Source organism: Agromyces mariniharenae, assembly GCF_008122505.1.
Taxonomy (GTDB): domain Bacteria; phylum Actinomycetota; class Actinomycetes; order Actinomycetales; family Microbacteriaceae; genus Agromyces; species Agromyces mariniharenae.
The window spans coordinates 804,344-858,749 of record NZ_VSSB01000001.1 but is presented as its reverse complement, the minus strand read 5'-3'; the positions used below and the strand labels follow the sequence as shown (position 1 = coordinate 858,749).

At 69.1% G+C, this 54,406-nt stretch carries 57 protein-coding genes and 2 pseudogenes (2 of these 59 cut by a window edge); 27 read left to right on the top strand and 32 right to left on the bottom strand.

Annotated elements, in window-relative coordinates; all coding sequences use genetic code 11:
• A protein-coding gene (locus tag FYC51_RS03920; RefSeq protein WP_148732352.1) for a VOC family protein crosses the window boundary here: on the bottom strand, positions 1-131 show its 5' end (the start). The gene continues 310 nt to the left of window position 1, outside the view; only the first 131 of its 441 coding nucleotides appear in the window; its start codon is at positions 129-131; its stop codon lies off the left edge, out of view.
• Positions 132-258: 127 nt separating this feature from the next.
• Between FYC51_RS03920 and FYC51_RS03915 the strand changes: the two genes are divergently transcribed.
• Positions 259-1,053 (top strand): SDR family NAD(P)-dependent oxidoreductase, encoded by a 795-nt coding sequence (locus FYC51_RS03915; RefSeq protein ID WP_148732351.1) that lies wholly within the window; start codon positions 259-261, stop codon positions 1,051-1,053.
• A 179-nt stretch (positions 1,054-1,232) separates the two neighbouring features.
• Here FYC51_RS03915 and FYC51_RS19875 read toward each other — a convergent pair.
• Both FYC51_RS19875 and FYC51_RS03905 read right to left on the bottom strand, forming a co-directional pair.
• A pseudogene (locus tag FYC51_RS19875) lies at positions 1,233-1,571 on the bottom strand (acyl-CoA thioesterase); the annotation flags it as partial.
• Between the two features lie 46 nt (positions 1,572-1,617).
• Entirely contained in the window at positions 1,618-2,193 is a 576-nt protein-coding gene (locus FYC51_RS03905) for a dienelactone hydrolase family protein (protein ID WP_148732350.1), read from the bottom strand.
• A 147-nt stretch (positions 2,194-2,340) separates the two neighbouring features.
• Between FYC51_RS03905 and FYC51_RS03900 the strand changes: the two genes are divergently transcribed.
• Positions 2,341-2,772 (top strand): nuclear transport factor 2 family protein, encoded by a 432-nt coding sequence (locus FYC51_RS03900; protein WP_187432481.1) that lies wholly within the window; start codon positions 2,341-2,343, stop codon positions 2,770-2,772.
• 55 nt (positions 2,773-2,827) lie between these two features.
• Here FYC51_RS03900 and FYC51_RS03895 read toward each other — a convergent pair whose 3' ends face one another.
• The 3 genes from FYC51_RS03895 to FYC51_RS03885 all read right to left on the bottom strand — a co-directional run bounded on the left by FYC51_RS03895 (position 2,828) and on the right by FYC51_RS03885 (position 5,095).
• Positions 2,828-4,009, bottom strand: coding sequence for a serine hydrolase domain-containing protein (locus FYC51_RS03895; RefSeq protein WP_148732348.1), 1,182 nt, complete (start codon positions 4,007-4,009; stop codon positions 2,828-2,830).
• A gap of 105 nt (positions 4,010-4,114) precedes the next feature.
• Positions 4,115-4,444, bottom strand: a complete 330-nt coding sequence (locus tag FYC51_RS03890; protein WP_148732347.1) for a YciI family protein — start codon at positions 4,442-4,444, stop codon at positions 4,115-4,117.
• A gap of 51 nt (positions 4,445-4,495) precedes the next feature.
• Positions 4,496-5,095: a dihydrofolate reductase family protein gene (locus FYC51_RS03885; RefSeq protein ID WP_148732346.1), complete on the bottom strand. Its 600-nt coding sequence runs from the start codon at positions 5,093-5,095 to the stop codon at positions 4,496-4,498.
• A gap of 262 nt (positions 5,096-5,357) precedes the next feature.
• Here FYC51_RS03885 and FYC51_RS03880 point away from each other — a divergent pair, with 262 nt between their 5' ends.
• On the top strand, positions 5,358-8,555 hold the full coding sequence (locus FYC51_RS03880) for a glycosyl hydrolase family 95 catalytic domain-containing protein (protein ID WP_148732345.1): 3,198 nt from the start codon (positions 5,358-5,360) through the stop codon (positions 8,553-8,555).
• Positions 8,556-8,708: 153 nt separating this feature from the next.
• Positions 8,709-9,059 (top strand): metallopeptidase family protein, encoded by a 351-nt coding sequence (locus tag FYC51_RS03875; protein WP_148732344.1) that lies wholly within the window; start codon positions 8,709-8,711, stop codon positions 9,057-9,059.
• Between the two features lie 88 nt (positions 9,060-9,147).
• On the opposite strand, the gene FYC51_RS03870 is transcribed toward FYC51_RS03875, so the two are convergent.
• The 4 genes from FYC51_RS03870 to FYC51_RS03855 all read right to left on the bottom strand — a co-directional run bounded on the left by FYC51_RS03870 (position 9,148) and on the right by FYC51_RS03855 (position 12,488).
• Positions 9,148-9,693 carry a GAF domain-containing protein gene (locus tag FYC51_RS03870; RefSeq protein WP_148732343.1) on the bottom strand — a complete coding sequence of 182 codons (546 nt, stop codon included), beginning with the start codon at positions 9,691-9,693 and terminating at the stop codon, positions 9,148-9,150.
• Between the two features lie 73 nt (positions 9,694-9,766).
• Entirely contained in the window at positions 9,767-10,975 is a 1,209-nt protein-coding gene (locus FYC51_RS03865; protein ID WP_187432480.1) for a serine hydrolase domain-containing protein, read from the bottom strand.
• A gap of 128 nt (positions 10,976-11,103) precedes the next feature.
• Positions 11,104-12,000 carry an NAD(P)H-binding protein gene (locus FYC51_RS03860; protein ID WP_148732341.1) on the bottom strand — a complete coding sequence of 299 codons (897 nt, stop codon included), beginning with the start codon at positions 11,998-12,000 and terminating at the stop codon, positions 11,104-11,106.
• Complete coding sequence (locus tag FYC51_RS03855; RefSeq protein ID WP_148732340.1) at positions 11,997-12,488, bottom strand: ASCH domain-containing protein; 492 nt, start codon at positions 12,486-12,488, stop codon at positions 11,997-11,999. Before FYC51_RS03855 ends, FYC51_RS03860 begins: the two co-directional genes overlap by 4 nt.
• A gap of 159 nt (positions 12,489-12,647) precedes the next feature.
• Between FYC51_RS03855 and FYC51_RS03850 the strand changes: the two genes are divergently transcribed.
• Complete coding sequence (locus FYC51_RS03850; RefSeq protein ID WP_148732339.1) at positions 12,648-13,010, top strand: PRC-barrel domain-containing protein; 363 nt, start codon at positions 12,648-12,650, stop codon at positions 13,008-13,010.
• A gap of 350 nt (positions 13,011-13,360) precedes the next feature.
• On the opposite strand, the gene FYC51_RS03845 is transcribed toward FYC51_RS03850, so the two are convergent.
• Entirely contained in the window at positions 13,361-14,773 is a 1,413-nt protein-coding gene (locus tag FYC51_RS03845) for an HNH endonuclease signature motif containing protein (protein WP_148732338.1), read from the bottom strand.
• A gap of 279 nt (positions 14,774-15,052) precedes the next feature.
• A complete protein-coding gene (sigJ, locus tag FYC51_RS03840; RefSeq protein WP_148732337.1) occupies positions 15,053-15,928 on the bottom strand; it encodes an RNA polymerase sigma factor SigJ in 876 nt (291 codons plus the stop codon).
• A gap of 123 nt (positions 15,929-16,051) precedes the next feature.
• Here sigJ and FYC51_RS03835 point away from each other — a divergent pair, with 123 nt between their 5' ends.
• Positions 16,052-16,474, top strand: coding sequence for a nitroreductase family deazaflavin-dependent oxidoreductase (locus FYC51_RS03835; RefSeq protein ID WP_187432479.1), 423 nt, complete (start codon positions 16,052-16,054; stop codon positions 16,472-16,474).
• A gap of 47 nt (positions 16,475-16,521) precedes the next feature.
• On the opposite strand, the gene FYC51_RS03830 is transcribed toward FYC51_RS03835, so the two are convergent.
• The 11 genes from FYC51_RS03830 to FYC51_RS03780 form a co-directional block, all read right to left on the bottom strand.
• Complete coding sequence (locus tag FYC51_RS03830; RefSeq protein ID WP_148732335.1) at positions 16,522-18,294, bottom strand: ABC1 kinase family protein; 1,773 nt, start codon at positions 18,292-18,294, stop codon at positions 16,522-16,524.
• Between the two features lie 37 nt (positions 18,295-18,331).
• Positions 18,332-18,904, bottom strand: coding sequence for a PadR family transcriptional regulator (locus FYC51_RS03825; protein WP_148732334.1), 573 nt, complete (start codon positions 18,902-18,904; stop codon positions 18,332-18,334).
• A gap of 353 nt (positions 18,905-19,257) precedes the next feature.
• On the bottom strand, positions 19,258-19,980 hold the full coding sequence (locus tag FYC51_RS19870) for a C1 family peptidase (RefSeq protein WP_187432478.1): 723 nt from the start codon (positions 19,978-19,980) through the stop codon (positions 19,258-19,260).
• Positions 19,973-21,094, bottom strand: a complete 1,122-nt coding sequence (locus FYC51_RS03815; protein WP_187432477.1) for an ImmA/IrrE family metallo-endopeptidase — start codon at positions 21,092-21,094, stop codon at positions 19,973-19,975. The genes FYC51_RS19870 and FYC51_RS03815 overlap by 8 nt, the downstream gene beginning before the upstream one ends.
• 29 nt (positions 21,095-21,123) lie before the next feature.
• The gene (locus FYC51_RS19865; protein ID WP_148732331.1) at positions 21,124-21,489 is read right to left on the bottom strand and encodes a helix-turn-helix domain-containing protein; all 366 of its coding nucleotides are present in this window, start codon (positions 21,487-21,489) and stop codon (positions 21,124-21,126) included.
• Positions 21,490-21,491: 2 nt separating this feature from the next.
• The gene (acpS, locus tag FYC51_RS03805; protein WP_148732330.1) at positions 21,492-21,869 is read right to left on the bottom strand and encodes a holo-ACP synthase; all 378 of its coding nucleotides are present in this window, start codon (positions 21,867-21,869) and stop codon (positions 21,492-21,494) included.
• Positions 21,866-22,750, bottom strand: coding sequence for a hypothetical protein (locus FYC51_RS03800; protein ID WP_148732329.1), 885 nt, complete (start codon positions 22,748-22,750; stop codon positions 21,866-21,868). The genes acpS and FYC51_RS03800 overlap by 4 nt, the downstream gene beginning before the upstream one ends.
• Complete coding sequence (locus FYC51_RS03795; RefSeq protein WP_148732328.1) at positions 22,747-23,148, bottom strand: hypothetical protein; 402 nt, start codon at positions 23,146-23,148, stop codon at positions 22,747-22,749. Before FYC51_RS03795 ends, FYC51_RS03800 begins: the two co-directional genes overlap by 4 nt.
• Before the next feature lie 45 nt (positions 23,149-23,193).
• A complete protein-coding gene (locus FYC51_RS03790) occupies positions 23,194-24,207 on the bottom strand; it encodes a nucleotide kinase domain-containing protein (RefSeq protein WP_187432476.1) in 1,014 nt (337 codons plus the stop codon).
• A 17-nt stretch (positions 24,208-24,224) separates the two neighbouring features.
• A complete protein-coding gene (locus FYC51_RS03785; protein WP_148732327.1) occupies positions 24,225-25,175 on the bottom strand; it encodes a class I SAM-dependent methyltransferase in 951 nt (316 codons plus the stop codon).
• Positions 25,172-26,731, bottom strand: a complete 1,560-nt coding sequence (locus tag FYC51_RS03780) for a thymidylate synthase (protein WP_187432475.1) — start codon at positions 26,729-26,731, stop codon at positions 25,172-25,174. The genes FYC51_RS03785 and FYC51_RS03780 overlap by 4 nt, the downstream gene beginning before the upstream one ends.
• A 278-nt stretch (positions 26,732-27,009) precedes the next feature.
• Between FYC51_RS03780 and FYC51_RS19860 the strand changes: the two are divergent.
• The 7 genes and pseudogenes from FYC51_RS19860 to FYC51_RS03745 form a co-directional block, all read left to right on the top strand.
• Positions 27,010-27,258: pseudogene (locus tag FYC51_RS19860) on the top strand (transposase); the annotation flags it as partial.
• Positions 27,259-27,271: 13 nt separating this feature from the next.
• A complete protein-coding gene (locus FYC51_RS03770) occupies positions 27,272-27,709 on the top strand; it encodes a transposase (protein ID WP_187432474.1) in 438 nt (145 codons plus the stop codon).
• A gap of 287 nt (positions 27,710-27,996) precedes the next feature.
• Complete coding sequence (locus FYC51_RS03765; RefSeq protein ID WP_148732324.1) at positions 27,997-30,612, top strand: ATP-dependent Clp protease ATP-binding subunit; 2,616 nt, start codon at positions 27,997-27,999, stop codon at positions 30,610-30,612.
• A 241-nt stretch (positions 30,613-30,853) separates the two neighbouring features.
• Positions 30,854-32,488, top strand: a complete 1,635-nt coding sequence (locus FYC51_RS03760; protein WP_238476199.1) for a radical SAM protein — start codon at positions 30,854-30,856, stop codon at positions 32,486-32,488.
• Positions 32,485-32,796: a hypothetical protein gene (locus FYC51_RS03755; protein ID WP_148732323.1), complete on the top strand. Its 312-nt coding sequence runs from the start codon at positions 32,485-32,487 to the stop codon at positions 32,794-32,796. Before FYC51_RS03760 ends, FYC51_RS03755 begins: the two co-directional genes overlap by 4 nt.
• Positions 32,797-32,798: 2 nt before the next feature.
• On the top strand, positions 32,799-33,650 hold the full coding sequence (locus tag FYC51_RS03750; protein ID WP_148732322.1) for a prolipoprotein diacylglyceryl transferase: 852 nt from the start codon (positions 32,799-32,801) through the stop codon (positions 33,648-33,650).
• Entirely contained in the window at positions 33,647-34,087 is a 441-nt protein-coding gene (locus FYC51_RS03745; RefSeq protein WP_148732321.1) for a DUF2510 domain-containing protein, read from the top strand. The genes FYC51_RS03750 and FYC51_RS03745 overlap by 4 nt, the downstream gene beginning before the upstream one ends.
• A gap of 120 nt (positions 34,088-34,207) precedes the next feature.
• On the opposite strand, the gene FYC51_RS03740 is transcribed toward FYC51_RS03745, so the two are convergent.
• A complete protein-coding gene (locus FYC51_RS03740; protein ID WP_148732320.1) occupies positions 34,208-34,861 on the bottom strand; it encodes an FMN-dependent NADH-azoreductase in 654 nt (217 codons plus the stop codon).
• A 96-nt stretch (positions 34,862-34,957) separates the two neighbouring features.
• Here FYC51_RS03740 and FYC51_RS03735 point away from each other — a divergent pair, with 96 nt between their 5' ends.
• The 3 genes from FYC51_RS03735 to FYC51_RS03725 all read left to right on the top strand — a co-directional run bounded on the left by FYC51_RS03735 (position 34,958) and on the right by FYC51_RS03725 (position 36,686).
• Positions 34,958-35,428, top strand: a complete 471-nt coding sequence (locus tag FYC51_RS03735) for a MarR family winged helix-turn-helix transcriptional regulator (RefSeq protein WP_148732319.1) — start codon at positions 34,958-34,960, stop codon at positions 35,426-35,428.
• A 32-nt stretch (positions 35,429-35,460) separates the two neighbouring features.
• The gene (gene fosX, locus FYC51_RS03730) at positions 35,461-35,904 is read left to right on the top strand and encodes a FosX/FosE/FosI family fosfomycin resistance hydrolase (RefSeq protein ID WP_148732318.1); all 444 of its coding nucleotides are present in this window, start codon (positions 35,461-35,463) and stop codon (positions 35,902-35,904) included.
• A gap of 110 nt (positions 35,905-36,014) precedes the next feature.
• Entirely contained in the window at positions 36,015-36,686 is a 672-nt protein-coding gene (locus FYC51_RS03725; RefSeq protein ID WP_238476198.1) for a hypothetical protein, read from the top strand.
• Positions 36,687-36,731: 45 nt separating this feature from the next.
• Here FYC51_RS03725 and FYC51_RS03720 read toward each other — a convergent pair whose 3' ends face one another.
• Positions 36,732-37,187, bottom strand: a complete 456-nt coding sequence (locus tag FYC51_RS03720; RefSeq protein WP_148732317.1) for a MarR family winged helix-turn-helix transcriptional regulator — start codon at positions 37,185-37,187, stop codon at positions 36,732-36,734.
• A gap of 73 nt (positions 37,188-37,260) precedes the next feature.
• On the opposite strand from FYC51_RS03720, the gene FYC51_RS03715 reads away from it, so the two are divergent.
• The gene (locus tag FYC51_RS03715; RefSeq protein WP_148732316.1) at positions 37,261-37,686 is read left to right on the top strand and encodes an SgcJ/EcaC family oxidoreductase; all 426 of its coding nucleotides are present in this window, start codon (positions 37,261-37,263) and stop codon (positions 37,684-37,686) included.
• A 74-nt stretch (positions 37,687-37,760) separates the two neighbouring features.
• Here FYC51_RS03715 and FYC51_RS19530 read toward each other — a convergent pair whose 3' ends face one another.
• Complete coding sequence (locus tag FYC51_RS19530) at positions 37,761-38,573, bottom strand: hypothetical protein (protein WP_238476197.1); 813 nt, start codon at positions 38,571-38,573, stop codon at positions 37,761-37,763.
• Positions 38,574-38,842: 269 nt separating this feature from the next.
• On the opposite strand from FYC51_RS19530, the gene FYC51_RS03705 reads away from it, so the two are divergent.
• The gene (locus FYC51_RS03705) at positions 38,843-39,568 is read left to right on the top strand and encodes a hypothetical protein (protein WP_148732315.1); all 726 of its coding nucleotides are present in this window, start codon (positions 38,843-38,845) and stop codon (positions 39,566-39,568) included.
• A gap of 79 nt (positions 39,569-39,647) precedes the next feature.
• Positions 39,648-40,283, top strand: a complete 636-nt coding sequence (locus FYC51_RS03700; RefSeq protein ID WP_222863197.1) for a VOC family protein — start codon at positions 39,648-39,650, stop codon at positions 40,281-40,283.
• Positions 40,284-40,349: 66 nt separating this feature from the next.
• Here the strand turns inward: FYC51_RS03700 and FYC51_RS03695 are convergent, their stop codons facing one another.
• From FYC51_RS03695 to FYC51_RS03675, 5 genes are all read right to left on the bottom strand, one after another.
• Positions 40,350-40,757, bottom strand: a complete 408-nt coding sequence (locus FYC51_RS03695) for a YybH family protein (protein WP_148732314.1) — start codon at positions 40,755-40,757, stop codon at positions 40,350-40,352.
• A 120-nt stretch (positions 40,758-40,877) separates the two neighbouring features.
• Positions 40,878-41,564, bottom strand: coding sequence for a response regulator (locus FYC51_RS03690; RefSeq protein WP_148732313.1), 687 nt, complete (start codon positions 41,562-41,564; stop codon positions 40,878-40,880).
• Positions 41,561-42,709, bottom strand: a complete 1,149-nt coding sequence (locus FYC51_RS03685) for a sensor histidine kinase (protein WP_148732312.1) — start codon at positions 42,707-42,709, stop codon at positions 41,561-41,563. Before FYC51_RS03685 ends, FYC51_RS03690 begins: the two co-directional genes overlap by 4 nt.
• Positions 42,710-42,713: 4 nt before the next feature.
• Entirely contained in the window at positions 42,714-43,430 is a 717-nt protein-coding gene (locus tag FYC51_RS03680) for a DUF2306 domain-containing protein (RefSeq protein WP_148732311.1), read from the bottom strand.
• Between the two features lie 122 nt (positions 43,431-43,552).
• Positions 43,553-43,951 carry a hypothetical protein gene (locus tag FYC51_RS03675; RefSeq protein WP_148732310.1) on the bottom strand — a complete coding sequence of 133 codons (399 nt, stop codon included), beginning with the start codon at positions 43,949-43,951 and terminating at the stop codon, positions 43,553-43,555.
• Positions 43,952-44,139: 188 nt separating this feature from the next.
• Here FYC51_RS03675 and FYC51_RS03670 point away from each other — a divergent pair, with 188 nt between their 5' ends.
• From FYC51_RS03670 to FYC51_RS03635, 7 genes are all read left to right on the top strand, one after another.
• Complete coding sequence (locus tag FYC51_RS03670; RefSeq protein WP_148732309.1) at positions 44,140-45,165, top strand: LacI family DNA-binding transcriptional regulator; 1,026 nt, start codon at positions 44,140-44,142, stop codon at positions 45,163-45,165.
• Between the two features lie 43 nt (positions 45,166-45,208).
• Entirely contained in the window at positions 45,209-49,099 is a 3,891-nt protein-coding gene (locus tag FYC51_RS03665; RefSeq protein ID WP_148732308.1) for a LamG-like jellyroll fold domain-containing protein, read from the top strand.
• A 111-nt stretch (positions 49,100-49,210) separates the two neighbouring features.
• On the top strand, positions 49,211-50,146 hold the full coding sequence (locus tag FYC51_RS03660) for an RNA polymerase subunit sigma-70 (RefSeq protein WP_148732307.1): 936 nt from the start codon (positions 49,211-49,213) through the stop codon (positions 50,144-50,146).
• Between the two features lie 186 nt (positions 50,147-50,332).
• Positions 50,333-50,782 carry a dihydrofolate reductase family protein gene (locus FYC51_RS03655; RefSeq protein ID WP_238476196.1) on the top strand — a complete coding sequence of 150 codons (450 nt, stop codon included), beginning with the start codon at positions 50,333-50,335 and terminating at the stop codon, positions 50,780-50,782.
• Positions 50,783-50,914: 132 nt separating this feature from the next.
• Positions 50,915-51,346, top strand: coding sequence for a hypothetical protein (locus FYC51_RS03645; RefSeq protein WP_148732305.1), 432 nt, complete (start codon positions 50,915-50,917; stop codon positions 51,344-51,346).
• Positions 51,347-51,371: 25 nt separating this feature from the next.
• Complete coding sequence (locus FYC51_RS03640) at positions 51,372-52,154, top strand: MBL fold metallo-hydrolase (RefSeq protein WP_222863196.1); 783 nt, start codon at positions 51,372-51,374, stop codon at positions 52,152-52,154.
• A 40-nt stretch (positions 52,155-52,194) separates the two neighbouring features.
• Positions 52,195-52,668, top strand: coding sequence for a GNAT family N-acetyltransferase (locus FYC51_RS03635; RefSeq protein WP_238476195.1), 474 nt, complete (start codon positions 52,195-52,197; stop codon positions 52,666-52,668).
• Between the two features lie 72 nt (positions 52,669-52,740).
• Here the strand turns inward: FYC51_RS03635 and FYC51_RS03630 are convergent, their stop codons facing one another.
• Complete coding sequence (locus FYC51_RS03630; protein ID WP_148732304.1) at positions 52,741-54,168, bottom strand: MFS transporter; 1,428 nt, start codon at positions 54,166-54,168, stop codon at positions 52,741-52,743.
• A gap of 118 nt (positions 54,169-54,286) precedes the next feature.
• Between FYC51_RS03630 and FYC51_RS03625 the strand changes: the two genes are divergently transcribed.
• On the top strand, positions 54,287-54,406 hold the 5' end (the start) of the coding sequence (locus tag FYC51_RS03625; RefSeq protein WP_148732303.1) for a TetR/AcrR family transcriptional regulator. 450 nt of this gene lie beyond the right edge of the window; 120 of the gene's 570 nt are visible here — the first part of the coding sequence; the start codon lies at positions 54,287-54,289; the stop codon falls past the right edge of the window.

Sequence of the window (54,406 nt, the reverse complement as noted above, 5' to 3'; positions counted from 1 at the left end):
GTCTGGTCGGGGACGGGCCCCTCGACCACCTGGCGTCCCTCCAGCTCCATGCCGAGCTCGGTGAAGAAGTCGACGGCTTCGTCGAGGTCGTCGACGACGATGGCGACGTTGTCCATGCGTTGGATGCTCATGCGCCCGAGCCTACGGAGGACCGCAGACGTCGAAAAGTGCAATCACAGGGTTGCAAGTCATTCCAAGAAGTGCAACTATGGGGTTGCATAACAAGGAACCAACGACGACGTGAATGGAGGCGGCGCGATGCTGCTGGACGACAAGGTGGCCGTGATCCACGGCGGTGGCGGCTCGATCGGGGGCACCGCGGCGCGCGTGTTCGCCCGCGAGGGGGCACGGCTGTTCCTCGCGGGGAAGAGCCTGCCGAGACTCGAGGCTGCGGCATCCGTCGCCCGGGCCGAGGGGGCGGAGGTCTCGATCGCCGTGGTCGACGCGATGGACCAGGCCGCGGTCGACCGGCACGTCGACGAGGTGGCGGATGCCGCGGGCCGCATCGACATCGCCCTGAACGCCGTGGGATTCGACCACGTGCAGGGCCTGCCGATCGCCGAGACGTCGCTCGAGGACTACCTGCACCCCGTGGTCGGGTACCTGCAGACGAACTTCGTGACGGCGAAGGCGGTGTCGCGGCACATGATCGCGCGAGGGAGCGGCGTGATCCTCACCATCTCGACGCCCGGTGCGCGACTCACTGGGCGCGGGCTCATCGGCAACGCGGCCCAGTCGGCCGCGCTCGAGGGATTCTCGCGGGCACTCGCCGGCGAGCTCGGGCCCGACGGCGTGCGGGTGGTCTGCGTGCGTCCGCACGCGATGTCGGATGCGCTCGCCACCTCGTACACGCAGGAGATGTTCGGGCGCATCGCCGACGCCGGCGGGATCCCTTGGGACGAGTGGCTCACGGGCCTGGTCGGCATGACCTTGCTCGGCCGGCTGCCGGTGCTCGACGAGGTCGCCGAGTACCTCGCGTTCGCGGCATCCGATCGTGCCGCCTCGATGACCGGCGCGATCGCGAACCTCTCGGCAGGCGCGCTCGTCGACTGAGCCTCACCAGTGCTGCAGCGCCCGCTGCCTACCGGGTCGTCGAGGAGCGCCCGCCGCAGGCGGACGCGCGTCGAGACGCCCGGCCAGCCCGGTCGGTCCTCCGCGTCCTCGAAGAACAGCGCCGCGTGCTCCTCCGGCCAGTCCGTCGCCCGACGGGTTCGTGCGTCGACATGGGCCACGATCATGAGGCACGTCGCGACGGTCGTGCCCGCGGCATCCGTCATCGTGCACTCGATCATGGCGTCGGGCCCACGGAACTCGCGCACGAAGGAGGTGATCGTAATGTCCTGATCGGCGCCGACCGACTTGATGAAGTCGATCTCCATGCGGCGGATCCACGTCATGAAGCCCAGGGTGCCGAGCGTGGGGAGGTCCCAGCCGGCGTACTTCGCGAGGCCCTCCATGCGGTGGTCGGTGAAGTACCTGGCGTAGTTGCCGGTGCTCACGTGCTGGAACGGATCGAGTTCGGAGAAGGCGATGCGGTGCGTCGTCTCGTAGACGACCGGCTTGTTCGTCATCGGTGCCCCCGTTCCGCTCGGCCCGGCGCGAGCGCCGGCCGAGTCGTCAGTCGGTTCGCGCGAGGAATGCGAGCACGCGCTGCGTGAGCAGCTTCGCCGCGTCGGCGTCGTAACCCGGCAGGCTGGAGTCGGCGAAGTAGTGCTGGTCGCTCGGGTAGAGGAAGAGCTCGGCGTCGTCGACGGATGCCACGAGCGCGCGTGCGGCGTCGACGTCCCCTTCCTCCATGAAGATCGGGTCGGCGTCGGCCCCGTGGATCTGCGCCGGGAGACCGGTCGGCCACTCGCCGAACTCCTCGGGCGGCACGCAGGAGTAGAAGAACAGCGCGCCTCGCGCGCCGGGGCGGTTCTGCGCCAACATCTGCGCGGGCATGACCCCGAGCGAGAAGCCCCCGTAGACGAGCTCGTTCGGCAGCGCCTCCGCCGCGCGCTCGCCGCGCGCCATGATCTCGTCCCAGCCGACCTCCCTCGCGTAGCCGACGCCCTCCTCGATCGTGCCGAAGGTGCGCCCCTCGAAGAGATCGGGCGTGTGCACGGTGTGGCCGGCTTCGCGCAGTTCATCGGCGAACGCGCGCAGGCCATCGGTGGGTCCGAGTGCGTGGTGGAAGAGCAGTACGTCGGCCATCGTGTGTGGGTCCCCGTTCTCTGAGTCAGCTCCGACTGCGGTCGGTCGAAACCTACTCGGTCGCACCGACACTGTCGACCGGTCGAGATGCCGCGAGCAGCACCACGCGGCATCCGCCGCCGAATGTCCCTCTGTCAGACTGGAATCGTGACTTCGGAGGAGCGTCGCGATGCGAGCGTCGTGATCGACCGGCTGGCACGTGCGATCAACGATCACGACCTCGATCGCATGGTCGCGCTCTTCCACCCTGACTACGACAGTCGGCAGCCGGCCCACCCGGGCCGCGCCTTCGTCGGACGCGAGCAGGTCCGCTCGAACTGGGCCGCGATGTTCGCCGGCGTGCCCGATTTCGCGGCCGAGATCGTCCGCTCGGTGCAGGACGGCGAGCTGAGCTGGTCCGAATGGGCCTGGCACGGGACTCGCACGGATGGACAGCCGTTCGAGGTCCGTGGCGTGACGCTCTTCCAGATCCACGACGGCCTCATCGTCGCCGGAACGCTCTACGTCGAAGACGTCGAGCTCGACCCGATGAGCATCGACGACGCGGTCGCGGGTCTCTCCGGCATCCGCCCGGAGTGAACTCGCGCATTCAGCGGTGGGGAGTGCGTGGCCCCGTGAGGGCAGTGCCTCGAAGTCAGCTGAGAGCCGGAGCGATCAGGGAGACGATGGCGTCGTTGATCGCGGTGTCGACCGGTGCCCAATCCCGGGTCGCGGAGACGAGGTTCGCCTGGGTCACGACGACGAGATCACGAGCCGGCACGACGAGGACCCGCTGCCCGAAGCTTCCGTTGGCCGAGAAGGCCGCGGCGCCGTCGACGAGGCTGGTCCACCACAGGTAGCCGTACCCGACCTCACCGGTCGGAGCGAATCCTTCGACGCCCGCCTCGAGCGGCACGTGCTCCGTCGTGGCCGCCTTCACCCAGTCGGCGGGCACCACCTGCCGTCCGTTCCAGGCTCCATGATCGAGGTAGAGCAGGCCGATCTTGGCCAGGTCCTGGGCGCGCAGCCAGAGGCCGAGGCCCCCGAGGTTGATTCCCTGGGGATCGACGTACCACCCGAAATCCGAGAGGTCGTTCAGGTCCGCCCAATCGGCGAACGTGGGCTGTTCGGCAGGGCGGGTCGCGATGCCGAGCGGGTCGAACAGCGCGGTGCGGGCGTATTCGAGCAGCGGAACACCGGTGGCCTCGACGAGGATCGCCGCGACGAGGTGTGCGCTGTTGTTGGCATACGAGAATCCTGTGGTTGGGTCGAGGGTCTGTTGGCCGAGGATGGAGCCGACGGCGTCGTCAGCGCTCGGGAGGTCGTCTGCGAGGCCGGCGCTCATGGTCAGCAGCTGTTCCAAGGTGATCCCGGCGACGGCCGGTGCCATGTCTTCGGCGTGGTCGGGCAGCAGCTCGGCGAGTATGGCGCCCACGCCGGGGATCTTCCCCTCGCCGATCGCGATCCCGACCAGCGTGCTGACGATGCTCTTGGTGACGGACCAGACGTGGAGGTGGTCGGTCGCAGTGGAGTCGAAGTAGCGCTCGTAGACGGTCCGGCCGTCGGCGAGGACCATGACGGAGGTCAGTCCGGCGTAGGCGTCGGAGGCGAACTCGACGTCCAGCGCCTCGGCCAGCTGCCGATCCACCGCGAGGTCGGCATCGGATGTCGCGACCGGCAGGACCGGGTCCAGGGTGGGCGCCGAGGCTGACGACGCAGGGCCGCCGGGAGGCGTCGGCGTCCCGGTGCAGCCGGCTGCGAGGATGGCGAAGGCGAGCAGCCCGACGAACGCCCACGTGTTCGTGCGACGGCGCTTGGCGGGGTCCGGTTGCCTCATGGTTCGTGACCAATAATACTACTCTCAGTAGCACCATGGTCGGGGTCGAGCTCGATTCGGAATAGTGCGCGTCCGACCTCTCCGAGCCAGACGCGCCCGTCGACCTCACACCTCCAGGAACGGCCGCACCTCGACCCGCCGGTTGCATGCCCTCGACCCGTCGGCCATGAGCGCGAGCGCGACGTCGAGGTCGGGCGCCTCGATGATCCAGAAGCCGGCCATGTGCTCCTTCGATTCGATGAAGGGCCCGTCGGTGAAGACCGGCTTCTCGCCTCGTCCGTCGATGACGGTCGACGTCTCGGGCGCCGCGAGTCCGCCGGCGAACACCCAGTGGCCACCCGCGCGGAGGCGGTCGTTGAACTCGTCGATCGCGACCATCTCCTCGGGCGTGCCCGAGTTGGTCTTGTCGTCGATCACGGAAACCAGGTACTGCATCTCACACCTCCTGAAATCAAGGACATTCGCTGCGTGTACTGCGTGCCGCCGCTATGCGTACTGCGGGCGTCCGCTCGGCCGGTAGGTCTGCACCGTGATGCCCGGCTCGAACGTGCGCGATTCGAGCAGCTCGAGGGCGAAGTCGCGGCCCGTCTCGGGGAAGAGTCGCGTGCCGCCGCCGACGATCACCGGGAAGACGATCAGCGTCATCTCGTCGACGAGCTCGTGCTCGAGCAGCCAGCGGATGAGCTGGCCGCTCCCGTGCACCTGCAGCTCGCCGCCCGGCTGGGCCTTGAGCTCGCGGATCGCCGCCTCGAGGTCGCCCGAGAGCACGGTCGTGTCGGCCCAGTGCGGGTCGGTGATCGTGTTGGACGCGACGTACTTCGGGCGCGAGTTCAGCGAGCGCACGAACGGGTTGTCGACGTCGTCCTGCACGCCCCAGTAGCCGGCGAACAGCTCATAGGTGCGCCGCCCGAACAGGAACGCGTCGGCACGCAGGTAGTAGTCGCCGATGTAGTCGACCGACTCCTGATCGCCCAGAGGCAGCGCCCACCCGCCGCGGTCGAATCCGGGATCGAACTCTGGGTTGTTGCCGCCGTTCGCCTGCATCACGCCGTCGACGGTGATCTGGGTGTTGGTGATCAGCCTCATGATCGTGGTCCTCTCCTGGGCGCCCACTCCGGGCAGCCTCTCACCGATGCCACGAACACGGATGCCGCGATCCGACACCGCATGCGAAGAACTTCGCGCACTCGCCCCAGTGCTCGCGCAGTGCGCTGCCGCTTGACCGCACTCGACGAGGGCTATACATCGGATCTTTAATCCGACATGATGGGCTGCGTTCGCGATTTTCCTGAGAAATCGCGAATCTACTTCGCGAAACACCAGATCAATGATGCTCCGGAGGGTCCCTATGCTCGAACGCGAATTCCCGCGCCGTCGCGCGCTCCAACTCGGCGGCCTCGTCGCACTCGCCCCGTTCATCCCACAGTTCCTCGCAGCCCAGCCTGCCACCGCAGCGGTCGCCGGACGATTCGCAACCGCCGCGACAGCGGGCGGCATCCCTCAGCCCGCACTGTCGCCGAAGGCGCTCTGGTACGGTGCCCCGGCGACGGACTGGGAGTCGCAGGCGCTGCCCATCGGCAACGGCCGGCTCGGCGCGATGCTGTTCGGCAACCCCGACGAGGAGGTCGTGCAGTTCAACGAGCAGAGCCTGTGGGGCGGCGTCAACGACTACGACAACGCCCTCGCGGGCCAGCCCGACGGGGCCTTCGACACCGGCATGATGGGCTTCGGCTCCTATCGCAACTTCGGCACGCTGAAGGTCGCCTTCGGTGCTCGACCCGAGGTGACGTCGCCGGGTGGGCCGTACCAGATCTCAGGTTCCGAACGACTCGAGAACACCTACGACGGCAGCCCGAACACCAAGTGGTGCATCATCGCGCCACCGTCGCACGTGATCTGGCAGGCGCAGCTGCCGTCGCCGGCGGTCGTCAGCTCGTACAGCTTCACGAGCGCGAACGACGTACCCGCGCGCGACCCGCAGGACTGGACCGTGCTCGGTTCGAACGACGGGAGCACCTGGTCGCCTCTCGACACGCGCTCAGTCACACCGTTCGAGCAACGATTCCAGACCAAGACGTTCCAGTTCCCGAACTCGACCGCCTATCGCTTCTATCGCATCGACATCGTCCCGAAGCCGGGCGTCAGTCATTTCCAGGTGGCCGAGATCGCGCTCGGAGGCGTCGACCTCGCGCAGGGCGGGACCGTCTACGTCTCCTCGCCGAGCGGGCACGAGGGCTCGCTCGTGGGCAGCATCGACGGCGAGGCATCCACCGTCTGGCAGGTCGACGAAGCCGGTGACGGTGCGATCTGGCAGCTCGAGCTCGGCTCGAGGCGAGCACTCACGGGCTACGCGATCATGAGTGCGGCCGACGACCCGGCCCACGATCCGAGCAGCTGGACCCTCGCCGCCTCGAACGACGGCATCGGCTGGCAGACGCTCGACACGAAGAACGGGGTGACCTTCGCCGGGCGCGGCGAGACGAAGACGTTCACGTTCGCGAACAGCGCCGCGTACTCCCTCTACCGGATCACGTTCACCGCGCCGGCTGCGCTCCGGATCGCGGGCGCCGCCCTCACCGGCAGCGGCTTCGACACGCGGAGCCAGCGCACCGTCGTCGCCTACCGCAGGGCGCTCGACCCGACGGTCGGCCTGCACACGACCCACTTCGCGACGGTCGCGGGCAGCGTGCTGCGCGAGGCGTTCGCGAGCCGCGAGGCCGACATCGTCGTGCTCCGGTACACGAGCGACGGCGAAGGGGGGCTCAGCGGGACGCTGACCCTCAGCTCGGCCCAGGAGGACGCGCCGTCGACCGCCGACGCCGGCACCCGCCGGGTCGGATTCGCCGGAACCATGGGCAACGGACTCCGGCACGCGGCGACCGCCCGCATCATCGAGACCGATGGCGAGGTCACGGCGGCCGGCGGCGGATTGCGTGTGGCCGGGGCATCCGTGATCACGATCGCCCTCGACGCCCGCACCGACTACCGACTGAGCGCCGCCGACGGCTGGCGCGGCGACGCCCCCCAGCCGGGCATCGACGCGGCGCTCGACGCGGTGGCGGGCCGAGCCTACGACGAGCTGCGCGACGAGCACGTCGAGCAGGTCTCGGCGCTCATGTCACGAGCCGCCGTCGAATGGGGCGAGACGGATGCCGCGGTGCTCGCGTTGCCGACGAAGGCACGCCTCGCACGCTACGGTGCGGGCGAGCCCGACCCGACGCTCGAGCAGGCGATGTACGATTTCGGCCGCTACCTGCTGCAGAGTTCCTCTCGGCCCGGCGGCCTGCCGGCGAACCTGCAGGGGCTGTGGAACCAGAGCAACCAGCCGGCCTGGGCGAGCGACTACCACACGAACATCAACGTGCAGATGAACTACTGGGGCGCCGAGACCACCGACCTGCCCGAGTCGCACGAGGCCCTCATCGCCTTCGTGCAGCAGGTGGCGGTGCCGAGCCGGGTCGCCACGCGCAACGCGTTCGGCGCCGACACCCGCGGCTGGACCGCTCGCACCTCGCAGAGCATCTTCGGTGGCAATGCGTGGGAGTGGAACACGGTCTCGAGCGCGTGGTACGCGCAGCACTTCTACGAGCACTGGGCGTTCACGCAGGACAAGACGTACCTGCGCGACATCGCCTATCCGATGATCAAGGAGATCTGCGAGTTCTGGGAGGACCGCCTGAAGGAGCTGCCGGACGGCACGCTCGTCTCGCCGAATGGCTGGTCACCCGAGCACGGCCCCCGCGAAGACGGCGTGATGCACGACCAGCAGATCATCTGGGACCTCTTCCAGAACTACCTCGACTGCGCCGACGCGCTCGGGATCGACGCCGAGTACCGCGCGACGGTCGCCGACCTGCAGTCCCGGCTCGCGCCGAACAAGATCGGCAGCTGGGGACAGCTGCAGGAGTGGCAGGCCGACCGGGACAGCCCCACCGACATCCATCGGCACACCTCGCACCTGTTCGCGGTGTACCCGGGCCGGCAGATCACTCCGGAGACGCCCGAGTTCGCGGCCGCGGCGCTCGTCTCGCTGAAGGCGCGCTGCGGCGAGAAGGACGGGGTTCCGTTCACGGCGGGGACCGTGTCGGGCGACAGTCGCCGCTCATGGACCTGGCCCTGGCGCACTGCCCTGTTCGCCCGCCTCGGCGATGCCGAGCGCGCCCGCATCATGCTGCGGGGCCTCCTCACCTACAACACCCTCTCGAACCTGTGGTGCAACCACCCGCCGTTCCAGCTCGACGGCAACTTCGGCATCACCGGCGCCATCGCCGAGATGCTCCTGCAGAGCCACGACGGCGTCATCCGGCTGCTGCCCGCGCTTCCCGACGACTGGGCGCCGTCGGGCTCGTTCACCGGTCTTCGGGCTCGTGGCGGCTATTCGGTGAGCTGCGAATGGCGCGACGGCACGGTGGTCTCATACGACGTCGTGGCCGACCGCGCCTCGAACATGAGCAACGTGACGGTGCTCGTCAACGGCGAGCGACGCAAGGTGAAGCCGGCGAACCCCACGAGCGGCAACCCGATGCGCGACCTCGGCGCCGCCTGACCGGGCGCGCACGAGCTGAGCGAGCGGATGCCTCGCCGAGCACGTCCTCGGCGAGGCATCCGTCTGGCGGGCCATGGGCCGTCATTCGGCGAGGTCGTTTCGCTCACCGCGAAGGCGCGACCCCGTCCGTTTCCGAGCAGCGACAATCGACACATGGTCGAGATCTCCGACGACGACTTCGAGCGCATGGTCGGCGAGGTGTACGACGGGCTGCCCGACGACATGGTCCGGGGACTCGAGAACGTCGCGATCCTCATCGAGAACCAGCCGGCGGGGCAGTGGCCGCGGCTGTACGGGCTGTACAGCGGGCGTCCCCTGAAGACGCGCGGGGTCTACGGCTACGGCGAGCTGCCCGACCGGATCACGCTCTTCAAGAACAACATGCAGGCGCGCAGTGAGGATCTCGACGCCTTGCGGGCCCGGGTGCGCATCACGCTCGTGCACGAGATCGGCCACTACTTCGGGCTCGACGACGCTCGGCTGCGGGAGCTCGGCTGGGCATAGTGCACCGCGCGGCTGCGGGAGCTCGGCTGGGCGTAGTGCACCGCGAGGCATCCGTCACGCGCTCGGGAGCGTGCGAGCACCCGATCAGCTACGCCCGTCGCTGGGCTGCCAGTCGAAGCGCGTCGAGTGTCTCACCGATCAGGGCTGCGAGTTCGCGGATGTTCGCCTCGTCGGCTTCGTCGAAGTCGCGCCCACTGCTCTTGTCGCTCAGTTGCAGCATGCCGTGTCGTCGACCGCCGTCGCCGCAGACACTCGTGGCCAGCCATCCACGCATCGGCGGGTGGGCGTCGGCGAACGGCCCGAAGGCCTGGTAGAGCGGATGCGACAGCACCTCGGCATCCGTCAGGCGGATGACCTCGCCGGGTGCGATCCTCATCCCGTGCAGGCCGTCGCCCCTCGGGTCGACTCGGAAGTCACGGAACGCGGCGTACTTCTCGCTCATGCTGAAGTACTTGCGTGCCTGCGACTTGTCGCCGATCCAGAGCTTGGCGGCCGCCAGCTCGGCGCTGGTCAGCGCGCGGGCGATCCTGCAGGTGCGGCGCAGCAGCGCGTCGAGCTGAGCGGCGAATTCGGGCTCGGGCGAGGAGGCCGACAGGATCGGCGTGATCTCGATCCCGACCTCACCGGGCTCCATTGCACCAACCTAGCGCGCGAGGCGCGACACGATCGGGCTCGGACGCTTGCCGGTGACGAGCGATGCTGGCCGTCTACTCGTCACATGCGTCGTTCGAGGTGGCGGCCACCGACTCCGGCAGCACCGGGAGCAGCGCCCTGAGGACCTTGGCGAACTCCTCGCCGGTGCCACCGTCGCCGTTGCCGATCAGGGCGAGCACGGCCTCTGAACCCTCGAAGTACTGCACGTGCGCGCCGTATCCCGGCTCGGCGCCGCTGTGGCTGAGGTCGAGGAGGCAGCCGGAGTCGGGGTCGACGTGGACCAGCACGGCGAGGCCGTACTCGTACCCCGGGGCCACGGCCCCGGGCGCACGGTCGGCGATGCGTGCGGCCTGCAGTTCCGGGGTGAGCCCATACCCGTCGCCGAGTGCGACGCCCCAGGTGTGGAGATCGTCGATCGTCGAGAGCATGGCTCCGGCGGCCCAGGACTCGTGGTTGGCCCAGTCGGTGGTGTCGGTGGGCTGCGGGAGCTGCGGGCAGAACTCGGAGTAGCCGTGGTTCAGCGGCTCTGCAAGCACCCCGTCGGGAGCGAACCGGCTGCGCGTCATCCCGAGCGGCCCGACCAGGTGCTCGTCTATCAGCGTGCCGAGGTCGGTGCCAGTCGTCTTCTCGAGGATGCGCCCGAGGAGGAAGGTGTTGAATCCCGAGTAGTTGTCTCCCTCGCCGGGGGCGAAGTCCGCACGCGGCGTCGCTGCGCCGATCGCGATCATCTCATCGGGCGTGATCGTCGAATACGGATCCGCGCAGATCCGATCGATCTGCGCCTGGCCCGGACTGCCGATGCCGCTCGACATGTTCATGATCATTCGAACGGTGATCTCGTCCGCGAGCGGGAAATCGGGATACCACTCGTCGATCGTGTCGTCGAGCTTGAGTCCGACCTCTCCATCCCCGATCACCTGCAGCGCAACCGTGCCGACCAGGGTCTTGGTGATGCTCCCGATCTTGGACTGATTGGTCCGGTCCATCGGCTCGTTCGAGGCGAGGTCCGACACGCCTCGGGTGGCCACCCATTCGTCTTCGCCGGGGATCCAGAGCCCGACGGTCACACCGGGCATTCCGGATGCCGCGAAGCCCTCGTCGAGCGCGTCCTCGAGTTGCGCCCGCACGTCGGCGTCGAGGGAGGCATCAGCAGCAGCGGTCGACGGCGACGAACCGTCGCCCGCCGGCGCCGCGACGCATCCACCCAACACGAGCACCGCGATCGTCGCGACCGTGACGACCGCCCATCTCGAGTTCCGCATCGCAGCCCCCCTCGGTGTCATTCGCGACACTACGCCGCGGGTGCTCAGCCCCGACGAAGGGAGCTGCCCCACTTCTGGGGTCGATCGGCGTCAGGGCCCCCGGGCTGAGCCAGCGATTCGCGCCGAGGTCAGCGGCTGACCCGCAGGTCGCGCCATCCGAACCCGCCGGGTTCGGGCAGCGCACCGCGAATCTGATCCGCCGTGAACATCCGCCGCGGTCGCAGGTCTTCGGGCACGGATGTCGCGGGCGGCGCGGCATCCGTCACGCCTTCGGCCAGCATGCGCACCTGCGCCTTCGAGACGAGCGGCACCTTCATCGTCCACTCGGCGACCTGCGCGAGCGCGTACTGCGCCCACACCGGCCACGGCACCACGATCACTCGGCGGTCGACGACGGATGCCACGCGCCGCACGGCCTTCGACAGGTTCAGCTGTTCGGCGCCGACGACCGCGACGGTCTCGCGCGACATCCGTGCGTCGACTGCTGCTTCGAGGATGTCGGTGAGGTCCTCGATCGGGATGGGCCGGATCGGGCGCTCGCGGAAGCCGACGGTCGCGAAGACCGGCAGCGTCTGCACCGTGTGGCTGAGGTGGTCGATGAGGTGGTCGCCCCGGCCGTAGATCATGCCCGCCTTCAGGATCGTGTAGTCCAAGCCGGAGTCGCGGATGAGCTCCTCGGCGGCCCACTTCGACTCGTGGTACGGCGATCCGCAGTCGGGTCGTGCCCGCAGGAAGCTCAGCATGATGACCTTGCCGACGCCGGCTCGCTTCGCCGCCTCGATCACGTTGGCCGTGCCCTCGATGTGCACGCGCCGGTAGGTCTGGTCGCCGATCTCGCGGTTGATGCCCGCGCAGTGCGCAACCACATCGCACCCTGCGAACGCGGCGGCGAGCGCATCGACGTCGGCGGTGTCGACGCCGGTGCGGCGCGAGACGACGACGGATGCCTCGGGCCCGAGCCGTTCGGCCAAGTGGCGTCCGACGAATCCGGTGCCGCCGGTGATCGCGGTGCGGAGATGGGTCATCTGGCGAACTCCGGCCACACCACTTCGAAGCGCTCGAAGACGATCTCGTCCCGTTCCGTCCACTCGAAGCCCGACGCGGCACCGACGCGGCGCCAGTACCGGCTGTGACCCTCGCGCCACGTTGCGAGTGATCGGTCGTCCTCGCCTTCGTCGAACGCGAACGCCTCGTCGGCGGTCGTGAAGTCGCCGACGCGCAGCTCGACGCTGCGCAGGATGACTCGCGGTCGCCCGTGCGAGTCGCACGCGATCCAGTGACTGCCGATCCTCGGAAGCGGCTGCTCGTCGAGCTCGAACTCCTTCACCAGGCCTGCGGTCGCACGCTTCGTGCCGGCGAGCACGAGCTCGAGCAGTTCGTCGGTGAGCTCGGGGTGGTCGCCGAAGTTCTCGGCCGGGGGCAGCTCCGAGTCGGTCGCCTGCGCCGGGTGAGCGGCTCGGTACTGCCCCCAGAACTCGCGCGCGGCCGCTTCGTCGATCGGGGCGTTCTGCATCACGCCAGTCTGGCAGTTGCCGATCCGCGGTGGAGCCCTGCGCAGAGCGCCGCCACCGCGCTGTCAACCCTCTGGGATCGGCTCTGCGGCCGACCTACCGTCGGACGTAATCACCCATCACGATCAGGGCCCGCACGGGTACCTGCGAAGGGAGGAACGATGAGCGCCACATGGGACGCGTGGACCTACCGCACGTCAGCCGCGCGCACCGCGCAGAGCGCAGACATCGTCGGGTACGAGGTGCACGCCACCGATGGCCACATCGGCAAGGTGGATGAGGCGACCTACGACGTCGGCGCGAGCCAAATCGTCGTCGACACCGGCCCATGGATCTTCGGTCGCAAGGTCCTGCTGCCGGCTGGGACCATCGACCGAGTCGATGACGCCGAGGAGCGGGTGTATGTGGACCTGACCAAGGACCAGATCAAGGACTCACCCGAACTCGACGAAGGAACCAACTGGGATGACGCCACCTACCGAGAGCGGGTCGGCGGCTATTACAGCGGGTTCTACGGCTACTGAGATTCAACCCACTCACCCGCCGTTCCGGGGCACACCCCCGGGCGGCGGGTAATTCGAGCCGACTCACCCGCCGTTCCGGGCACGTCCCGGGGCGGCGGGTTCGCAATGTCGGGCGCGCGCCCCGGGCTGCGGGTTCGCAATGTCCGGGGCACGCCCCAGGCGGCGGGTCTGCAATGTCCGGGGCACGCCCCCCCGGGCTGCGGGTTCGCAATGTCCGGGGCACGCCCCAGGCGGCGGGTCTGCAATGTCCGGGGTACGCCCCCGGGAGGCGGGTTCGCACCGTCCGGGGCACGCTCCAGGGCGGCGGGTTCGCAACGTCGGCGCGCGGCGCGAGATTTCAAGCGAGCGCGTCACGCCGCCTGGCGTCGCTGCAATTCGAAGCGGGCCCGACCTCCGAGTCGTGGCACCTGCGCCGGGTCGACGTGCGGCGGTGGGATGAACCACACCTCGGTCGCGCCCGGGCGGATCTCCCACCCGTCGCGGTGGATCATGTGATGGCAGAAACTGCAGAGGAGGACCCCGTTCGAGAGGTCGGTCGGGCCGGCATCGCGGAGCCACCAGAAGATGTGATGTGCTTCGACGTATGCGATGTTCTGGCCGCATGACGCGCAACCGCCGTCGCGCTCGCCGAGTGCGAGCCGCTGGGCCTTGGTGAACAGCCGTGCCGCCCTTCCGAGGTCGAGCGGGAGGCTCTCCCTACCGAGGACGGCGGGGATCAGCTCGGCGTCCGCCGCCATGCGGCGCGCCGTGCCGGCGGAGATGGGCTGATCGAGTCCGTCGATCCGCGCGTGTCCGAGCCCGGTGACGAGGGTGTCGAGGTCGACGCGCACGACCACGGTGGTCTTCGCGAGCGGCGTGAGCGTCTGCGTGCAGCCGAGCGCGTGGCGGGCGAGCGCCGCGAGCGCGTCGGCCTGGATCTGCGGGATCGACCGGTGGTCGTCGACGACGGGATCGGGATCGCCGTCGCCGGGTTCGCGTCGCCGGAGCACGTCGCTGACCAGCGCCTCGATCGCAGCCTTCACCGGCGCGGCGCTCTCGGGGTCGAGGCGGGCGTGCAGGTTGACCATGCCCCGCCCGTCTTCACGCATCGTCAACGAACGCTCCATGCGCAGCAGCTCCTCGCGCGGCTCGACCCCGTCGGGATCGAGTCGCGCCTCCGCTTCTCGCACGCCGCGAACGAGCGTCTCGAGCGGCACCGTCGCTGCCAGGTCGACGAGCGCCGCCTCGACGTGATCGATGCTGGTCGCCTCGGCCCTCGCCGACGCCCGGTCGAGCATCGAAGTGATCGCTGACGCCGCCTCGATGCCGATCTTCGCTGCGTCCAGCGCAGCGGCGACATGCGGATGCCGCGCGGGCAGCCGCTCACCGGTGAACGTCTGCCGGGTCGCGGTGGCGGTGCCCACGGCGACCAGCTTCTGCGCGTCGGCTCGGGATGCTCCGGTCGACGCGGCGATGAGTCGCACCGGGTTGTGGAATCCCTGGGCCTTCGCGAGCCCGGTGTCACCGAACTCCTGCGCCGATCGCTTCGTCACCTCCGCCGCGACCCTCGCGAGCATGACGTCGACCCCTCGCCGAACCATCGCCAGCGCATCGGTGACCCGCACGAGCCCGCTGTCGCTCATCTGCTCGACCTCGACCTGCGCACCTCCGCTGATGGCACCTGCGGCCGGCAGGGACCCGGTCCACGCCTCGCACAGCGCCGCGACGTCGCGCTCGAGCGCGATGAGCGGCAGCGGCTGCTCGTGCTGTGGGGGCTGTTCCATGCTTCGATCCTGCACCCACCCACTGACATTCGATCGCGCGTGGAAAGCGCCCATGATCGGGGATTTGCCTGTGGATGAGTCGACCCGCTGTTCGCCTGTGGAGGACAAGTCGCCTCCCTTCCGTTGAGCGCGCGACATCCGTCACCGTCGAGCTCGTCGCCGAATGCCGAGCCCGGCTCGAGACGATCCTGGCCGACGGCGAACCGTGACGGATGCCGCGTGCCGGCGAACGGTGACGGATGCCGCGTGGCGGCGCAGCACGCGCCCACCACGATCACCTCACCGCACGTGCCCGAGCTTCTTCGGATTCCCGACGCCGTGGATGGCCGAGATCCGGCCGTCGGCGAACTCGAGCGCGAGCACGGCGAGCACCCGACCCCGGCGGCGAACGACGATCCCGGGTTCGCCGTTCACCTCCGCGACCTCGAAGTCGACGCCGAGACCGCCCACTGCAGCGAGGAATCGACGGCCGACCCTCTCGGCACCGACGACCACCTCGGTCGGCGCGTCCGGGAAGACGCCACCCGAGTCGAAGTGGCCCGCGGCATCCGTCGCGAGCACCTCGACCAGCCCATCGAGGTCGCCGTCGGATGCCGCGACGGCGAATCGCTCCGTCAGCCGGCGGGCGGCGACGGGGTCGACGGCGAACCGGGCTTCGCCGTGCGCGGCGATCCGCTTCCGCGCACGCGAGGCGGACTGCCGCGCGCTCGCCGGGCTCACCCCGAGGACGTCCGCGATGCGGTCGAACCCCAGGTCGAAGACGTCGTGGAGGAGGAACGCCGTGCGCTCCGCGGGCGTGAGCTGCTCGAGCACGACGAGCAGCGCCATCCGCACCGAGTCGTCGAGGGTGACCCGGTCCTCGGGGAGGATGCGATCGTCGGTGACGATCGGCTCAGGCAGCCAGGGCCCGACGTACCCGCGGCGGGAATGCTCGTGCGCGCGCAGCCGGTCGATCGAGAGTCGCGACGCCACCGTCACGAGCCAGGCGCGCGGGTCGTCGAGCGGCGCCGCGTCGGGCTCGTCGCCGCGAGCGAGCAGCCGGATGTAGGTCTCCTGGGTGACATCCTCGGCCTCGGCCACGGAACCCAGCACCCGGTAGGCGACGTCGCGCACGACGGGCCGGTGCGCGGTCCAGAGGTCGGCGAACTCGGTCATGAGATGTAGACGATCCATCGGCCGCGAATGTGACGCAAGCACGGATGCCGCGTCGAATTTCGCCGCGGGATGTCACATCCGGCCCGGCTCATCCGTTCTCCCTGTATGAACGACGCTCTCTCCATGAACGACACGCCCCAACAGTCCCGACCGCAAGTGCCGCGCGCCTCGGGCGGGCCGCCCCGCCGGCTCGTGAACGCGACCGCGCCCGTCGCACGAGCCCTGGCGGGCCGCCGCTGGACCCCGATCTGGGCGATCATCCGCCACCGAGGGCGCCGGAGCGGCACCGCGTACGAGACGCCGATCGCGGTGGTGCCGACGACGGATGCCTCCATCATCATGATCGGCTTGCCGTGGGGCGGGACGACCAACTGGGCGCGCAACGTCGTGGCATCCGGTGGCGCATCCCTCCGGTGGAAGGGGCGCGATGTCGAACTGGTGCATCCGCGGATCGTCGACGCCGCTGAGGCCGAGCGTCGCGCGAAGGCGCCGTTCCGGCCGGTGCTCAAGCGCTTCCCTGCGGCGATCGTGTTCGAGCGGGTTTGACCTGCACGACGGATGCCGCGGAGGCGCGGCATCCGTCACCGCGGCCGTCACCGCGGCCCGCGCCGCCGGCCGAACAGCCCGGCGAACACGGCATGCAGGAACGGGATCACCGACAGCACCATCAGCGTGATGCCCCACACCGGCTCGTCGTTGCGGAGCAGGACCCCGCCGAGGAACAGGCCGACGAACAGCACCGCCGAGACGACCCGCTGGGCCGCGTTCTCGAGTCGCACCATCCGGTGCTCGATCTTCGGTGAGCTCGCGACCACGCGCCCGTCCTCGATACGGGTCGCGAGTGCGTCGACGCGCTGGGGGAGCCCGGCGAGCGTGCTCGCATACGACAGCGCCTGCTGCCCGAGCGCCTGCACGAAATTGCCGCGCTCGTCGCGCAGGAGTTGCGCGGCGTAGGGCTCGACGGCGTCCCACATGTTGAAGTCGGGGTCGAGCGAGCTGCACATGCCAGAGGTCAGCGACATCGCCCGGATGATGAGGAGGAAGTTGTCGGGCAGCGTGAACGGCAGCGCCCGCACCACCTCGCCGAACTCGATCGCGAAGCTGCGCAGCTCGCGCTCGTCGACCTGCCGCACCTCGGCCAGGCCCATCCCGCCGAAGCGGGCGAACAGCTCGGACATCGCGCGTTCGAGCTCGGCCGTGTCGGCCGACGGCAGCAGGATGCCGACACCGCGGATGCTCTCGACGAGGCGCTTTCCGTCGCGCGCGGCGACCGCGAGCATGAGCTGCTGCAGGCCGCGGCGCAATCCGTCGGGCACCTCGCCCATCATGCCGAAGTCGATGAACGTGAGCCGGTAGGCCGGCGACGAGCGAGGGGATGCCGCAGCCGTCACGTTCGAGGCCGGCGACGCGGCATCCGTGCCCCTCGCGGCCGGCGACGCGGCATCCGTCACCCGCTCGACCGGCGTGACGAAGATGTTGCCGGGGTGCGGGTCTGCATGGAAGTAGCCGTCGCGGAAGAGCTGGTCGAACATGACGGTCGCGAACTGCTTCGCGACGGCCTTCGGGTCGATGCCCGCGGCCAGCAGGGCCGCGCGGTCGTTGATCTTGATGGCGGTCACGTCGGCGAGCGTCAGCACGCGGCGCGTGGTGCGCTCCCAGACGACCTCGGGCGCGGCGACGCGCGGGTCGCCGGCGAACCTCGCGGCGAATCGCTCGGCGTTGGCCGCCTCGTGCAGGTAGTCGATCTCCTCGAGGCTCGTGGTGGCGAACTCCTCGACGAGGGACGGGACGTCCACATGGTTCGCGACGAATCGCACGCGGCTGAGCCATCCGGCGACGCGACGCAGCGCCGACAGGTCGACGTCGACGATCGTCTCGATGCCCGGTCGCTGCACCTTGACGACGGCCTCGTCGTAGCCCATGTCGGCGGCGTCGAGCGGCGAGAGCGTGGCGCGGTGCGCCTGGCCGAGGGATGCCGCGGCGAGCGGTGTCGGGTCGAACGACGCATACGCCCGCTCGAGCGGCACGCCCAGCTCGGCCTCGGCGAGCTGCCGGATCGCGTCGAACGGCACGGGCGGCACTTCGTCTTGGAGGCCGGCCAGCTCGCGCGTGATCTCGGGCGGCAGCACGTCGAGCCGCGACGACATGTACTGACCGACCTTGATCATGAGGCCGCCGAGGTCGACAGCGAGCGCGTGGAAGTGCCGGGCGATCGTCGTCAGCCGCGCCTCGCGCCCGCGCGCCGCGACCTTGCCCAAGCCGATGCGCGGCAGCACGAGCTCGTACCACCACGTCTGGACGATGTATCGCGCGGCGAATCGAAGGATCCGCCGGTAGCGGGCGCGAGTGTTCCCCACATCGGGCATCCTGCCTGCTGGACGCCGACGTGTCGAGGGCACCGAGTCAGCCCTGGGCGAGGATCGAGTAGAGCCGACGACGCGCGTCGTCGAGCACCTCGACCGCCTGCTTCACCTGCTCGGGCGTGCCCGAACGCTGGATCTGCGCCGCCGCCTGCGCGAGCTCGATGCCGGCCTTGGGCAGCGCCCCGCCGGGTCCGAAGTCGCGCGGGCTCGAGGTCTGCCACGGCGCCGGGCGATCAGCGGATGCCTCGGCCTCCGCCCGTCCCGCTTCCGTCAGCGAGTAGGTCTTGCGGCCATCCGCCTCCTCTGCGGTGACGAGCCCCTCGTCGGTGAGCAGCTGCAGCGTCGGATACACCGAGCCCGCGCTCGGCTTCCACGCGCCGCCGCTGCGCTCGGCGATCTCGCTGATGATCTGGTAGCCGTGCATCGGCTTCTCAGCGAGGAGCGCGAGCACCGCCGCGCGGACGTCGCCGCGGCCCATTCGCGGGCCGGCCTTCTGCTCGAACATGCCGCGGAGCTGGTTGAGGGCGTCCCACAGGTTCGGGCCGGGAGCGCCTTGGCCCCAGTTGCTCGACGAACCGGCGAAGCCGCCGCCGCCCATGTACGAATCGCTCATGATGACCTCCCTGAAGCGGGCCCTGGTCGGGTCTCGACGATATATCAACGATATATCGCTCGGGTAGGTTCGGGGTAGACCGTGAATGCGCAGCTAGTCCATCTCCATCAGCTCAGCCCACGTCCTCTTCACTTCGCCAGGGCGAGCCCGCTTGGTGCCGCACTGGGTACAGACCGTGACTAGTGGCATCCATTGGTCACGCTCGTCCAAGAACTTGAAGGTCTGTTCCGACCATCCGTTGCGGCGGTCCAAAGAACTGGCTGAGCAAAGTGCATGACAGCACATATTGCGATGGGAGCGCTGCGGGTTGCTTCTGGAGGACGATCCGCGCCAGCAGGAACGACTCCCGCTAGCTAGCGCGCGCGGGTCACCGTGGTCACGTCCGTGCGGACAGGTGTGCGCATGGGGAGTCGGAGAACTTCATGTGCGGAGATTCCCAGACCCTGAATGTAGGAGGGGTGAAGCCAGCCGTAGCCCCCGAGGCCCCAACCCTCCCCCCAGCTGTTCTGGATCAACAGGCATCGGCCGGAGCCCGCGACTTCAGCAGCACCGACTGCTGCGACCGCGTGTAGCCCTCGGTGCCCAGGCCCCGGCGAAGGAAGGATCAGCCCATCCGCGTCCGGGTAGTCGAATGCAGCCGTTACGCCGAGAACGAGGACCACCACTCGGCCCGCCGCTATCGAATCCTCGACGGCGTCCTCGACGCCATCCAAGGCCAGAGGAATGGTGCTGAGCTCTGCGACGTGCCACGGTGGTACTCCGGCACTTAGGGGCGGCGGCTCGGTATCTGAGCCGAGTGTCGCATCGTAAGGCCAATTCTGGTCCTCTGGCTGACCGCGCTCTCGCAGTGCGTCGTTGGCGTGCGCTAGGTCCATGCCGTTGTGCCCAGCGAGACCGCGATTCCAGGCGTGCTCCCAAATCGCCTCAGGCGCGAGCGCGGCGGCGGGGTCCCGCGCCTGATAACGATTCGACTCGTGTGCCAATGAGACCGCGAAGGGCACGCAGGTTGGTCTTGGGCCTTGGTCGTGAATGCCGGGCGCAAGACGCTCACGAAGGTCGATATTCGGTCTAGTCATTGAAGTCCGGGGCACGCTTGAATTCGTCCAACCATCGTTGCCGAGTTTCGACCGCTGGTTTCGGGCGCACAGCGAATCGAAGCCGTACGTCATCGATCGGTTCCGAATCAGGACGGAAGGGAGAGGCGTATTGGAAGTGCTCCTCCCAAACCCCAGGAGCCTGAGCATAGAGGATGAGGTACCGGTTGCCGCCACCTCCCACCGGTAGACCGGCGTCCGCCGGCCCAGCGGAGGAACTGAGCTGGAAATCGTCGTAAACAAGCGGGAGCGAAGTCTCGAGCTCGGGTCGGGGGACGAGCTCTTGGCGATCGACACGGTCCGAGGCTGTGTCCAGTTCCCCCTCCGTTCCGCCGAAACTGGGCGGTGCGGGTCGTGCAGGCCTACGGGCGGGGTCTGTCTTGTCGGCCGACAGCCATCTGTACCCTGTGGTCCGGTTCTCGGGAAGTGAAACCACCACATCGTCACCCTCGAACACCTCGAGCTCGGCCGGCGGGTCTTCGCCGGCCACCGTCCAGACATCGCCGCGAGCTTCGGTCGGCCGATGCCCGAGGGCGAGCTCGCTTTTGACGCTGATTGGTCGAGACTTCAGCAGCGATCTCACGTTTGAATCCAGGATGAAGCCACAGTTGTAAAGCTGTCGGGTAGCCGCTTCAAAGCTCACATGCATATCCCGGGCGATCGCGTACGCCTGGACCGCCGTTGCTTCGTCGCCGCGGCGGAGGCCGTGGCGCCTGGCCGTTCGACTGACGAGCGGGAGCGGCATGAGAAAGTACGACGCGAAAAGTTGTGCCCGGCGCTCCCTTTCGTTCGATGGAATGCCGACCACCTCGTCTTGCGTGTCGACCTGTATGTCGACCGCGAGGTAATCCTGGTCGAGGTACCAATGGCCGATTTCGTGAGCCGCGGTGTATCGCTGGATTGATGCCTGCCGTTCGGTCGTGATCAAGACGCCTGAAGCTGCAGACATGGTCGGACTGGGAACGATCGCGCCGAGCAAATTGTCGAGAGGTGCGAAGAGCAACTCGAGGTCGAGGCGAGCCACTGCATCAAAAGGGTCGACCGGACGCGTCTGGTCGATGTCCAGGTCCTGCAGCGCGTCCGCCGCCGCCTGCATCGCATCAAGTCGTCCTTCCCGGCGTCGCATTACGAGGCACCTGAGTCTTCGGGTGGCCTGCCGGACGCAAGGAACTCAGCGAAGCGAAGGACCTGTTCTCGGTCTCGAGGGGACAGTGCATCTGTGGCCCGGAAGAGTGCCACGTTCGAAGAGAGGTCGGGCTCAGCTTCCCCGAGCAACCATTCGATGCTCCGGCGGTACAAGCGTGCGAATTTCTTGAGCTCGGCGGTTGTCACGTTTCGCTTGCCAGCCTCGATCGCAAGAACGCTTGTTCGCGGGATGCCGATCGCCCCGCTGACCTCAGATTGCGTAAAGCCGATCGTTTCACGCGCATCGCGGAGGCGCGTTCCCAGCGCGACGAGCTCGTCATCTGGTTGTGAGGATGGAGTGGGCATTTCTATTCCTCTGCGAGAAGTGCAACATACGCGAGCGCAAGGTCGCGTTCATGACTGAGTGACACGGACATCGATGTCACCTTCATCTCCGACGCGCGCCGCTCAGCGGAGGCTGAAAGTCTCAACGACGGCGCCGCGCCGGAAGTCGAGACGATCTCGATATCGATCGGCTCGATTCTCCCGATGCCCAGCCCAAGTGCCTTGATTGTGGCTTCCTTAGCCGCCCAGCGCGTCGCCAAGCGGTCGGGCCTCAACTCAGAGTACGCGAGCTCCTGGGCGGTCCAAATCGACTCGAGCCAGTCCCGGCCACCCTTCACGGTCATTGCGTCGATGCGAGAGATCGTGACGAGATCGGTTCCAACGTGGACGCGGAGGGTCATACTGGCACCTTCTCGGGAGCGTTGGCATCGCTGGCAACAGGAGGGGCGCCCAGCAGATCGCGCGTGGTCGTGAGCAGCTGCTTGATCCCTTCCACTCGATAGGGGGATCGCTCAGCGCTTCCCTTGGTTGCAACGATCATGAGCTCACCGACTGCGTAGCCCGATTGTTCTGCCAAGAAGTGCAGCAGACGGCTCAGTCCCACCAGGTTGCCGAACCCGCGCGTGATCACGAACCAGTGCCGATACACGGCCACCATTGAGAGCCGGCCGTGAAGCGTTGTCAGCGACACATGCACCAAACACGGGAACGAGAGCTGTCGATCGTCGGTTGCGGCGTACTCCTGAATCGGCAGCGGTGAAAGAGCGTCGACGTCGTCAGGCGATTGGAGCGTCACATCGCTCGCGTTGTGGGCGCGGCCCTTCACGGCCCGAAGGTAGTGAATACGTTTCGCTAACTGGTTGACGCCGCCCGTTACCTCCTTTCCGGGCCATGCGATCATCCGACTGAAGTAGGTGCCGGATGCGTTGAGTCGGTCAGTCATAAGGGTCGGGAGCATCGCGAGATAGTTGCCGTAGAGTTTGTCGGCCGCTGCGTCGAGCGCAGCGGTCTTCTCGTCCGAGTCTGGCTGCCATGTGAAGCCTGGGCTCCTATAGAGGCGACTCGGAAAGAGCGTGTTTGCCACGGTGCGAATCGGTTGCCTGCCATGGCTGGTAAGCATCAGGTCGATCGGTTCGACGAAAGACGTCGCGACCTCCAGTGAAGGTCGGTCGACTGTGACGACTGTGTTCACGGCACGTCCATCGGGCATCGAAAGAAGACCTGACGTTGTCTGCCACCACGCCTCCTCGATTGACGGCCAGGTGCCGAGCGAGAGGGTCATGCCGCAACCTTTCGTCGTGCCAACAGCGCTTGCACTAAGACGGCGACAAGAGCATGGAGTGTCGACCAGTCGGTCTCCGTGACTGTCGACAGCTTGATCAGCTTCTTCTTGCCGAAGACCCGGTTGAACCTCGCGATCACAAAGACCGCCTGGGGAGAATCAAGCACCACGTCCCCACGGGGCGTGCGAGAGGCTTCAGCGAAGAAGGTGCCAGAGTCAATGCCGTCGAGATCTGCGAGCACATTCGCGACAGCGGACTCGACCTCGCCAGACGTCATTGCAAGTGCAGCTTCAGGCGAAAGAGGTGCCCCCAGCGCGTCAAACGACTGAGAGCGAGTTGGGGATCCGATGTCCGCCACCGCAGGGAACAGACCCTCGTTCTGGGCTTCACCTGTCATGACATCAGTGTCGGATAATCCGACACTGATGTCAACCCTCCGGACCTAGAACATCGGAATGAGTGCGTCCGGCCGTGAGCTCCCGAGCACAGGCTGTCGCGGAACCAGTTTGTTGAGACCCCACTTGGGTGGGAAAAAGAGCTCAATCGGGGCAGGGGACTCCACGAATCGCGCTTTTATGCGGGAGCGAGCACTCCGGAGCTCTGGCACGGCCTCGCGACAGTACTTGTCTGTCTCGCAGAAGAGGCCCTGCGCGTCGATGGCATGCAGCCGGCGCCCCCAGAGGCCATTGAACTCCAGACCGAGACGTTCGAACTCTTCCTCCTGGTGATCAACCATCCACATGATCACCTCTTGCGGGGATAGCCCGTCCAAGTCGGTGAAGACCTTCTTGATACCGCGAACAGCGCCTGGCCCAGGTTGCGTGAAGTCGTCCTCTGAGAAGTTGATGTAGTCGGAGTAGTTCAGATCGATTGCCGTCTGGTATGACATGAAATCGCCCATGAGGGGAAAGGTGTGAAGACGATCGTAAATTTCTCGAAGGGAGGTCGCCGTGAGCAGTTTCGTTCCCAAGTCACGCTTCACGAACATGTCGCGGAAGAGCTCTACATGGTTGAGGTGTTTGCGGGACCTACCGTAGGCATTAGTCGCGCAGAGAATGAACGCCCCGGTGTATAGGCCGCCATTGGCCTCGAGTGCTGCATTGAGCGCAGCCTCAAACTGACCCGAACCGAGGTCGTCAATGCGCGGGGAATGCTCCAGCCAAGTGGTCACGTACTCCCACGTCGCGATATTGCTAAAGGTTCGGAAGGCAACGATCTGAAATAACCGATCCTGTGCTGACGAATCGTCATCGCGATATGCAACATTTCGAATCATGTACTGACTAACGCGATCCGCGGCCCGGAAAACGTTGCAGAATTTGTACGCGCGCAAGATTGGATCCGACGTCCAGGGCCAAGGATTTCCTGCGATTCGCGACTCGAATGCGTGCTGCCTGCGTGCCGCAAACTGCCAATATAGATCGTACACGCCTGGTCTTGGCTTTGGCTTTGCCATTCTATGTGGATCTCCGTTTACTTCTGCCTATGAAATACGCCTGTTGCGTGCAAATTGAAATAGCGTGAATCGTCAAGTAATCGCGCCGCGGCCATTCTCTCGCCGAGGGTGTATCGGAAGCGGTCGACGCCAGTGAAATGATCGAAGACGATCGCGCCTCCGGGTACGACGTGATCCTGTATGGCGTCCAGTGCCGCGGTCGCAGCGCTGTAGTTGTCGGTGTCGATGAAGGCGAGCACCACCGGCCGCCCGGCCACTTGGCGGGCCGTGAGGACGATGTCTCCGGCGAGGAGGTCGACGCCACAGGACTCAAGATAGCGCTCAACCGCCGCGAGGTCGCGGAACTCTGCCCCTGGATGGTCGTACATGTCGAGTGGCGAGCGCCGCGGTGGAAAGCCGTCGAAGCTGTCGAGGCTGACCACGCGCCATTGCTGGTGGAGCTCGCGGACTGTTTCAGCGAGGAATCGTGTTGTCCCGCCCTTGTACGTACCGAACTCGACGACCGAGCCCTGTAGACCGAGGCGTGCAGCATTCACCATGCACTGGTAAAGGTGCACGAGTGTGTTCGGGTAGCCGTTCGCGAGCGAAGGTACCATCAGGCTTGATCGGATCGCCTCGAAACGCTGGTCGTGGAATTGGTAGTGACCATAGCCCGCCACAAGCAGTCGGGGGACGTAGTCGATGAACGGGAGGCAGTGTCGGATCACCAGCTCCTTGTCTGCATCGGCCGCGACGATGAGGTTCGCTGGTCGGATGACCTCAAGCTCCGCGTACCGGTGAGACGCCAAACCCAGAGCGGTTGCGGCTGCGAGGCCGAAGGCGTCGAGTGAGCAGCCGGGTGCGTTCTCACGAAACCACCTCGACACCGGAAGAGAGATGGTCGCGTCGCCGACGAGACCAAACGATGTCTCGCCGCCCTCGACCAGCGCGGCGACATCGTCCAGGAGTTTGGCGCTCGTATCGTTCATCGCTCGCCCCTTGCCTCGCGGCGAAGCGCCGAGCGGGCACCCCAATCGACGGCGGCGACGGCATGGACCAACCGCAATGCGCTCACCGTCAGGTGCTCGGCAAGGACCTGCTTGGTCGCCCACGGTCCTTCGGGTGTGTCTTGAAGCAGCTCGTCAAGTCGATTGAACGCTGTGACCGTTTGTACAGCCTCTTGCTCGACGCTCCCAACCTGCACATCGAAATCGAGGTGCCAGAGCAGGGCGTCGAACCACCGAGTGCCGTCACTGAACGGAAGCCCTGACGTCCCGAGTGTGTGGGCCGCCAGCTCTGAATCATGCTCCATGATGAAGAGCTGATACTTTAGAGCGTAGACAAGCAGGTCGACGGCCGTATCGAGCAACGACTCTGAGCCTGCGGGAGCACCGGCAGTTACGCTCCCGATTCGATCGGCCTTCCTGGCCAAGTTTGACGCGATGCTGATCAGCTCGCCGCGCCGCTTCCAAGCGTCACCGTATGCAGCGTCCTTCATGCGGTGGAGCCTGGAGATATCGTCACGCAGCTCGTCAGCCCCGTGGGCTGTTCCTGCATTGGCGATCAACGCAGAGTCGCGAAACAACAACTCGCGGAGGGCGAACGCGCCGTCGGTTCGGCCGAGATTCTCGACCTCCGTCATCAGGGCTCCGTCGTTGACGTCACCTCGCTGAAGCCACTTGATGCGCAGCAGCTCGAGGAAATGCCTCAGCAGTGGGTCCGGAAACTGGGTGATCGCTGCGGCAGCGTCGGCCCCGCTCGCGAGCTCATGCTCGATCCGAAACCACTCCTGCATGACCATTGGGAAATCTTCCCAAGCCGTGATAAATGACGGAGCGACCCATCCCGCTTCGTAACCAGACCCTCCGGAAAAGCCAGACAGCGTTCGATCCACCTGATTCAGCCGATCATTGTAGAAATGAAGTGACGAAATGAAGTACGAGCAATGGCCGACGCCAAAGCCCGTCCAGTAGGCCATCATCTCGTGGAGGACACTCCATTCAAACGTGTTAATTCCCGAGAATCCCCACACGATGTCGTTCGATCGAATCGCCACGTTCATGTCGAGGCGCCCGTCCCGCTGGATGAAATGAATCCAGTTGTTGCAAGGAACGTCGCGAGTCTCGATAAAGTCACGGGCGGGGTCGAAGATGTTGATTACAGCACGCCGCGTCAGCGGGTCATTGAGCAAGAGTTGCCGGACCTCATCCACTTGGTCAGTTCCGGCCCAATCGCGGATGCGAGGTCCATACGCACCTCGCCAAACCTGCCCATCGTCCGAATAGTCCGGGGCGCGCGGCAGATAACGTTCGAGATAGGCCACATCTTCACGGCCAGCAATTACCCACATTGTCTCAGCTACGGTGGCCCAGGGATCGTTGCGGCGACCCGGAACGGTGATGAATCGTTCCGTCGGCCGTTCCAGAACAACAAGACGGCTCAGTAACTCCGTAGTGGTAGCCCCGCGCACTTCGACGACTTGTCCACGTTCTCGTAACTGAGCCAGCTCGGAAACAAATGCATGGGTGGCGTTCCGATACTTCATCCGTCCCCCAAAGTCGCTGCCATGACTCGTGCCGGTGCACCCAACACGGCATCGAGCATTGGGCATACCGTACAAGACGCTGGACGAGCACATCTGGAAGCCGTCCCGTCGTGGCCAAGACCGGGCGGTCACCTCGATGGTGGGCCTGACACACGATGGCGACGGGCGGGTCCGGGGCGAGGTTGCTGGATGTGGTGCCCGGCCGGTCCGGTAGCGCGTACGCGGCGTGGCTTCGCAGCGCGCCCGCAGGCTTCACGCCAGCCGTCTAGCATGCTGCGCTGGATCCGTTCCGCGGGTACGCGAATGCGATCCGGGACCGGGACGAGCTGCCCGACGCTGTCGTCGTGCTGGGCGCGTTCCAAGTGGTCCGGCTCAGCGTGAAGGTGCTCGCGAAGGCCCGTCAACGCATGCAGCAGCAAACGTTGGGACACGCGGCGCACACGGACGACCCGCTGTGCAGGATCCGCGGGTTGCTGAGGCACGGTATCGGGCACCTGACTGAACGGCAGCTCGCGAAGATCGACGCGTTCCTGCACTCGGGTGACCGGACTGGCACGTCACCGTCGCGGGCAGTGCTACCGGCAGCTCCGTGCGGTCTACCGCCACGACCAGCCTGTCGACGGGCGAGGGGACGCGGAGAAGATCCTCGAGTCGTTCCACACCTTCCCTGTACACGAGGTCGCCCGGCTCGGCCGGAGCCTGCGGGCTTGGCGGACCCAGTTCCTGGCCTACTTCGACACCGGCGGGGCCAACAACGGCGGCACCGAGGCCATCGACCTCATCGTCGAGAAGATCCTCAGGCTCGCGCACCGTTTCCCAACTCCACCAACTACGCATCCTGCTCGCCGCTGGCAGGCACAAGCCCTGGCGAACCAGACCCGCGCCCCGCTTCATAACGAAGAGCCGGATTTCCGTAGCCCCGGGAAGGTCCGCTCACTTTCGGTGACGACACGAATCCCGGCCGGCCCGCCGGCGTAGTGATCGGGTTCAGCCGCCCGCTCGTCAACCAGCTGGAGGTACGGACGTCTCGCGAGGGTCCGTCATCGGACGTTCGCAAGCCGGTCGGCCCGGGCAGTCGGCTGGCTACGTGGTTGCCGGAGTTGACGCCAGACATCGCCACGTAGTCTTCCGCCAGGTGTCGCAAGCTCAGGTGGTCGCGATTTGTGGTCCGCCTCGTCTGAATAACGAGTCCAATCGCGGGAATACCCACGCCCCCACCGCGTTGAACTTGAGCGTACCCAACTCAAGTTCCCCAGGAGGACTAGGTGCCCGAAGACTTCAGCGACACCGGCGCGAACTCGTTCGACGAGTTCCTCGCCCGGTATCTCGCGGGTGAGCAGGCCAGGCAGGCGCGGTCGATCGACCTCAGCCGGTTCCTGACCGCGCGCACCCAGAGCATCCTGCAGCGTGCCGGCAAGTTCGCGCTCGAGCGCGGACAGACCGAGCTCGACGCGCTGCACATCCTGCGCGTCATCGTCGAGGACGAGGCGGTCACGCAGGCCATCCAGCGCATCGGCGTCGCGCCGGAGCGCATCATCACCGCGACCGAGGCGCGCCTGCCCGCGGCATCCGATGTGGCTGACATCAACGCGGCCACCATCACGCCGTCGGCGTCCCGCGCGCTCTTCCACGCGTACCAAGTGGCGCGCTCGAGCGGCTCGACGTACATCGACCCCGAGCACCTCTTCTTCGCGCTCGTGCTGGGGCAGGATGCCCCGGCCGGCCAGGTGCTGGCGCGCGCGGGCGTGACTGCTGAGGCGCTCACGCAGGGGATGCGGGAGACCGTTGACCCCGAGTCGCTCGGTGACGAGGGTTTCGATACGCGTTCGACTTCGTCGAGCGCTACTCAACCCACGGATACCCCCATGCTCGACAAGTTCGGCATGGACCTCACGCAGCGCGCCCGTGACGGCGAGCTCGACCCCGTTATCGGACGCGTCGACGAGATCGAGCAGACCATCGAGATCCTGAGCCGACGCACGAAGAACAACCCCGTGCTGGTCGGCGAGGCCGGCGTCGGTAAGACCGCGATCGTCGAAGGGCTCGCCCGGGCGATCGTGGAAGAGAGCGTCCCCGAGGCGCTGCTCGGCAAGCGCGTCATCTCGCTCGACCTGCCCGGCATGCTCGCCGGCACCCGCTATCGCGGCGACTTCGAGGAGCGCCTCACCAAGACCATGGAGGAGATCGCCACCCACAAGGGCGAGCTCATCGTGTTCATCGACGAGGTGCACACGGTTGTCGGCGCGGGCGGTGCCGGTGACGGCGGCATGGACGCGGGCAACATCCTGAAGCCGCGCCTCGCGCGGGGTGAGCTGCACCTCGTCGGCGCGACCACGCTCAAGGAGTACCGCCAGATCGAGAAGGACCCGGCGCTCGAGCGTCGCTTCCAGCCCGTGAAGGTCGGCGAGCCGTCGATCGAGGACTCGGTGCTGATCCTGCAGGGCCTCAAGCCCGCGTACGAGCAGCACCACGGCGTCGAGTACACGGATGCCGCGATCCGCTCGGCTGTCGAGCTGAGCGCCCGCTACCTCAGCGAGCGCGTCCTGCCAGACAAGGCCATCGACCTCATCGACCAGGCCGGCGCGCGACTGCGCCTCCGCCTCGGCGTGAAGGTGGACGTGTCCGAGCTCATCGGCCGACTGGCCGAGCTCGAGGCCGACAAGAACGCGGCGGTCACGGCCGAGCACTACGAGGAGGCGTCGCGCATCCGCGACGAGATCTCGAAGGTGCAGGACAAGCTCGACGAGGCGACCGCTGACGCGATCAAGCGCGGCAAGGTTGCGCAGGCCGGCGGCTCCGATGCGGCATCCGACACCATCGTCGACGAGGCGCAGATCGCCGCGGTGATCTCGCGGGCGACCGGCATCCCGGTCAACCGCCTCACCGAGGGCGAGCGCGAGCGCCTCGCCGAGCTCGAGCAGGAGCTGCACGCCCGGGTCATCGGGCAGGACGACGCCGTGACCGCCGTCGCGCGCGCCGTGCGCCGCAACCGCACCGGCATGGGCGACGCGAAGCGTCCCGTGGGATCGTTCCTGTTCCTCGGCCCGACCGGCGTCGGCAAGACCGAGCTGGCGCGTGCGCTGGCCGACCGCCTGTTCGACGACGAGGGCGCGATCATCCGCTTCGACATGAGCGAGTTCGGCGAGCGGCACACCGTGTCGAGGCTCGTCGGCGCCCCTCCCGGCTATGTCGGTTACGACGAGGCGGGCCAGCTCACCGAGCGCGTTCGTCGGAACCCGTACTCGATCGTGCTGTTCGACGAGATCGAGAAGGCGCATCCCGACGTGTTCAACCTGCTGCTGCAGGTGCTCGACGACGGCCGCCTCACCGACGGTCAGGGTCGCACGGTCGACTTCCGCAACACGGTGGTCGTGATGACCTCGAACCTCGGCTCCGAGTTCCTCGCGTCGCGGTCGGGTGCACTCGGCTTCGTGGCGTCGACGGATGCCGCGGCGAACGGCTTCTCGTCGCAGGACGACGTGCGCCAGCGGGTCATGGGCAAGCTCCGCGAGGCCATGCGCCCCGAGTTCCTGAACCGCATCGACGAGATCGTGCTGTTCACCAAGCTCACGCAGGAGCAGATCGCCGAGATCGTGCGCCTCATGCTCGGCGCGACGGTCGCGCGGCTCTCGGCTCGCGAGGTCGGCTTCGAGGCCACGGATGCCGCGGTGGCCTGGCTCGCCGAGCACGGGTACGAGCCCGAGTACGGTGCTCGCCCCCTGCGTCGCCTGATCCAGCGCGAGGTCGAGGACCGCATCGCGGACCTCTTCGTCACCGGCGCCTTGGGCGACGGCGAGGCGGTGCAGGTCGACGCGGTCGACGGGTCGCTCGTGGTCACCCCGGTGGCGCGCGCGACCGTGGACGTGCCGCTGGCGGCGTAGTGCCGGTGGTCGAGTAGCGCCGCCGAAGGCGACGCGTATCGAGATCCCCCGCGCGAAGGCCCGGTCGCTCCTTGGAGCGGCCGGGTCTTCGCTTGTCCCCCAATTCGCGGAGCGCGGGTGCGGGGCCGCTCGTTGGCCTGTGGCCGGGCCGATCACGGCCCAGACCTGATCGGACATCACATCGCGCGACACGTACCCAGGACTCACCGACCACACCCTCGACGCGCCCTAGTGTGAGCGCATGAAACAGGCCGCAGGTGCCGGGATGCCGCTGCGCGATTACCGCATCCATCGCTACGTCAACGCGTTCTGCCCGCGCTGCCACGATGAGGATCCGGATCGCCCGCTGTCGGAGGTGCGACGGCTCTCCGGTTGGCTCGCCGACCGCGATGGCCGGGTCTGGCTCGAGCGCGGATGCCCCGACCACGGCATGATCAGCACGATGTACGACGAGTCGGCCGAGATCCTGACGTACTTGGAGCAGTGGACTGCGCCGACGAAGGTGCACTCGCCCGACACGATCGGCAACTTCAAGCCGGTGCCGTCGGCGTACGAGGACGGCCTGCCGCAGATGCAGACCCAGCACACGTGCATCCTGTTGCAGGACATCACCGACCACTGCAACCTGCGGTGCCCGACGTGCTTCGCCGAGTCGAGCCCTGCCGCATCCGCGATCGCACCGCTCGCCCAGGTCCTGGCGTCGGTGGACGCGCGTCTCGCGCGCGAGAACAATCGCATCGACGTGCTGATGCTCTCGGGCGGCGAGCCGACGCTCTATCCCTGGCTCGAGCAGCTTCTCGAGCACCTCGTCGCCCGGCCGGTCGTGCGCATCCTGCTCAACTCGAACGGGCTGCGGATCGCCCAGGACGACGCATTCGTCGAGGTGCTCAAGAAGCACCGCCAGCGCGTCGAGGTGTATCTGCAGTACGACGGCGAGTCGAAGGAGGCGTCGGCGTACCACCGCGGTGCCGACATCCGCCGCTTCAAGGAGCGCGCGATCGAGCGGCTCTCGGCAGCCGGGGTCTTCACCACCCTGACCATGACCGCCGCACTCGGGGTCAACGACGGCGAGATCGGGGCGGTCATCCACCGAGCCATGGCGACGCCGTTCGTCGGCGGCGTCACGATCCAGCCGGTGTTCGGATCGGGCCGCTCGGCGGGGATCGATCCCACCGACCGCCTCACCCACACGGGCGTGCTCGCGCGCCTCGGCCCGCAGACCGACGGCGAGGTGAACTGGCACGACCTCACCGCACTGCCGTGCAGCCATCCGCACTGCTGCTCGGTCGGCTACCTGCTCAAGGACGACTCCGGCGACTGGAAGTCGCTGGTCGGACTGATCGGGCACGACCGGCTCAAGGAGTTCCTCGACCTCGAACCCGACCTGATCGCGAACCGGATCGCCGACTCACAGGTCAACAAGCGGATACGCGAGGTCGTGAAGAGCTCTCTCCTCGACCTGCTGAGCGAGCAGTCGTCGCTGTCGCATCCATCGATGTCCGACATCTGGCGCGACATCTGCCAGGCCTGCGACCTGGGCATCGGCACGCTGGCGACGCTCGCCGCGTCGCAGCTTCCCGGCCAGCACCAGCGACTGCGGAACATGCTGGGCGAGCGCGTCCTGCGCATCACGGTGAAGCCGTTCATGGACATCAACACGATGATCGAGGAGCGCCTCACCCAGTGCTGCGTGCACGTCGCCACGGTCAACGAGACGACCGACGCGCACCAGTGCGCCCCGTTCTGCGCCGTGCAGGCCTGGGCACCGCTCAGCCGGACGCGCCTCTCGACCGCGACCGGCACGCAGGTGCAACCCGAGCGCCTCAGCCCGGTGCGCGCCACAGGGCGCACCCAGTTGCCGGTGACCGTCGCATGAGCGGGTATGCGGACCTCAATCGCTACGACGAGTCGGTCGGCGACCCGGCGCCGCCGTTCGACCCGCTGCGGCTGTGCGTCTTCACGACGGTCGCGCTGATCGCGTGCGTGCTCGGGCCCGTGGCCGTGCTCGCATTCAGCGTCATCGCGATCGCCGGCTATGCCCGGGCGCGCCGCGCCGGGCTGCTGCGGTCCCATTGCAAGCTCGGCGACACCCGCCTCGTGCTCGCCTACCTGACGGTGCTCGCCGTCGCGTCGGCCGTTGCGATCCCGTTCTGGATCGCGCTCTGGATCCACGTGCTGGGCTGATCATGTTCCCGACGCTGCAGGATCTCGCCGGTTGGTTGCCACCGATCGACACGCACTCCGCGTTCGTCGCGCTCGGGCTGCTGGCCGGCGGTGTCGTGTTCGTCTTCGAGAAGCGCCGTCGCGGCGTATCAGACGACCGGGTCTGGTACGTCATGCTGGGGGCACTTGCGGGCGCGGCCGTCCTGGCGCGGCTCGGCACGTGGGCGCAGCACCTCGACCCGACACACAACCTGAGCCTCATCGACCAACTCGCCTACGGCAACGCTTCGATGCTCTCGGCGCTCGTCGGTGCTTGGCTGGGAGTGCACGTCGCCAAGCGCATCGTCCGCTACCCCGACCGCACGGGCGACCTGTTCGCTCCGGCCGTCGCGGTCGCGATGGCTATCGGCCGGATCGGATGCCTCCTCACCGAGAAGCCCGGCACGCCGACAGGCGCTGGATGGGGCATCGTGCTCGACGCGGATGCGGCGGCATACACGGGCGGGCCGGCCGGGGTGCCGCTGCATCCGAGCTTTGTCTACGAGATCGCGTTCCATGCGCTCGCGTTCGCGCTGCTCTGGTTCTGGCTGCGGCACCGCCCGATCGCCGCGGGGGAGACCCTCACCCTCTACATCGCCGCGTACGGCGTGCTCCGCTTCATCGTGGAGTTCGTTCGCGGCAACGAGGTGGCGTGGATGGACCTGACCCGGCCGCAGTTGTTCCTGCTGGTGACGCTGCCCGTGCTGTTCGCGCGCATCCTCTGGATGGTCCGCCATGACCGCTTCCGGTTGCCCGCACCCGTTCCAGGAACCGCTCACGACGCCCCACCACCCGTCCCCCTTCAGCGCATCCCTTCACGAGAGGTTCGACGATGAGCGACAGCGTCCCCGCCGGCTGGTACCCCGACCCGCAGGATCCGGCCTCGATCCGCTGGTGGGATGGTGCGCAGTGGACCTCGCACGTTCAGCCCCGGCCGGATGTCGGCGCATCCGGTGAGACCATCGCGGCGGATGTCGCGGCGCACGCTTCGTCCCGGAGCGGCAAGATCGGGGGATGGCCCCTGGTCATCGGAATCGTCGCCGGCACGGCGATCTCCGTCGGAGGCTTCCTCCTCACACTGAATCTCGTCTTCGCGGGGAGTGCGTTCCCCTGGCCCATCCTCCCTTGGCTCCTCGTGCTGCTCGCCGGGATCGGGTTGATGTTCTGGAAGCCCGCGCGCTCCTACGCTGTCGGCGCGCTGATCAGCCTCGCCGCGGCGCCCATCGTGCTGCTCGGCGTCTGCGTCGTGATACTCGCGAGCTACGGTCAGTAGCGAAGGACATCGAATCTCCTCTTCGATCCGGTGCGATGCTCCCGCACATCGCGGGCCGCCCCGGGTTCAGACGACTGCAGCACCTCCACGATATGTCGGTGACGGGAACATTTCGTCGCCTCAGGCCGCCGCCGCCCGCGCATCGCGCGCGAACTCAGCCCCGAGGCGACGCGCCTCGGCGTGCGCGGCGAGACGCCCGGGCTCGGGATCTCCCACGGCGAGGTTCGGCCGGAACTCAATCGAGTCGATCTCGTGCACGCCCGCCCAGCGCAGCCAGCCGTCGAAGAACGGCTGCTGGAAGTCGCTGCCGAACGCCGGCGGCCGCTCGTCACCGTAGACCGCGCTGGTGTAGACGACCGCGGCGCGCTTGCCCTCGAGCAGGCCCGTGTAGCCCGTCTCGCCATCGAATCCGAACACCCAGCCCGGCTGGCTGACGACATCGATGAACTGCTTCGCGATATAGGGCACGCCCGAGTTCCACATCGGCAGGCTGAACAGGTAGAGGTCGGCGGCGGCGAACCGCTCGAACGCGAGTCGGGCGCGGTGCCACGCGAGCTCCTCAGCGCCCTGCGGTGCCTCGCCGGCGAACACCCGCATCTTCGCGCCGGCGGCGTCGGGGCCGAAGTCGGGCAGCGATCCGTCCCAGAGGTTCCAGTGGTCGACGGATGCGTCCGGCGCGACCTGCTCGAACGCCTCGACGAAGGTGCGGGCGATCGCGCGCGAATGCGAGGCGTCGCCGCGAGGGGACGCGGAGATGTGCAGGAGCGTGGTCATGCGCGAAGTCCTTTCAAGTGTGTGCGGACGCACATATTTGCGGCACGGCAAGCATGACATATGTGTGCGCACGCACGCAAGTGGTAGGGTCGATCCATGCCGAGTGATGCCGAACGAGCTTGGGAGTCCCTGCTGCGGCTGCACGCCGCCGTGCTGCCGCGACTCGAGCGTGCCGTGGCGAGCGACGGCGGACTGCCGCTCAGCTGGTACGACGTGCTGCTCGAGCTGAACGACGCGGGCGGCCGGCTCACCATGGGCCAGCTCGCCGAGCGCGTCGTGCTCAGTCGCACCCGTGTGAGTCGGCTTGTCGACGACCTCGTCGCGGCCGGTCTCGTCGCCCGCGAAGTGAACCCCGACGACCGGCGCTCGGCCTTCGCCGTGCTCACCGCCGACGGGCGCCGCCGCTTCCTCGCGGGGGCGAAGGCGTACCTGCCGGCCATCGACCGCGAGTTCGCGCCTGTCGGTTCCGACGGGCTGCGACGGCTCGCCGAGGCACTCGAGACGGCGCTCGCGGCGGTCGACCCCGAGGCGCCGATCCGCGAGCGTCGGTCGCCGTCGCGCCGGTGATCCCCTCGCGTCGCCAGCGGTAGCGTGATCGGATGAGCAGCAGCGGCCTCAGCCACGTCACCTTCATCGTGCGCGACCTCGATCGCATGGAGCAGGTGCTCGTGGCCGTGCTCGGCGCCGTTCGGGTCTACGACAGCGGGAGCGACACCTTCTCGCTCTCGGAAGAGCGCTTCTTCCTCATCGGTGAGGGCGACGCCGCGACCTGGGTCGCCATCATGCAGGGCGACACTGCGCTGCCACGCACCTACAACCACGTCGCGTTCCACGTGCGGCGCGACGACCTGCCGGCCCTGCGCGAGACGATCACGGGGCTCGGGCTCGACGTCCGACCGCCGCGCTCGCGCGTCGAGGGCGAGGGCGACTCCATCTACTTCCACGACCACGACGGCCACCTCTTCGAGCTGCACGCCGGTTCCCTGCGTGGACGTCTCGCCGTCTACTCGACCGCTGCGTCGAGCGGCGACGCCGTCGGCTGAATCAGGGTCGTCGCACGGCCGAGCGGCTGAACGGGACGGTGGTGGGGATGCGGCGGGCTGTGCCAGTGTGAGCTGCAGCCCGTGTCGGGATCGGCGACGAAGGGGTACCGATGAGCGAGGAATCGGCGGACTCGGCCACGGCCGCCCCGACAGCCGAGCCACCGGCGCGGGTGTCGCGCTGGCGTCACCGGCCCTTCATCGAGATCGTCGCGGTGGCGATGCTCTCGGTGACCGCCATCCTCACCGCCTGGTGCGGGTTCCAGGCGTCGAAGTGGAGCGGAGAGCGGTCGATCGCGTTCGCCGAGGCATCCACCGCACGGGTCGAGGCGACCGATGCCGACGACCAGGCACGTGAGGCCCGGGTGGTCGACCTGATCATCTACGCCGAGTGGGTGACGGCCACGGCCCAGGGCGACCGGGTGCTCGCTGACGAGATCGCGGAACGCTTCACGCCGCACTTCCGCGTCGCGTTCGACGCCTGGCAGGCCGACGGGATGGCTGAGCCAGGGCCGTTCTCGATGGCCGAGTACGTGCCGCCGGGCACCGAGGAAGCGGTGGAGCGCTCGGCCTACGCCGAGGCGAGGTTCGCGGACGCGCTCGAGTACACCGAGCGGGGCGACAACTACTCGCTGTTGACGGTGCTGTTCGCGCTGGTGCTTTTCCTGACCGCGATGGCCCAGCGCGACATCCACCACGTCGCGGCCTGGGTCATGCTCGGGCTGGCCGGCGCCATCGCCGTGGGCGGGTTCCTCGTGCTCCTCAGCTTCCCGGCCCGGTTCTGACCCGCGTGCGCGCCGCCTCGCGCCCCGGGTATCCGTCGGTTCGCGTCAGGATCGAGCGCGGAGATCGCGCGCGGCCGCGCGGTAGGCGTCCGTTGCGGTGGCGAGGTACGTCGCGAGTCCCTCGAGCTGGTGCTCATCGAGGCCCGTGAACGCCTTGCTCACCGGCTCGCGGACGCCGGCGAGCACCTCCGCCATCCCGTCGGGCATGCGGCCGGTCGCCTCGACCATGACGCGCCGCCGATCTGCAGGGTCGGGCACGCGCCGCGCGACATCCGACGCCTCGAGTCGGTCGATGAGGCGAGTGGTGGCGCCCGTGCTGAGCGCGAGGCGTTGGGCCAGCTCGCCGCTCGTCATGGGCCCGTCGACGTCGAGCACGTTCAGCGCCTGGTAATCGGTCGCGCCGATGCCGACCTCGTCGGCAGCTGCCAGGTGGAACATCACGATCGCCGCGAGGTAGCGACGGTACCCGGCCGAGAGGCGCTCGAGGTCGTCCGTTGCCATGTTCGCTGCCCTCCGATAGTATCTGCATGTGTGCAACTAATGCATGTACGCAGATAACTCTAGGGGAGATGACATGGACCAGACCACCACCACGCCGGACACGATCGAAGCCGCGTTGGCACGCGTCAGTGCCGCGTGGGATGCCGGTGACGCCACCGCTTACGCGAACGAGTTCACGGACGATGCGACCTACGTGATCTATGCGGGCATCGTTTACGCGGGTCGCGAGGCGATCGAGCGCGGTCATGTGCCGGTGTTCGAGAAGTGGCAGAAGGGCAGCCGCATGCGCATGCGAGTGATCTCGGTGCGGCCCATCGGCGACGACGTCGCGGTCGTGCTGACCGAGGGCGGCATCGGCAAGCGACGCATCCCGATCGACAAGGTGCAGACCTTCACGATGTTGCGCCGCGATGGTCGCTGGCAGTGCGCCGCGTTCCAGAACACGAAGAAGAACCGGCTCTTCATCCGGATGAACAGCACCTTCGACCCGTCGCGGTGAGCACCCGGGGTGCCCTCGCGGGTGCCGAAGTGCCGAAGTGCCGAAGTGCCGAAGTGCCGAAGTGCCGGATGCCGCTAGGGGCTCGACACCCGGAACAGCTCGGTCCGCGCAACAACCCGATCGCGCTCGGCGGCGAGCTCGAGCCGCCGCGGATCGGCGAGGTACGCGTCGAGCAGCGCCTGGCCCGGCACCCGGTAGAGCTGCACCTCGACCGGGCGCTGGGGCCCGCGATCGCTCCGGATGCGCTCCGTCACCTCGATGCCGTAGTCGGGCAGCAGCGCGAGCACGCGATCCTCGTAGGCGACGAGATCGTCCTCGAGCCCGGGCTGCGCCCAGAGCAGGCAGCACATGGTGAACGGGGCTTCCTCTGCTGTCGGGTGAGCCGGCCCAGCCGATCGGCCAGGCTCAGCGGATGCCGCGGCGCCGCCCTCCGCGTCGGGCCCAGCCGACCAGCGCCCCCACCGCAGCATCCCCTCGACGCCCACATAGCCCGCGCTGTGCACGAACATCGCGACGAACGCGGTCACGAGCAGCGCAGCCCCGGCGATCCAGCTGACGTCCCAGAACGTCGTCACCATGCCGGCGATCGCGGCTCCCATCGCGAGCGACCGGGCGACGGTCACCGTGCGCGAGGTCGCGAGGCGGTGGCGGTAGAGCTCCTGCCAGTTCAGCACGATGAGCGCGGCGAGCAGCGGGATCGCGATCGCGAACAGCACGATGCTCGCGAGCCCGAGCGGCGACGGCGCGGCATCCGTGATCAACGGCTGCACCAGCACGACGCAGATGCCGACGAGGCCGCCGTACATCAGGTTGTTCTGGCGCAGCCATTCGTCCGCGACCTTCGGATCGCGCTGCAGCGCCTGCTCGACGTAGTCGTCGTCCTGCATGAACTCCTCCGTTCGGATGCCCTTCGTGATTCTGGCAGCATGTCCGTTCTCGATACGCGTCGCCTCCGGCGGCGCCCCTCGACCGACGTGGGCTCCATCCGCTCGCCACCGGCCCGACGTGTACCCCATCCGACCGTGGCAATGTACCCCGATGGGCATGCGCTCTGGCGGCATTCAGGCTGGTCTGATAGGAAAAGCCATGTGTCGCGCCCGCTCGACGGGTTCGATGTCGACCACGGCATCGCGACCGGAGAGCAAGGGAGACACCCATGCGAGCACGTGCACGCACCACGGGGCTGGCCGCCCTCGGAGCCGTCTTCGGACTCGTCCTGGCCGCCACGACCGCCGTCGCCCCGGCATCCGCGGCGAAGCCCGGACCCACCGCTGCAACCACGGCCACCTACAGTTGCGCGTACTTCGCCGGTCGAACCGTCACGGGCGACTACGTCGCCGTCAACTCGGTCGGGCTGAAGGCGGGCGAGGCGATCGGCGTCACCGTTTCGCCGGCTCGCGAGGGCGACATGATCATCCTGAGCGTCGGTGGGAACGGGATCTTCTTCGAGGAGGCTCCCGCCACGTCGGGCCTGAAGTTCACCGCGCCCGCCGACGGCTCGTACAACTTCGGCTGGTCGCTCGAGGCGGCCGGCACCCGCCCGACCAGCCTCACCTGGTCGTTCACCTGCTCGAGTGGTTCGGGAGGCGGCGGCACCACGCCGGTCGTGACCGACTCCGACCGTGACGGAGTCGCCGACTCCGCCGACAAGTGCGCCGGCACGACCCTTCCCGACAGCGTGAAGAAGCCGGCTGCCGGAAGCTACTACGCGCGCTCCACCGGATTCTTCGCCGACGGCGCGAACCGCACGGCGGGCATCACCGTGGTCGACACGGGCGGATGCTCCGCAACCCAGGTCGCCAAGTCGCTCGGGCTGCCGAAGAACACGACGCAGTCGGGCATCAGCCTCTCCGTGCTGCAGAACTGGGCTGCGACGCACTGATCGACGCGATCGTCGCCCGGTCGCGATCGAGCAGGAATCGAGAAGTCCGGCGTCACGCGCCCGGCGTAGCGTCGGGGACATGAACACGCAGACCACCAGCATCACCGCCATCGACTCCATCACGCTCGAGGCCGCCGATCCCGAGGCGGCCCAGCGCTTCTACGCCGACGCGTTCGGCTTGGGCGCCGACCGCATTCGCACACGTCGAGCGGATGCCGCGAGCACCGGCTTCCGCGGCTACACCATGTCCCTCGTCACCTCGCAGCCCGCGAACGTGCGGACGCTGTTCGACGCCGCCGTCGCGGCCGGCGCGACCGTGCTCAAGCCCGTCGAGAAGTCGCTCTGGGGCGTCGGCGGGGTCGTGCAGGCGCCCGACGGCGCGATCTGGAACCTCGCGACGTCGGCGAAGAAGGACTCGGGCCCGGCATCGAAGGACTTCGAGCACATCGTGCTGCTGCTGGGCGTCGAGGACGTCGGCGCCAGCAAGCGGTTCTACGGCGACCGCGGGCTCGCGACCGCGAAGAGCTTCGGCAGCTACGTCGACTTCGCGACGCCCGAGAGCCCGATCGGACTCGGCCTCTACAAGCGGCGCGCCCTTGCCAAGACGTCGGGCATCGCCGAAGCGGGCAGCGGCTCGCACCGCATCACGGTCAACAGCGACGCGGGCTCGTTCACCGACCCCGACGGCTTCGAGTGGGGGAGCGCGTCGGCCTGACGCACGCGGTGCCCAAGTGCCCAGCGATCGCGGCCGGCTCTCACCCTGGAGAGTCGGCCGCGCCCGTCACGGCTGGTGGTCGCCGACGCCGTCCGCGTGGCGGTGCACCACCCGCCACTGGCCGTTCTCGCGGCGGTACACCTGCGTGGCCCGCAGCGTGATCGTGCGGGGCTCCCCGTCGATCGAGGTCGTGAAGCGCTCGTAGCCCACCGAGTAGGCCATGTCGCCGACGACGTCGAACGAGATCAGGTCCATCTGGTAGTCCGTGCAGTCCGAGAAGACCATGGCGAGCACCTCGAAGGCCTCCACCAGCTGGTCCCGCCCCACCGCATTGCGCCACGCGCCGAGCACGCTCACGGGCTCGACACGCGACCAGATCTCCTTGCGGGGGCCCTCGTCGCCGTCGAGCATGGCGCGCTCGGCGTCGACGAGCGCGGTGTCCACCCAGGCCAGGAAGTCGTCTCGGTCGCTCATGGATTCAGGATCCTCCGACTCGGCGCCGCGCACAATCGGCGCGCCGAGGCGCGCCGAGGCGCGGCTGACGCGCGGCCGACGCGCGCCCGACGCGCGCCCGACGAACGCCGGCCGAGGCCGCTACCGCCGCCGCTCGTGCGCCCAGATCGCGAGCTCGACGCGGTTGCGGGCGCCGATCTTGGCCATGATGCTCGCGATGTGCGTCTTCACCGTGCTGAGCGAGACGTGCAGCTCCTGCCCGATCTCGGTGTTGCCGAGGCCGCGGGCGACCCCGGCGAGCACGTCCTCCTCGCGATCGGTGAGCGGCGACGACGGGCGGGCCGGCCGGTTGTCGCGAGTCGAGCCGCCGGCACCGGCCGCGCCGCCAGGGCCGCGGCCGGCCCCGGCGAACGCCGCGATGAGCCGCACGGTGACGTTCGGGTCGATGAGCGCGTCGCCGCGCGCGGCCGCGTGCACGGCCTCGGCGAGCAGCGTCGGCCCGGCGTTCTTCAGCAGGAACCCCCGGGCGCCCGAGCGCAGCGCCTCGTAGACGTACTCGTCGAGGTCGAACGTCGTGATCACGACGACCGGGAGCGGGTCGGCGACGTCGGGCCCGGCGAGCTCGCGGGTCGCCTCGAGGCCGTCCATGACCGGCATCCGGATGTCGAACAGGCACACGTCGGGCCGGATGCCGCGCGCCAGCGCCACGGCCTCGGCGCCGTCGACCGCCTCGCCCACCACCTCGATGTCGGCCTGCGCGTCGAGGATGAGCCGCAACCCCGTGCGGACGAGCTCCTGGTCGTCGGCGATGAGCACGCGCACGGTCATGTCGCCCATCCTGCCCGCGGCAGCACCGCGGTGACCGCCCACCCGCCGCCCGGCGCCGGGCCGGCCTCGCACGTGCCGCCGAGCAGGTCGGCCCGCTCGGCCATGCCGGTGAGTCCGTAGCCGGGTGCAGCGGATGCCGCGGGCTCCCCGTCGTCGCGCACGTCGAGTCGCACGCCGGAGCCGTCGACCCGCACGTGCACGTCGACGCGCGTCGCGTTCCTGGCGTGCCGGCGCGCGTTCGTCACGGCCTCCTGCGCGAGGCGGAACACCGCTGCGGACACCGGGGGAGGCAACGCGTCGACGTCGCCGTCGACCTGGACGTCGACCGTGGGCCCGGGGGTGGAGCCCGAGCCCGCGGCATCCGATCGCGCGAGCCGCCGCAGGTCGTCGAAGCCGGGCGTCGGTGCGCGGTCCGCGGCATCCGTGCGCCGGAGCACGCGCACCATGGATCGCAGCTCGTCGAGCGTGCGCGACGCCTCGCCCTCGATGACGCGCAGCACGTCGACGGCCGCGGCCGGATCGCCCTGCGCGACCACGGTTCCCGCCTGCGCCTGGATCGCGATCGCCGAGACGTGGTGCGCGACCGTGTCGTGGAGGTCGCGGGCGAGCTGCTCGCGTTCGAGGAGCCGCATCCGGTCGAGCTCCCGGGCCCGCGCGCCGGCGCGCCAGCGGAACGCGACGCCGAGCGTTCCCGTCGTGACGACCACGGCCAGGCCGCCGATGACGTCGGCAGCGGTCGGCGCGGAGGAGACGAGCGAGAGCAGACTGCCGCCGAGCACGAGCGCCCCGCCGCCGAGCATCGCGCGGCCAGAGCCCCACCGGAACACGGCGTAGACGAGGAGCAGGAAGTACGCCGTCGTGAACAGCTGCGGGTCGCCGCCCGTCGCGACGCTGACGATCGTGCCGACGCCGAACGCGACGGCGAGCATCGTGAACGGGCGGGTGCGCCGCCACAGGAGCGTCGGCACGAGCGCGATGAGCAGGATCGCCCAGAGCCAGCGCCACGGGACATCCGTGCGCAGCAGCGCCTCGAGCAGGGCGAGCAGCGGGATCGCGGCGACGAGCACCCAGTCCCGCCAGACCCGGCGCGGCGGGGGCGGGGACGCCGGCGGCGCGTCCCACAGCGCCCGGGCGGGGCTCGTCATGCCCTCATGATAGGTGGGCACCGGCCACCGCCGACGGCGCGGGCCGCCGCGTGCCCGGCCGCCGCGTGCCGCGCGCTCGACGTCGGATCACGACCTCGGCGACGGCGAGGTTGATGACCCAGCCCGCGCCCATGAGCACCGTGTGCACGAACTGGTCGGGCGCGCCGAAGAACAGCGTCCAGGGCAGGAACGTGAACACCTGGGTGCCGGCGCCGAGCCCGATCGCGTAGGCGCGGGTCATCCACGCGCTGTGCGTCGAGACGTCGCCGCGGCGGATCGCGATGAACGCGACGACGATCGCGGCCGCCATGCCCGTGGCGAACACGAGACGCATCACGTAGAGGCCGGGCCCGTTGATCGCCGGCATGGCGTAGAACAGCGTCATCCAGAGCGCCGACAGCGCCGAGACGAGGCCGGCGGGCGCGGCGATGCGTCCCGAGATGCGATGCCAGCGTCGCCGCCGCAGCGAGGGCGCGAACTGCAGCGCACCCAGGAGGAGGAACACGCTCGAGCCGATGATGTGCGCGATCACGGGCACGGGGGAGGCGAAGAACCGGGCGTTCTCGGGCGTGACGGTGCCGCCGGTCGTGAGGTCGGTGAGGCGGAAGGCGCCCGCGGCGATCGGGACGAGGCTGAGCACGATGAGGCCCGCGGGCGCGAGCCACTCGGGGCGCTTGCGCGTGCGCCGCGTCACGCGGCCTGCGGTGGTGGTGGCGGTCATGCGTCGATGGTCGCGCGGGCGGGGCGGCGGGCGCATCGGCCGTGCGGTCCGACTGCATCGGCCGATCGGCCGAGGCGCCGCGGCATCCGTGCACCGACGTCAGCGGATGCCGCGGCTGCCGCTCAGGCCGGGGCGACCGGGCGTCGCCGACGCGGCAGCGCCAGCACGAGCACGACGCCCACGATCGTGACGAGCGGGCTCGGGACGAGGATCGTCGACACCCACTGCCCGTTGAGCATCAGGTTCGCGAGGAAGAGCAGCGCCGGCGCGGCGACGAGCAGGGCGGTCCACCAGCGGCCGCCGAGCAGGATGCCGCAGGCCCCCGCCGCGAGGTTCACCACGATGACCAGGATGAACAGCGGCGTCGGGTTCGAGAACCTCGTGTCGAAGCCCGCACCGCTCAGCGCCGCGGTCAGGGCGCCGAGCACGATCGCCCCCGCCGAGGCGACGGCGACGAGCACCCAGACGACGATGAGGACGATGCGAAGCGGACTGCGCGATGCGCTCGGCGATGACGTCACGCGGTCAGGATATTCGGTGACGGCACGTCGCCGGTGGAGGCCGATGGTGAGAGAGGCCTTTCGGTCCAGAATGCGGCAGCGATCGGTGGCGAACCGAAAACCACCGAAAAGGGTTGCGGTGCGATTCACGGCTCGCTATGGTCGGACGCGTTCGCTTTCGAACCGGTTCGACAACGGAGGTCGATCGCATGGTCACCATCGGCGACGTCGCGCGCGTCGCGGGCGTCTCGCGGAGCACGGCGTCGTACGCGCTGTCGGGCAAGCGGGCGATCTCGCCCGAGGTGCGGCACAGGGTCGCCGCCGCCGTCGAGCGGCTCGGCTACACTCCGAACGCCGGCGCCAGGGCGCTCGCGACCTCGCAGACGAAGGTGCTCGGCCTGCTCGCGCGCGTGCTCGAAGACGAGTTCGCGCCGGCCATGATGCAGTACATCCTCGGCGTCACCGACGGGGCGCGCGACCTCGGCTACGACACCCTGCTCGTCTCGGAGGAGGACGGCGTGCGGGCCCTGCGCCGGCTCGCCGACTCGCGCATGGTCGACGGCTTCGTGCTGCTGAACGTCGCCGAGCACGACGACCGGCTGCCCGTGCTGCGCGACGCCCGCCAGCCGGGCGCGCTCGTCGGGCTCCCGGCCGACACGGCAGGGGTCGACGTGTTCGACCACGACTTCGCGGCGGTCGGCCGGGTCATGGTCGACCACCTGCATGCGCTGGGGCACCGCGAGCTCATCCTCGTGTCGCAGCCCGAGCACGTCGTCGCCCGCGGCGGCGCCTACGTGTGGCGCCTGGCGGACGCCGCCCGGCAGCAGGCCGAGGAGCGGGGGATCACCCTGCATGCCCGCTTCGCGGCATCCGGCCAGCCGGAGATCGGCCGCGAGCTCGACGCGATCCTCGACGCGCACCCCGGCGCCACCGGGCTGCTCCTCAACAACGAGGCCGCCGCGGCGGCGCTCCCCGGCGTGCTCACCGAACGCGGCCTCCGGTCGCCGCGCGACCTCTCGGTGATCGGCCGCTACTCCGACGACTTCGCCCGCACGTTCTCGCTGCCGTACTCCGCGATCGACAGCGCGGCCGGCGAGCTCGGCCGGCTCGCCGTCGCCCAGCTCGTGGCCCGCATCGAGCATCGCCTCGCCGAGGAGGCGCCGCACGTCGTGCGCCTCATCCCACCCGTCTTCACCGATCGCGGCAGCACCGCCGCACCCCGCCCGGTCTCCTGATCGGGCGGAACCCCACCACCCACGAGACAGAGAGGTACTCGAGATGCGAAACGCCAACACGCGTCGCTCGGCAGCACGGCGCACCGCCGCGTTGTCGACCGCGATCGCGCTCGGCGCGGGCCTCGTCGCGGCGGGCGCCGCGGCACCCGCCGCAGCCGCACCACCCGCGCCCGACCTGCACTACTCCATGGACGACGTGACCGGCACGTCCGTGCCCGACACGTCGGGCCACGGACTCAACGGCACGATCAGCGGCGCCACCGCGGTCGTCGGAGCCGGCGACGGCAGCGCCCTCGACCTGCAGGGCGGCTACGTCACGATCCCGCGCGACGCGATCGCCGGCGCCCAGGACCTCACCGTCTCGACGCGGGTGCGCTGGGACGGCGACGGCGGGCCGTGGCAGTGGATCTACGCGCTCGGTACGAACACGGAGCGGTACCTCTTCTCGACGCCGTCCAACGGCGACGGAAACCTGCGCACGGCCATCACCCGCACCTGGGCCGGCGGCGAGGCGCAGATCACTGGCACGGGCCCGCTGCACACCGGGGAGTGGGCGACCCTCACGGTGACGCTCGACACCGCGGCCGACCGCATCACGACGTACCTCAACGGCGTCGCGCTCGCTTCCAAGGCGACGGATGTCACGGCGAGCGACCTGCTCACGGCGACCGCCACCTCGGCGGGGTTCATCGGCCGCTCGTTCTACCCCGACCCGCCCTTCAACGGCGCCGTCGACGAGTTCAGCATCTACCGCTCTGCGCTCAACGCCGACCAGGTGGCCGACCTCGTCGGCAGCGAGCTGCCGACCGTCATCGAGCTCGCCGACACGGCGTTCGACGTGCGCACCCGCGTGGGCGAGGCGCCGCCGCTCCCCGCGTCGGTGCGGGCGGACTTCTCCGACGGCTACGCTCGCGATGTGCCCGTGGAGTGGGAGCCGATCGCGCCCGAGCAGTACGCGGCATCCGGGACGTTCACCGTCGCCGGCGAGGCGGCCGGCGTGGCCGTGACCGCCGACGTCACCGTGCACCGTGGTGAGGTGCGCGTCGACCTGGGCACCGACACGGGCGACGTGCACGGCGGGGCATCCGGCGTGCTCTACGGCCTGTACGGCGAGGGCATGCCGACCGACAACCTCGTCGAGGGCATGAACGTGCGCAGCGTCGCGACGAAGGCGCAGGACGGCTCGCAGCACCCGGGCTCCGACGCCCTCGAGATCCTGCCGACCCTCTCGGAGACGACCGGCGGCGACGTGTACCTGCGCGTCACCGACTGGTATCGGGGCTTCCCCTACCAGTGGCCCGGCTCGACGCCCGAGGCGAAGCTCGCCGACTACCGCAGGGTGCTCGACGCGCAGCTCGAGATGATCGGGCAGATCCCGGCCGAGCAGCGCGAGCACCTCGTGATCGAGCCGTTCAACGAGCCCGAGGGCAACATGTTCGGCACCGGCCAGTGGAGCCTCGACCGCACATCGTGGCTGAACGACCCGACCGACTACTTCGCCGCGTGGGATGCGACGTACCGGCGCATCAAGGAGGTCTTCCCCGACCTGCGCGTCGCCGGCCCGGGCACGAGCGTGCTCTTCGGCCAGGTGCAGGGATTCCTCGAGCACGCCATCGCCGAGGACACCGTGCCCGACATCATCACGTGGCACGAGCTCTCGCACCCGCAGGCCATCCGCGACTCGGTCGAGCAGTTCCGCGGCTGGGAGGCCGCCGCATTCGACGGCACGTCACGCGAGGGCACCGAGTTGCCGATCAACATCAACGAGTACGCGTTCAACTACCACACCTCCGTGCCCGGCCAGATGATCCAGTGGATCTCGGCGATCGAGGACTCGAAGGTCGACGCGATGATCGCGTTCTGGAACATCAACGGCAACCTGTCGGACTCGGCCGTGCAGGTGAACCGCGGCAACGGCCAGTGGTGGCTCTACAACGCCTACGCGCAGCTCAGCGGCCACACCGTCGAGGTCACGCCGCCGTTCCCCGGCCAGAACTATTCGCTGCAGGGCGTCGCTGCGCTCGACGAGGAGCACGCCACCGCGCGGGCCATCATCGGCGGTGCGACCGGCCCCGCCCCGGTCGACTTCGTCGACGTGCCCGCCGACGTGTTCGGCGATGAGGTGCGCGTCTTCGTGCGCGAGATCCCGTGGACGGGCCAGCTCGGCGACTCCGAGCAGCCCGAGCTGCTCGCCGAGCTCGTGCGGCCCGTGACCGACGGAACGGTGACCGTCGACTTCGACGGGACCGAACTGCCGCAGCTCCTCGAGTCGTCGGCGTACGAGATCATCGTGACCCCGGCTGGCGCGACCGGCTCCGAGGGCTCGGTGTCGCAGGCCTGGCACGCCGGCTACGAGGCCGAGGACGCCGCGTACACCGGTGGCGGCTACAGCCGGAACGGCCCCGAGGGGTCGCCGGCCGACGTGTCGAAGTTCTACACGTCGGGCTCGTTCGACGTGGGCGGCCTCCGCACGGGCTCCGACGGGAAGCTCGACTTCACGGTCGAGGTGCCCGAGGACGGCACGTACGACCTGTCGGTGTTCGCGAACAGCCTGAACACCTACCCGCTCGTGCAGGAGCAGGGCCCGACGAACGTCTTCCTCACGGTCGACGGGGCCGCCGAGCAGGAGGTCTTCCTGACGCTCGGGTACAAGTGGGTGGTCTGGGACCACGCCGACACCACGGTCGACCTGACCGCCGGTACGCACACCATCTCGCTCAGTGCGCGAAGTCTCGACGGAACGCGCGGCACGATCGGCGACGCGATCGTCGACCGCATCACGCTCGCTCGCGATCGCGACGTGGCCGCGGCATCCGTCTACGAGGCCGAGTTGTCGGACTTCGACGGTGAGGCGGCGTACGACGTGTCGGGTGACGGCGTCACCGGATCGGGCGCGGTGGAACTCGGCGACGGCGAGTCGGCGACGTTCTGGGTGTATGGCGCTCGCGACGCCGAGGCGACCGTGACCGTCGACGTCGCCGGCGACGCGGCCGGTTCGCTCGCGGTCAACGGCCGGGACGTGCTGGACCTGTCTTCGGCAACCCGCGCCGCGGTGCACCTCGACGGCGGCATCAACAAGGTCACCGTCACCGGCGACGCCGCGGGCGTGGTGCTCGACAAGCTGCGCATCGGCGGCTCGGCGGAGCGTCTCGGCGCGACCGAGTACCAGGCCGAGGACGCCGAGCTCGCCGGCACCGCGGCGGCCACCGCGCTGACGCTCGCCGAGGGCGGCTCCGCCGTCAGCGGCATCGGCGGCGACCCGGGCAACGAGAACACGCTCACGTTCCGGGTGGATGCCGCGGAGGCGGGCGCGCACGCGGTCGTGGTGCGCTACTCGAACCCCGAGCAGGTGCCCGCGACGCACTACAACCCCAACCCGATGGCGCGGCATGCCGACCTCTCGGTGAACGGCGGCGACGTGCAGCGCGTGCTCTTCGCGCCGACGTTCCACCGGAACAACTTCTGGGAGCGCACGATCGTGCTCGACCTCGAGGCGGGCGAGAACACGATCACGTTCTCGGCCGAGGAGCAGCCGAACTTCGACGGCGTGACCTATGCCGGCGAGAACTGGCCCGGCATCCCGCTGCGCGCGAAGGAGGCGCCGATCATCGACCGCGTCACGGTGTCGCCGTTCAGCGCGCTCCCGCTCGACGTGCCGGTCGAGGCGACCGCCAAGTGCCTGGCCGGCAAGGTGCGCGTCACGGCCACGGCGGTGAACGGCGAGGAGGTGCCGATCGCCCTGGCCTTCGAGACCGAGTACGGCACCAAGACGGCGGTCGACGTCGTGCCGGGCAAGGCGCTGTCGCACACCTTCAACACGAAGGCGACCGAGGCGCCCGCGGGCGAGGTCGTCGTGATCGCGACCGCGACGATCGACGGCGAGGAGGTGAGCCTCACGCAGTCTGCCGCATACGATGCGCGGAACTGCGGCTGACGCGGCCGCGTCCGCTTCGGTCGGCACGTCGGCCCGGTCCTCGTTCGCGGGGGTCGGGCCGTCGGCGCGCCGAGTGTTCGCGTCGAGGCGGGCCACCGGTTCGGTGACAGGATGTCGCGTGTGGAGGCCGATTTCGAGCGGGCCGTCGCGCGCCATCGCCACGAGCTGCTCGTGCACTGCTACCGCATGCTCGGCTCGGTGCACGACGCCGAGGACGCCGTGCAGGAGACGCTGCTGCGCGCCTGGCGCGCCGCCGACCGCTTCGATCCGGCGCGCGCCTCGCTGCGAACCTGGCTCTATCGCATCGCGACCAACGCGTGCCTCACCGCGCTCGAGTCCCGCTCGTCACGCCCGCTCCCGTCGAGCGTCGGTCCGGCCTTCGATGACCCGGATGCCCCGCTGGTCCCGAACCTCGAGGTGACCTGGCTCACGCCCATCCCCGGCGACCCCGAGGCATCCGCCGTCGAACGGAGCCGCCTGCGGCTCGCGCTGGTCGCGGCGCTGCAGCTGCTGCCCGCGCGGCAGCGTGCCGCGCTCATCCTGCGCGAGGCGCTCGACGTGCCGGCCGCCGAGGTGGGGGAGTCGCTCGGCATGTCGACGGCCGCCGTGAACAGCGCGCTGCAGCGGGCGCGGAGGACGCTCGCGTCGGCCGGCGTGGATCCCGAGGCGGCGGCCGAGCCGCCGGCGGAGCAGCGGGCGGTCGTCGACCGCTACGTCGACGCGTTCGAGCGCGCCGACGTGCCGGCGATCACCGCCCTGCTCACCGACGACATCGTGCTCGAGATGCCGCCGAACGAGAACTGGTACGCCGGTCGCGACGACTACGCGGGCTTCATGCGGCGCGTCTACCGACTGCGCGGCACCGACTGGCGCACGGAGCCCATCTGGGCGAACGGCGAGGCGGGGTTCGTGGCGTACGTCGACGGGAGGCTGCACACCGTGCAGGTGCTCACGGTCGAGGGCGGACGCGTCGCTCGCACGACCGTGTTCCAGTCGCCGGAGGCGTTCGCGGCGTTCGGGCTCGACGGCGACGCCGTGATTCGCTGACCGCGATGAGTTCGCGCCTCGCCCCCGGTAGGTACTCGGAGGACCGGCACTCGGCCGGCCCGCGAGTCGAAGGAGCACGACCATGGGCACGGTCATCGTCATCGAGTTCATCACCCTCGACGGGGTCGTCGAGGACCCGACGGGCGCGGCGGAGCCGGCTTCGGCGGCTGGGCGTTCCGCTTCGGCGTGGAGGCGATCGCGGGCGACGCGTTCGGGATCGTGCCGGCGCTCGACCCCGGCGTCCTCCTGTTCGGACGCCGCACGTGGGAGCACCTCTCGCGCCTGTGGCCCGCACGCACCGACCCGTTCTCGACCGCGATGAACCGGGCACGGAAGGTGGTCGTGTCGGCCGGCTCGCCGGACCTCGACGCGTGGGACGGTTCCGAGCGGCTCGACGGCGACCTCGTCGACGGCGTCACCCGCCTCGCGAGCGAGGGCGACGTCGTGATCATCGGGAGCCTCAGCGTGGTGCGAGAGCTGCAGGCTGCGGGGTTGGTCGACGAGTACCGGCTCTTCACGTTCCCGACCGTGGTCGGCGATCCGGCCGCGATGCGGCTCTTCGCGTCCCCCGTGGAGCTCGAACTGGTGTCGATCGAGTCGAGGGGACCCGCGACGTTCAGCGTGCTCGCGGCGTGAAGGGTGCCCAAGTGCCGAAGTGCCGAAGTGCCGAAGTGCCGGAGTGCCCAAGTGCCGAAGTGCCGAAGTGCCGGAGTGCCGAAGTGCCGAAGTTCCGAAGTTCCGAAGTTCCGGAAGTGGCATGATCGGCGGATGACCCACGACGAAGCGCTGGCGATCGACGTCACCGTGGTCGTGGACGTGGCCAACGTGATGGGGTCGCGTCCCGACGGGTGGTGGCGCGATCGCGCCGCGGGAGCCGAGCGCGTCATGGCCGGACTGCCGGGCCTCGTCGGGCGGGTCGTCGACGGGCCCGACGGTGGCGGCATGCGAATCGAGCGCGTGACCGCCGTGATCGAGGGCGCCGCGAAGGCGGCGGCATCCGTGCCCGGGATCGACGTGGTGCGTGCGCCGGAGGACGGCGACCGCGCGATCGTCGACATCGCGACCGAGCTTCGCGAGACTGGGACTGACGGCGGTCACCGGGTGCTCGTCGTGACCGCCGACCGCGGGCTCCGGACGCGCCTCGGCGACGACGTGATCGTCGCCGGCCCGGGCTGGTTGAACACACTGCTCGGCCGGTAGCCCTCGGCCGGGGGAGGAGGTCGTCGTGGCAGGCCGCGAGGGCGACCGGCGTGGACTCCACGTCGATCGGGTGAGCGAGCGCCTGCACTTCGCGCACACCGAGCACGTGAACTGGATCGTGTACGCGGGACCCGACGGCATCACCCTGGTCGACTCGGGGTATGCGGGCCAGCGCGACCTGCTCATCGCCTCGCTCGACGAGGTCGGGTGCCGCCCCGAGGACGTCACCGCGGTGCTCATCACCCACGGGCATGCCGACCACCTCGGCGGCGCCGCGTGGCTCGCCGCGGACTTCGGCACGCCGGTGCACGCGCACCCCGCGGAGGTGCCGAACGTGCGCCGCGACATCGTCGAGCAGGCCGGTCCGGGCAACGTGCTCCCGAACGTGTGGCGACCCGCGGTCGCCGCCTGGTCCGCGGCGATCATGCCGCTGCTGCGCGGCGGCGCCAGGCTCGGCGTGCCGGGGGTGACGCCGCTGCCGCTCGAGGGGGAGCATGTCGCGGTGCCCGGGCGACCGCGAGCCCTATCCGTCACCGGCCATACGAGCGGACACACCGCGTACGACTTCGAGGCCGAGGACGTGCTCGTCGCCGGCGACGCGCTCGTGACCCGCCATCGCACCTCGCCGATCTCCGGTCCGCAGCTGCTGCCGTCGATCTTCCACCACGACCGCGATGAGGCGCGGCGCTCGCTCGACGTGCTCCGCGCCTCCTCGGCACGCGTCCTGCTGCCGGGTCACGGCGAGGCGTGGTTCGGCCCGGTCGACGCCGCCGTCGACGCGGCGCGCGCGAACGGTGCGGCCTGGTGACGGGTCGGGGCGGGCTTCGTGCATCGGCGAGAATGGGGCGGTGACGACCACCACCGACATCCGACCCGGCGACCTCGCCGACGAGCGGGTCATCCGCCTGCTCACCGACCACCTCGACGACATGTTCGCGACCTCGCCGGCCGAGAGCGTGCACGCCCTCGACGTCTCGGGGCTGGCGGTGCCCGAGGTCACCTTCTGGACCATCGGCGACGCCGACGGACTGCACGGCTGCGTCGCCCTCAAGGAGCTCGGCCCCGAGCACGGCGAGCTGAAGTCGATGCGCACGGATGCCGCGGCACGCGGCCGCGGGCTCGGTGCGCGCCTGCTCGAGCACGTGCTCGCCGAGTCCGCCCGGCGCGGCTACCGCCGCGTGAGCCTCGAGACCGGATCGCAGGAGTTCTTCCGACCGGCCCGCACGCTCTACGCGAAGTACGGGTTCGAGGTGTGCGGTCCGTTCGGCGACTACGTGCTCGACCCGAACAGCGTGTTCATGACCCTCGAGCTCGGGCGCTGACACGACGAACACCCGGTCCCGCGGTGTCGCGCGGGCCGGGCGTTCGAGTCGTCGGGGCATCCGATCGGCGGCTCAGGCCGCTTCGGCGAGCTCCTCGAGCGGGGACTCGATGACCGGGATCGCCCGGGCCTCGGGCCGGACCGGACGGCTGCGGCCGAAGAACGGCACCAGGCCGCCGACCAGCGCGAGCACAGCGCCGATCACGAACGCGGCGACGTAGCCCGACTCGGCGGGCAGGCCCGCGGCACCGAGCGTCGCGCCGATCGCGGCGGCGAACACGGTCGTGCCGATCGCGCCGCCGATCGTGCGGATGTTCGCGTTCATGCCGGTCGCGATGCCGACCTGGTCGGCCGGCACGCTGCGGACGATGAGGTTCGGCGTCGACGAGGTGACGAGCCCCGTGCCGAGGCCGAGCACCGCGGCGGCTGCGGCGAGCGTCCAGACGTTGTCGTGCAGGAACGCGATGCCGAGCGACGCGAGCGCCGAGAGGAACGCGCCGAGCGTGAGCTGCGCCGCGAACGGAAGCACGCGGCTCAGGGGACCGGCGACGAATCCGACCGAGGCCATCGTCACGAGCATCGGCAGCATGATGAGGCCGGCCGTGCTCGCGTCCACGCCGAGGCCGTAGCCGCTCGAGGTCGGCGTCTCGGCGAGGCGGGGCAGGTACGCCCAGACGCCGAACATGGCCGCGCCCGTGAGGAGGGCGGTGGCGTTCGTCGTCCAGACCGCGGGCAGGCGCATGATCTTCATGTCGACGAGCGGGTTGCGCGAGCGGAGCTCGACCGCGACCCACGCGGCGGCGAGGATCGCCGCGACCACGAAGAGCGACAGCACGATGGGCGAGCCCCAGCCCCACTGGTTGCCCGAGCTGAGCGGCAGGAGCAGCGCGACGAGCCAGCCCGAGAGGAGCACGGCCGCGAGCACGTTGATACGCCCGGTCGCCCGGGTGGTCGAGCGCGCGAGGCCGAACCAGCCGAGGACGAGGCCCGTCGCGGCGAGCACGAGCGGCAGGGCGAAGAGCCCGCGCCATCCGATCACGGCCGAGACCGGACCGGCGATGACGGTGCCGAGGCCGCTGCCGACGGCCATGATCGCCGAGAGGCCCCCGATCGCACCGGCGAGGCGTGCGGGCGGGAAGGCGTCGCGCACGAGCCCGAAGCCGAGCGGGAACACTGCGGCGCCGAGGCCCTGCAGCACGCGGGCGAACAGCATGACGGTGAGGTTCGGCGCGAACGCGGAGAGCAGGGAGCCGACCGCCACCGCGCCGAGCGCGAGGAGGTACATGCGGCGGCGGCCGACGAGGTCGCCGGCGCGGCCGAGCAGCGGCGTGGCGACCGCCGCGGAGATGAGCCAGGCGGTGAGCATCCACGTCTGGCCGACCGCGTCGGCGCCGAGGTCGGCGCCGATCGTCGAGAGCACGGGGATGATGAGCGATTGCAGGCTTGCGACCGCGGTGAAGCTCGTGGCCACCGCGAGGAAGGTGATGCGAGATGCAGACAAGCGAAACGCCTTTCGATCAGGCGGAAGGGGATATACTGGAGGGAGACTCCGATCGGAGGTTGCCTCCGCTTAGTACTTTAGCGGAGGGAGCCTCCACTTTGCAAGCGAGGTGTTCCCGTTGACCGATCCGGCGCTCCGCGCGCTGCTCGACGAGCGTCGTCCGACGCGTGCCGACGCACGGCGCAACTTCGACGCGCTCATCGAGGCGGGTCGCGCGGCCTTCGCCGAGCACGGGGTG

What these genes read in the sequence shown, in the direction of transcription:
- FYC51_RS19530 (WP_238476197.1), bottom strand. Translation starts at nt 38,573, where the DNA reads ATGCAGGACGACGACTACGTCGAGCAGGCGCTGCAGCGCGATCCGAAG.
- FYC51_RS03705 (WP_148732315.1), top strand. Translation starts at nt 38,843, where the DNA reads ATGCGAGCACGTGCACGCACCACGGGGCTGGCCGCCCTCGGAGCCGTC.
- FYC51_RS03885 (WP_148732346.1), bottom strand. Translation starts at nt 5,095, where the DNA reads ATGAGGCTGATCACCAACACCCAGATCACCGTCGACGGCGTGATGCAG.
- FYC51_RS03645 (WP_148732305.1), top strand. Translation starts at nt 50,915, where the DNA reads ATGACCCACGACGAAGCGCTGGCGATCGACGTCACCGTGGTCGTGGAC.
- FYC51_RS03750 (WP_148732322.1), top strand. Translation starts at nt 32,799, where the DNA reads ATGTTCCCGACGCTGCAGGATCTCGCCGGTTGGTTGCCACCGATCGAC.
- FYC51_RS03755 (WP_148732323.1), top strand. Translation starts at nt 32,485, where the DNA reads ATGAGCGGGTATGCGGACCTCAATCGCTACGACGAGTCGGTCGGCGAC.
- fosX (WP_148732318.1), top strand. Translation starts at nt 35,461, where the DNA reads ATGAGCAGCAGCGGCCTCAGCCACGTCACCTTCATCGTGCGCGACCTC.
- acpS (WP_148732330.1), bottom strand. Translation starts at nt 21,869, where the DNA reads ATGACCCTCCGCGTCCACGTTGGAACCGATCTCGTCACGATCTCTCGC.
- FYC51_RS19865 (WP_148732331.1), bottom strand. Translation starts at nt 21,489, where the DNA reads ATGCCCACTCCATCCTCACAACCAGATGACGAGCTCGTCGCGCTGGGA.
- FYC51_RS03685 (WP_148732312.1), bottom strand. Translation starts at nt 42,709, where the DNA reads ATGACGAGCCCCGCCCGGGCGCTGTGGGACGCGCCGCCGGCGTCCCCG.
- FYC51_RS03860 (WP_148732341.1), bottom strand. Translation starts at nt 12,000, where the DNA reads ATGACCCATCTCCGCACCGCGATCACCGGCGGCACCGGATTCGTCGGA.
- FYC51_RS03880 (WP_148732345.1), top strand. Translation starts at nt 5,358, where the DNA reads ATGCTCGAACGCGAATTCCCGCGCCGTCGCGCGCTCCAACTCGGCGGC.
- FYC51_RS03660 (WP_148732307.1), top strand. Translation starts at nt 49,211, where the DNA reads ATGTCGCGTGTGGAGGCCGATTTCGAGCGGGCCGTCGCGCGCCATCGC.
- FYC51_RS03740 (WP_148732320.1), bottom strand. Translation starts at nt 34,861, where the DNA reads ATGACCACGCTCCTGCACATCTCCGCGTCCCCTCGCGGCGACGCCTCG.
- FYC51_RS19870 (WP_187432478.1), bottom strand. Translation starts at nt 19,980, where the DNA reads ATGACTAGACCGAATATCGACCTTCGTGAGCGTCTTGCGCCCGGCATT.
- FYC51_RS03850 (WP_148732339.1), top strand. Translation starts at nt 12,648, where the DNA reads ATGAGCGCCACATGGGACGCGTGGACCTACCGCACGTCAGCCGCGCGC.
- FYC51_RS03870 (WP_148732343.1), bottom strand. Translation starts at nt 9,693, where the DNA reads ATGGAGCCCGGTGAGGTCGGGATCGAGATCACGCCGATCCTGTCGGCC.
- FYC51_RS03855 (WP_148732340.1), bottom strand. Translation starts at nt 12,488, where the DNA reads ATGCAGAACGCCCCGATCGACGAAGCGGCCGCGCGCGAGTTCTGGGGG.
- FYC51_RS03845 (WP_148732338.1), bottom strand. Translation starts at nt 14,773, where the DNA reads ATGGAACAGCCCCCACAGCACGAGCAGCCGCTGCCGCTCATCGCGCTC.
- FYC51_RS03725 (WP_238476198.1), top strand. Translation starts at nt 36,015, where the DNA reads ATGAGCGAGGAATCGGCGGACTCGGCCACGGCCGCCCCGACAGCCGAG.
- FYC51_RS03865 (WP_187432480.1), bottom strand. Translation starts at nt 10,975, where the DNA reads ATGCGGAACTCGAGATGGGCGGTCGTCACGGTCGCGACGATCGCGGTG.
- FYC51_RS03670 (WP_148732309.1), top strand. Translation starts at nt 44,140, where the DNA reads ATGGTCACCATCGGCGACGTCGCGCGCGTCGCGGGCGTCTCGCGGAGC.
- FYC51_RS03830 (WP_148732335.1), bottom strand. Translation starts at nt 18,294, where the DNA reads ATGCCCGATGTGGGGAACACTCGCGCCCGCTACCGGCGGATCCTTCGA.
- FYC51_RS03780 (WP_187432475.1), bottom strand. Translation starts at nt 26,731, where the DNA reads ATGAAGTATCGGAACGCCACCCATGCATTTGTTTCCGAGCTGGCTCAG.
- FYC51_RS03790 (WP_187432476.1), bottom strand. Translation starts at nt 24,207, where the DNA reads ATGGCAAAGCCAAAGCCAAGACCAGGCGTGTACGATCTATATTGGCAG.
- FYC51_RS03690 (WP_148732313.1), bottom strand. Translation starts at nt 41,564, where the DNA reads ATGACCGTGCGCGTGCTCATCGCCGACGACCAGGAGCTCGTCCGCACG.
- FYC51_RS03715 (WP_148732316.1), top strand. Translation starts at nt 37,261, where the DNA reads ATGGACCAGACCACCACCACGCCGGACACGATCGAAGCCGCGTTGGCA.
- FYC51_RS03815 (WP_187432477.1), bottom strand. Translation starts at nt 21,094, where the DNA reads ATGCAGGCGGCGGCGGACGCGCTGCAGGACCTGGACATCGACCAGACG.
- FYC51_RS03665 (WP_148732308.1), top strand. Translation starts at nt 45,209, where the DNA reads ATGCGAAACGCCAACACGCGTCGCTCGGCAGCACGGCGCACCGCCGCG.
- FYC51_RS03795 (WP_148732328.1), bottom strand. Translation starts at nt 23,148, where the DNA reads ATGACAGGTGAAGCCCAGAACGAGGGTCTGTTCCCTGCGGTGGCGGAC.
- FYC51_RS03760 (WP_238476199.1), top strand. Translation starts at nt 30,854, where the DNA reads ATGAAACAGGCCGCAGGTGCCGGGATGCCGCTGCGCGATTACCGCATC.
- FYC51_RS03745 (WP_148732321.1), top strand. Translation starts at nt 33,647, where the DNA reads ATGAGCGACAGCGTCCCCGCCGGCTGGTACCCCGACCCGCAGGATCCG.
- FYC51_RS03835 (WP_187432479.1), top strand. Translation starts at nt 16,052, where the DNA reads ATGAACGACACGCCCCAACAGTCCCGACCGCAAGTGCCGCGCGCCTCG.
- FYC51_RS03895 (WP_148732348.1), bottom strand. Translation starts at nt 4,009, where the DNA reads ATGAGGCAACCGGACCCCGCCAAGCGCCGTCGCACGAACACGTGGGCG.
- FYC51_RS03680 (WP_148732311.1), bottom strand. Translation starts at nt 43,430, where the DNA reads ATGACCGCCACCACCACCGCAGGCCGCGTGACGCGGCGCACGCGCAAG.
- sigJ (WP_148732337.1), bottom strand. Translation starts at nt 15,928, where the DNA reads ATGACCGAGTTCGCCGACCTCTGGACCGCGCACCGGCCCGTCGTGCGC.
- FYC51_RS03915 (WP_148732351.1), top strand. Translation starts at nt 259, where the DNA reads ATGCTGCTGGACGACAAGGTGGCCGTGATCCACGGCGGTGGCGGCTCG.
- FYC51_RS03890 (WP_148732347.1), bottom strand. Translation starts at nt 4,444, where the DNA reads ATGCAGTACCTGGTTTCCGTGATCGACGACAAGACCAACTCGGGCACG.
- FYC51_RS03700 (WP_222863197.1), top strand. Translation starts at nt 39,648, where the DNA reads ATGAACACGCAGACCACCAGCATCACCGCCATCGACTCCATCACGCTC.
- FYC51_RS03825 (WP_148732334.1), bottom strand. Translation starts at nt 18,904, where the DNA reads ATGAGCGATTCGTACATGGGCGGCGGCGGCTTCGCCGGTTCGTCGAGC.
- FYC51_RS03735 (WP_148732319.1), top strand. Translation starts at nt 34,958, where the DNA reads ATGCCGAGTGATGCCGAACGAGCTTGGGAGTCCCTGCTGCGGCTGCAC.
- FYC51_RS03905 (WP_148732350.1), bottom strand. Translation starts at nt 2,193, where the DNA reads ATGGCCGACGTACTGCTCTTCCACCACGCACTCGGACCCACCGATGGC.
- FYC51_RS03800 (WP_148732329.1), bottom strand. Translation starts at nt 22,750, where the DNA reads ATGACCCTCTCGCTCGGCACCTGGCCGTCAATCGAGGAGGCGTGGTGG.
- FYC51_RS03785 (WP_148732327.1), bottom strand. Translation starts at nt 25,175, where the DNA reads ATGAACGATACGAGCGCCAAACTCCTGGACGATGTCGCCGCGCTGGTC.
- FYC51_RS03720 (WP_148732317.1), bottom strand. Translation starts at nt 37,187, where the DNA reads ATGGCAACGGACGACCTCGAGCGCCTCTCGGCCGGGTACCGTCGCTAC.
- FYC51_RS03875 (WP_148732344.1), top strand. Translation starts at nt 8,709, where the DNA reads ATGGTCGAGATCTCCGACGACGACTTCGAGCGCATGGTCGGCGAGGTG.
- FYC51_RS03695 (WP_148732314.1), bottom strand. Translation starts at nt 40,757, where the DNA reads ATGAGCGACCGAGACGACTTCCTGGCCTGGGTGGACACCGCGCTCGTC.